The following is a 41,262-nucleotide window of genomic DNA, read 5'->3' as shown; positions in this document are numbered from 1 at the left end:
GCCCTATGCCCTATGCCCTATGCCCTATGCCCTATGCCCTATGCCCTATGCCCGTCAAGTACCTCATCTTTCTGAGACTCGGCTATACACAGAAGTGATATAATCAAATCGCCCAATATCTAAATACTCTTCTATAAATTTTAGGTAAGCATTCCAATGGCACAACTAGCCGAGTTTTCCTTAGAAGATGGCACTACATTTTTAGTAGAAATAGAAGAGCCAGAATCCCGAACTATCCAACGAGTCGCACTGCCTTCCGGACAGATGGTTGTCAAAGCTCAACAAAGTTTTGAACAAGCTCTCGATCGAATTAAACCTGTAGCATCTACTATTCTTTCTAAACTCAAGGACTTAAATACTCCTGCTGATGAAGTAGAGGTCAAGTTTGGCATTAAACTGACGGCCGATGCTGGAGCAGTATTTACATCAATTGGAGGGGAAGTCAATTACGAGATTACCCTGAAATGGAAGCAGAATAAATCAAGTTAATCTCATCATGAATAACAACTATTTTCAAGCTTTTAAAGGAGCGATCGCCCGCATATATCACGCTAATGGCGCAGTAGTTGGAGCGGGTTTTTTAGTATCCGATCGCTATCTGATTACCTGTGCTCATGTTGTCGCAGCAGCTTTGAGTATTGCTCAGAACACTCAAGAACAGCCAACTGGTACGATCGAATTAGATTTTCCGCTAATTGCAGCAGGGCAAAAAGTAAAGTCCAAGGTTGTATTCTGGCAGCCAGTTAATCCATCGCTCTCCGGAGAAGACATTGCCGGGTTAGAATTAGAGGGTAGTTTGCCTAACATACAACCAGTATACTTGGTTGGTGCTGAAGATTATTGGCAGCATCCGATCAGAATTTTTGGATTTCCACAGGGGCACGATCTGGGAATATGGGCAACTGCCACTCTGCGCGATCGCACTGCAAATAACTGGGTGCAAATAGATGCTGTAGCAGCTCAAAATCGGCCCGTTGAACAAGGGTTTAGCGGTGCGCCTGTATGGGATGAATCGCTGCAAGGAGTAGTCGGAATGGCGGTAGCGGCAGAAAAGCGACGAACAGATGTGACCGCTGCATTTATGATTCCTACTGCAATTTTACGAGGTGCATGGTTGGATTTAGAGCGATCGATCGCACACAATCCTTCGTCCATGAGGCAATCTCTTGATAGTTTGCCATCTTTTCGCCAAGTAAAGTTGAAGGCCTTAAAAAGTAACTACTCTATCTTGTGCGCTAAGTATGAAGCAGCTTACAATCAGCTTGGCTACACCTTAAATGACACTGATATTGTTAGCCTTAAACAGAAAATCAAAGGTCTCGAAACAGAAATCATGACATTAGAACGAGAAATTGATAGTTTATCTAACTGAATAGTTATCTATGAATAATAAAAACAACAATGAAAAGTTAATTGTTCGCAAAAAACAATATTTAGAGCTTCTATACAAACAATTTGATTCAGCTTATACACAATTGGAAACAACAGTAAATGAGTTTGATAAACCTTCTATTCAAGCGAAAATCAAAGTTTTAGAGAACCAGATAGAACAAGTACACAAAGAAATTGACAACTTAGAATTACGCTCATCTCAAACAGGCAATGATTCGCATCCGCAATCTGGGAACTTCATCGAAAAATTGGGTAATGGCGTCCAGCTAGAAATGCTACATATTCCTCAAGGCAGCTTCTTAATGGGTTCGCCAGAAAATGAACTTGAGAGAAGCAACGATGAAGGCCCTCCGCACCCAGTGACTGTCCCAGCTTTCTTTATGGGCAAATATCCTGTCACCCAAGCTCAATGGAAAATTGTAGCAAATCTGCCTCAAGTTAACCGCGAACTCAATCCAGATCCTTCATGTTTCAAAGGTGTGAATCGCCCTGTTGAAACGGTTTCTTGGTATGATGCCGTCGAATTTTGTGCTCGCCTCTCCCTAGAAACTGGCAAGACTTACCGCTTACCCAGTGAAGCAGAATGGGAATACGCCTGTCGCGCTGGGACAAACACGCCGTTTCACTTTGGGGAAACAATTACGACAGATTTAGCCAATTATAATGGTAATTATACTTATGCTGCTGGGTCTAAAGGAATTTACCGCGAACAAACAATGCCTGTGGGTAGTTTTGGGGTAGCCAATGCCTTTGGACTCTACGATATGCACGGAAACGTCTGGGAGTGGTGTGCAGACCCTTGGCATGATAGTTATGACGGTGCGCCTGGTGATGGTAGGGTTTGGGATGAGACTTGTAATGATAATCGTTATCAAAACAGCATTGATTTATTAGTCCATACTGAGGCAAAAGATAACCGAACTCGGCTGCTGCGCGGTGGTTCGTGGCTCGTCTATCCGAGGAACTGCCGTTCGGCGATTCGCCTCAACCATGCGCCGGACATCGTCAACTTCCTCAACGGTTTTCGGGTTGTGTGTGTCGCTGCGTGGACTTAATAGCTCTTTACACTTTTACCCTCTTGCTCTTTACACTTCTTAATTTTTCACTTGTTGGTCGCCCCTGGCGACTCGATTTTTTTTTGCCTTTGTCAACCATCTATGCCTAACAGAATTTTGGGATATTTTTTATATTTGCCAGGTCAAATATTGAGATAATTTCAGAATTTGTAGGGGCAGGTTCACCAACAATTCATGGCACAAACAAATAATATTGTCAACCCGCCCCACCCAACAGACAATCAAAATGTACCAGAAATTTATTGGTAAGATGTTAATCTGAATTTATCGTGTGGTGGGGGCGGGTTTTTGTAAATTATTTGTGGGTTTTAGAGATGGTTGGTGAACCCGCCCCTACAGGATTATCGGATATTTTTTTGTATTTGCCAGGTCAAATATTGAGATAATTTCAGAATTTGTAGGGGCGGGTTCACCAACAATTCATGGCAAAAATGAATGATGTTGTAAACCCGCCCCACCCAACAGACAATCAAAATGTACCAAAAATTTATTGGGTAAGATGTTGATGTGAATTTATCGTGTGGTGGGGGCGGGTTTGTGAAATTGTTGGTCTGTTTTGTAGATGGTTGGTGAACCCACCCCTACAGGCTGTATAATTATAATGTTGTATTTTTACAAAAATCATGAAATACAATCCTCATATCCATCATCGCCGTTCTATTCGTCTACCAGGATACGACTATAGCCAATCAGGTGCATATTTTGTAACAATTTGTATTTGGCAACGTGAATGTTTATTAAGTGAGATTCAAGAGGGGAATGTTTTATTAAGCCGCTACGGTGAAGTCGTTAACTTTAATTGGTTTAATCTCACAAGGGTGTATCCTCATATTGAATTAGATTCCTTTGTGATTATGCCAAATCATATTCATGGAATTATTCTCATAAAACAACGGAATAAACGTCAGGGTTTATCGGAAATTGTGAGAGGTTTAAAAACCTTTTCTTCCCGGCGGATCAATCAAATACGTTCTGTTTCACAAATACCTGTATGGCAAAGGGGTTATTATGAACATATTATTCGCAATGAGGCAACATTCTCGAAAATTCAGGAATATATTATAAATAATCCGTTTAAGTGGGAAATGGATGAAATGCACCCATCACAAAAGTTTTACTATTCTAATAAAATTGATATTAAATTAGATAGTGAAAATGTATTGCCGATGAATTTATCATTATAGTAACCCAAATCTGTAGGGGCGGGTTCACCAATAACTCATGGCAAAAATGAATGATATTGTAAACCCGCCCCACCCAACGAACAATTAAAATGTACGATAAATTTATTGGTGATATGTTGATGTGAATTTATCGTGGGGTGGGGGCGGGTTTGTGAGATTGTTGGTCTGTTTTGTAGATGGTTGGTGAACCCGCCCCTACAGTATTTGGGATGTTTTTTTGTTTAAAATATAGATGGAATTTTAAGGTGGGTGGGGGCGGGTTCACCCACCATCTATCGGGAAAATGAATGATATTGTAAACCCGCCCCCACCCAACGAACAATTAAAATGTACGATTGATTTATTGGTAAGATGTTGATGTGAATTTATCGTGGGGTGGGGGCGGGTTTGTGAGATTGTTTGTGGGTTTCAGAGATGTCGGCGAACCCGCCCCTACAGGATTTTGGGATGTTTGTTTGGAAATTCATTGGTTAAATATTTATGTAATTTAATTGTCTGTAGGGGCGGGTTCACCAACAATTTATGGCACAAACAAATAATATTGTAAACCCGCCCCCACCCAACAGACAATTAAAATGTACGATGAATTTATTGGTAAGATGTTGATGTAAATTTATCGTGTGGTGGGGGCGGGTTTGTGAGATTGTTTGTGGGTTTCAGAGATGTCGGCGAACCCGCCCCTACAGGATTTGGGGATGTTTTTTTTATTTTATTAGTTCAATAATATCAATAATCTGCGGTTAAAAATCGGGTTCCGCACCCAAAAGCTCGATCGCCAAATCCATCTGTTCCTTCCCCCGCGCCAGAAAACCTTCGCACTCCTGCAAACACTCTACAGCCACCGCAAACTGCTCAAAAACCTCTTCTAGTGGCAATTCTCCCGACTCCACCCGATCGATAATTGCTTCAATGCGATCGACCGTTTGCTCGTAATTCCAGTCAGACTGGCGCAATTTCGACTTAACCATAACATTTATTGTACATCCAACACTTCCACAATCTTAACCTTCAGCACGCCCCGACTCAACCTCACCGTCAACTCCTCTCCCAATTCCAAACCGTCAGTTTTGCGGACAATTGTACCGTCAGCTTGGATTACGGCTGCATAACCCCTTTGCAAAACCGCAGCCGGATTTAGGGCGGCTAACTTTTCTTGCAATACCTCCAGTTTACCAGTTGCCTGCCGCAAAGTTCGCGATGTCGTCGGCAATCTTTTTAAGCGACTTTTTAACAGTTCCAAATGCTCTGATTCTGTCTGAAATCTTGCCCGCACAACACTTGCTAAATTGAGCGTTCTCTGCTTGTGTTCCCAGTAAATATCTGCTAAAATTGGTACGGCTTGGGTAGCGGCAGCCGTCGGAGTGTGCGCTCGTTTATCGGCTACTAAATCGGCTAGAGATTCGTCTCTTTCGTGTCCGATTCCTGTGATAATTGGTATGGCACAATTGGCGATCGCCCTGACGACTCTTTCATCGTTAAAACAAGCCAAATCCTCCGCAGAACCGCCGCCACGCCCTAAAATTATCACATCAGCCCTACCGTCCAATTCTACACGGGCGATCGCCCTGACGATCGCAGCCGCAGCCAAATCTCCCTGCACCAAAGTCGGCGACAGCAACACCCGCAAACCCGGATATCTCTGCGCTAACGTGCGCTGAATATCCCCCCAAGCAGCGCCAGTATCCGATGTCACCACCGCCACAATCTGGGGGTGTGCGGGAATCGGGCGCTTTCTGGCAGGATCGAAGAAACCCTCGGCTTCCAAGCGCGATCGCAATTGCTGCAACCGCAAAGCCTCCAATCCTTCCCCAGCCGGTAGCGATTGCACCACAGTCAACTGGTACTCGCCGCGATTTTTGTACATCCGGATGCTTCCCAACACCAGCAATTGTTCGCCTTTTACGGGCATTTGCGTCAATTTCTGTCGCTGAGAATTCCACACCACGCAGCGAATTGCAGCGCTTTTGTCTGGATCGCAGAGAGTGAAAAAGCAGCCGCTGGGATGTTGCGAAACGTTGGACACCTCGCCGATCAGCCAAACCGATCGCAAATTGCGATCGCCCTCCAGCAACTCTTGCAGGTATGATGTTAGTCCGCCCACCGATAACGTTGTGTCAGGAAAAATTGAATTCATTAAACAATTGTAGATTTTAGATTTTAGATTTGAGATTTAGGCTACTATATCTAAGGTATTTATTTGTAGGTCTATCCTCTGCGAGGGCTTCTCTACCGGCGAAGGTAAATTAACAGCAAACAAACTAATGATATCAGATGTCATGACTTCGATGAATGTGCTGCGCCAAGAGGCTGCGGCGATCGGCATTACTGATGCCGAAGCCAGAAAGTATGGCGATCTCAGACATAAAAGAACTTGGTCTTTGGCGATCGAACATCACCTCTCGATGCAAGATTTTGCCGATGGCGCAGCATCCGATTCTGATAGCGCACTCCACCAGTCTCGGACTGAAGAGTCTCAAGACTGCGGCATTCAGCTAACGGCGAATCTGGGCGAATCTGGAGTCAAAAGAGAGAACAAAACAGCATCTGAGGCGGCGCCGCCACAGTCAGGAATTGCGAGCCTCTCCGAGGGCTTCGCTAACGGGCGATCGCACAATAATTCCGATTACCGCAGCCACCAAAACCGAGGTTTTAAACAAGTAGTTCAGAACCACATTAAAGCCTTAACAATTGCCTCAGCCTCCCGTACAATTCAGATAAATTCACAATTCAACAATTGGGTTTGCCCGGAGTGCTACCCAGAGGGCGAATCGGGTTGTCACCTGTGTGCCGGAGAAAGGTATGTAAGCGACATTGCAGCTATTGGGTGGACGCTAGCTTATATGGAAATGTTGGGCTGTTCGGCTCGCGAAATCGAACCGCTGAGGAAATTTTCGCCTGCCTCCGAAACTCTGGAATTGAATTTAAAAGTTTGTGTTGCTATCAAAGAAAGTACCGAAGTTTTAGCGCGGACTGAAAAATGGGTAATCGGTAATCGGTAATTGTAAGATCAAATTATCATACTCTTATTTTCTTTCGCTAACAAACAACACGGATTCCAGTCCTTTTAAAGCTACTTCCAAATCGTCGTTGACAACTTGGAAATCGAATTCGCCCGCAGCTTCAATTTCCTCTTTAGCCCGCAGCAACCGACGGGCGATCGCAATTTCCGAATCTTGACCCCGACTCCGCAGCCTGCGCTCCAATTCTTCCCAAGAAGGAGGTAAAATAAACAGTCGCAAAGCCTCCGGAAACTTATTTCTAATTTGTCTCGCCCCTTCGAGTTCAATTTCCAGGATTACCCATTTTCCCTCACCGATTCCCTGTTTGAGAGCAAAATATGGAGTACCGTAAAAATTACCTGCAAACTCAGCCCATTCTGCCAATTCGCCAGCCTCAACCATTTCCTCAAAACGGCTGCGGCTGACAAAATAATAGTGTTGTCCCTCAACTTCTCCCTCACGGGGCTTACGAGTTGTCACCGATACCGAAAGATATAATTCGGGATGGCGGTTGAGGAGCGATCGCACTAAGGTGCCTTTCCCCACACCGCTGGGCCCCGTCAGAACAATTAATTTACCGGATTTCATTTTTAGAAGAGAAACGTGTAACAATTTAAGTTTCCGCTTACTCTATACTGTAAGTGCTCAAATTGCAACCGACAAACCTCAATCATCCCGACCTTGACCGTCTTTGCCGATCGCAAAACGATTAGCCACCGTTTCCGGCTGAATCGCCGACAGGATGACGTGACTCGAATCTGTAATAATTACCGCTCTCGTGCGGCGGCCGTAAGTAGCATCAACCAGTTGTCCCCGCTCCCGCGCATCAGTAATTATACGCTTAATTGGCGCTGACTCGGGACTGACAATGGCAATCACTCGGTTAGCAGACACAATATTACCAAAGCCGATATTAATTAATTGAATATCCATGAATATCTCAATCTATAGGTGAACGAGTAACTATCAATCCTTACTTATCATCATATATAAAAATATTTATTCTGACAAGGTTAAAATTATTCATAACAAAAATTTTTAATTTTTTACCTTCATTTTTTTCTCTTTTTTGAGGCAGAGTCTGCCGCTCTTTATCAAAACTTTAAAAAACTACCGCTGTTGACCGCTGTATATTAAAGATTCGGTAAAATCCTCAATTTATCGTTACGAATAAAAGCTTTAGCTGTATGGAGAAAACAGCCAGTAAATGTTGCGAAATATAAAGGAAATTTCAAGTATAGGGAAAGTTAAGTACAATCACTGATTAATGATAGCAAATCTTCGCCAAAGGCAGTTTATACTGACAGTATTGACAAATGCTGCTACTTTGATGAGCCTTCAACCTCACCTAAAAGCTGGTGACAAGCGCACACAATTCTTAATTTTCCACATAAACATGAGGAAACACCTGTTAAAGTACAAATATTTATTGCTAGATATTCTCAAACAAAATGGGTTTGTAGTGAGGACTTTAGTCCGCATCAATGAAGGACTCGCATTTCTCACTACAAACCTGGGAACGATCTTCTAAAATAAAATCGGTTCGTAGTGAGGACTTTAGTCCGCATCAATCAAAGGATTTGCATTCCGAACGATCAAACCTGGGAACGATCTTCTAAAATAAAATAGGTTCGTAGTGAGGACTTTAGTCCGCATCAATCAAAGGACTAAAGTCCTCACTACAAACCTGGGAAGTCAGAAAAAAAATAGGGATTAATACAGATACATTTACCCGCATTAATCCCACTTATTCCACAGTTGATTAAGCCGCAACTAAACCGCTGTGTTTCAACAAAGCTTTAGTGCTCGGTTCGCGTCCCCGGAAAGTTTTAAACACTTCCATCGGGTGCAAACTGCCACCCAATCCTAACACTGTATCTCGGAAGCGTTTACCTGTAGAGCCGATCGCACTTTCATCTTCCAAACCAGCCTCCTCAAACGCCGCAAAAGCATCAGCACTCAGCACTTCCGCCCATTTATAGCTGTAATAGCCCGCCGCGTAACCGCCCGCAAAAATGTGTCCGAAAGCGCACAAAAATGCGTCTCCTTCCAGAGGAGGCAAAACAGTCGTAGTTTTAGCAATGCGCTTGCGGACATCCGCCACAGTTTCGCTGCCGCCCGATCGATAGCGGTGGTGCAATTCGATGTCAACACTGCTAAGATGTACTTGCCTGAGCATGGCACTGCCGCTCATGTAGTGGCGCGCTGCTAGCAGCTTTTGGTAATAGTGTTCCGGCAAATTTTCCCCGGTTTGGTAATGCTTTGCCATCCCGAACAAAGTCGCCCTATCGTAACACCAATTTTCCATAAATTGACTGGGCAATTCCACCGCATCCCACTCAACATTATTGATGCCAGAAGCCCCCGGATAGTCTACCGTTGTCAGCATATGCTGCAAACCGTGACCGAATTCGTGAAACAAAGTTTCTACTTCCAAGAAAGTCATTAAACTCGGTTTTCCGTCAACCGGAGGACTTTGGTTGCACACCAAATACGCCACCGGTAAACGCGTTGTTGTCTTGCCCGCTTCCACAAATTTAGCGCGCACCACGCACTCGTTCATCCAAGCACCGCCGCGCTTTTCCTCGGGGCGGCTGTAGGGGTCTAAATAGAAATTGGCGAGCGTATTTCCCGCTTCATCATCTATTCTGAAATAGCGCACATCTTTGTGCCACACAGGAGCTTGACCGTCCGCCGCAGTTACTGTCACGCCGAACAGCCTTTTTACTAATCCAAACAACCCCTCCAATACCTGCGGCAAAGCAAAATAAGGGCGCAATTCTTCGGCACTAAAAGCAAACTTTTTTTCCCGCTGCCGTTCCGACCAAAAACCAATATCCCAGTGCTTCAAATCCGCAGCTTCCGGCGCGCATGAGGTGGCAGCAAAAGCTTTCAATTCTTCTAAATCTTTGACAGCAGCGCTGTAACTAGCTAAGCGCAATTCTTCTAACAAAGCTTCCACTGCTGTAACGTTAGGAGCCATTTTGCTCGCCAAGCTCAATTCGGCATAACTGCTAAACCCGAGCAAAGCTCCTTTTTCCTGGCGCAGTGCTAAAATGCGATCGGTCAAAGGCCAGTTATTCAATTCTCCGCTACTGGCTCTGCTGATAAAAGCTTTGTACAACTTTTCGCGCAAATCGCGGCGAGTGCTGTGCTGCATGAAAGGGCCGTAACTCGGGAAGTCTAAAGTAATCCGCCAAGGGCCATTTTCCGCATCGGCATTTTCGGCGCCGGCACTGCGAGCCGCTTGAGCTGCTAAACTCAACAAACTTGGCGGTAAACCGTCAATTTCGTCTTTGTTTGTGAGGGTGATACTGAAAGCTTTGGTAGCGTCGAGGACGTGATTGGAAAATTGGGTAGTAATTTCGGCCATTTCTAATTGAATGGCATTGAAACGCTCTTTTTGCTCGCCTTCTAAACCGACGCCGGAAAGTTGAGCATCTCGGAGGGAAGCTTCGACAATTCGCTGTTGAGCTGACTCTAAACTGTCCCAATTTTCGATCGCCCGCAGCGCTTTAAAAGCTTCGTAAAGCGGTTTGCTTTGACTGAGCTTGCTCCAAAATTTTACTACTTCCGGCTGCACTGTTTCGTGAGCCGATCGCAATTCCGGGCTATTTTTCACCCCCATCAAATGTCCGACAATGCTCCAAGTCCAATTTAAACGCTCTCCGAGCCGCTGCAATGGTTCAACTAAGCCGCTCCAAGTCGGCTCGACAGAGGCTTCTAAGGCAGCTAGCTCGGCTTCTAGTTCGCTCAGAAGTTGGGTAACGGCGGGGACTACGTGTTCTGGTGCGATCGCATCAAACGGTGGCAATCCTTTGCCAATTAATAACGGGTTATCAGTAACAGTTACGGTTGCGGTCATTTAATTTTCTTGTAACAGGTTGAAAACAGGTGAACTAGACAGATTACCTTTTCAATTTGTAACACAGTTGTCCAAAAAGTCGGACTCCAGCCGGGAGAGGGAGAGAATGGGAGAAGGGAAGAGGGGGAGAAGGGGAGAAGGGGAGAGGGGGAGAGGGGGAGAGGGGGAGAGGGGGAGAGGGAGAGAAGGAGAAAATCTTCCTTCTGACTGATGACCAACTGCCAACTATCAACTGCCAACTGCCAACTGCCAACTATCAACTGCCAACTGCCAACTATCAACTGCCAACTGCCAACTGTCAACTGTCAACTGTCAACTATCTTGCGTGTGCTGCAACTCCTTGACAACTGAGATTAAGCGCTTGAGATGAGGTTTAACAACTTCTTGTTGCTCGTGTTCCAAACGGTGGATTTGAGCTTGGACTACAGACAAATCCGGAGTCGATTGCTGCGCGGGAGCTTGCAGTTGGCTTTGCAGATTGGCCATGACTTTCTGGATTTCAAAAAATCGAGTATTTACTACTTCCCAGTCGTCTCGGGTAATCGCAGTTTCTGCTAAGCCTTTCGTCGCGCTTTGCAGTTTTTCTATCGCCTGTTCCACAGCTTCGAGATTTGCCGGTTGGCCAACCGATAAATCTCGAAGCTGTGCGCTCACCTGCTGGCGAACATCGAGCACAGCAGACGCCACAATTTCTTGCAAAGAAGCTACCGACTCTCCCAAACTCAGCAATTGCCGCTCGATGTCGAGGGACTCCTCAAAACCTTCAGCCCTAGGAAGTGCAGCCATTTGCTGGCGCAGCGCTGCAATATCAGCAGACAACTGCTTGCGCAATTTAACAATTACCGTCACCGCCGTTTTTTCGACTTTATTTACAGACTTTTGCACTTGGGCTAGTTCCGAATTTTGATGAACCCGCACTTGCTGCTCGAACCGATATCGGTTAGCCACATTTAGCGACAAAGCCAAAGTTAGCGGAGCCACTCCGTAAAAAGCTTGACCCGACACAGCCACCGCCAGGGAACCCACACCAGAGGCCGCCAGAGAGGCGTACTCTGCCACTTCCAGCCAGTGTCTTTGAGGAAAACTTTGCCTCAAGTGGTTTCTAGCAGAGGGGTTTGGCTTCCGCACGGCTCTTTGGGTCATAATATTTTCTCGTTGTTGGTAAGGTGGCGCGACTGGGTGGAGCATCGATTTATATCCTTTTTTCAGTTATATGTTTTACATTATTTTTTGGCACTCTTCTATTTTTACCTAAGTAAGTTCAGGATGACTGGCATATTATTATGTATTTGGGAGCTGTCTTGCTGTCGCCCTCAATTGGGGCTGTTAAAAGCTGAACCCCAAGGCGCCCTCTATTTTACAGGACGCGGGCGCGATCGGGTTCGGGCGATCGACAATCGCTGCCCAGGCCGGTCGATTTGAGATTTGAGATTTGAGATTTGAGATTTAAAATGCCACCTAGTGAGGGCGATCGGAGTTTTGAGCCACTCGGTAGTTGCGTTTTGGTTCGTGCATTGGTATAATTTACTTTTTCTAAATTTCCCGGATTTAATTTACAGCAAGACTTAACAAATGAAATCAGAAAAACCCGAAAATGGCGCTCGGCTCAAGTCTATTTTCAGTATCACAATCTTTATTATTCTCGTCCTAGCAGTAGGCTTTTTAAGCGTGAATTTTATTTCAGCTCTGTATGCCAAATTTTCTTAAAATTAGTCCTGGACGCATGGAATTCATAAACTGGTTTTTTTACAAAAATACTTCGTCGCAGCCAGCAGAATCGGTAAAAAACCCGGTTTCTTTGGTATTTAGGCGTCCAGGACTAATTTGGTGATAACCCTTTGATATATTGCTTCAGTACAGGTGGCAAAGTGTAAAGGCTTTCCTGTTTTTCGATCGAGCAGCGTCGCGAGAGAGATTGCAATGCGTTTAGCAAATTTGATGATGATATTTGTCCGTTTTGTAGCAATTTGGCGACGTTGACTGGCTGGTTTTCTGTCGCCAACAATGACATGACTTGTTTTTCGAGTTCGGAAGTGCGATCGTACTGCTCATGTAAAACATCTTTTAAATCTTCGGGTAACAATATGGTATCATCTATTAATAACTCATTCGCGCCGATGCCCAACTCTTGAATCAGAGTCGCCACGCTTTTTAACCATAACGGGTTGCCTTGGTAGCGGTGAATGAGTGCTTCGCAGTTATCGATTTCTGCTAATCCTTTATCTCTGAGGATTTCCCGTGCGGCCGCAGTGTCTAAACCAGTGAGTTGTAAAGTCCGAATGGGAGTATTTTCGCTGGTGAGTTGAGGAACTTCTTTCGGCGGTTCCCAACCGATTAGCAGAAAGCAACTTTGATGGGATAATGTCTCTATTTGTTTGAATAAGGAGCGATATTCTTCGTATTCGGGTTTATACTTTCCTGCCAATTCGCCGCTACAGAAAAGGTTGTGAACGTCATCTAAGACTATTAAACAGCGATGGTTTTGTAAATATTTAATCAGCGGTAAGCGTTTCTGGTTGTTTGAGGATGAATCTTGTTTTTCTGACTGGGAAAAAAGCTGTATTAGGTTAGATTTAAATTTATCGATGGTGGGGAATTCGTCTAGGGTGCACCAAACTGCGTATTCAAACTCGTCTTTGATTTGTTTTACGAGTTGTACTGCTAGGGATGTTTTGCCGATGCCGAGTCGGCCGGTGAGGGTGATAAGGCGGCAGTTTTGTTGTAGAATCCAGGTTGTGAGGGTTTGGAGTTGAGGAGTGCGATCGAAGAAGTCGCCCAACTCCGGCATTTCGCTTAAATCTTGATGTAAAGTTTTAGTTTGTTTTGGGTTAGATGTTTCGTCATTATCTGGATGTGACGTTGATATATCTGGGGGGTGTCTTCCTTCTCCACAGGTATTAAAATTACCACTGATGTGTTGTTCTATGACGTTTTGTGTAAAGCTTGAAACATTAGAGACTTGAAACCTTTGAATTGCCGAGCGAAAATTCTTTTTATTGACATTTTCCCCCAACTCCTCTGAAAGTAATTGCCATAATTCCGAAGCCGCATTCCTAACACGACTTTCAGAACAGTCAAAGTCTTTGGCTACGTGCTTGTATGTCTCGTGTTGTACAGTTCCTTTCAGTACCGCCTCTTGTAAATCATCAAGGTGTTGACCCGTTTTCTCGAAGACTATGCGATCGGCGAAGTTTAACATTTCTTTGAGATTCATCGGATCAAGAGGATGGAAAATTTTGTGTATTATAGCACAGGTAGAGACATTTTAGTATATTTTTAGATATTTTAGTACATAACTAGATTTCAAGAGATTGAAGGTAGGAGAAGGTTGTCGGCAATATAGGACATTTTAGGGCTGGACAAACCTTTAATTTCTAAGGAATGATGGGAGAATCCTCAATCGATCTCTGGTTATTGACTAAACCTACTGATGTCTGACGACAAGTAAGATCCGCTCTCTAGTATAAATGGAGGTTAACTATGTCCAGTACCCATAACAACCAAGTGCCGATTTCTACTGTTGGTGATGGTTTTTGGTGGAACTACGATTTGTTTGATAAGCAGTCTCTATCTCCTTCGCTGAGTTCATCAAATCAGTGTTCATCAAAGCAGAGTTCATTCAGCTTATCTCCTTCACCTCGTCGCAGTGTGGGCGATACTTCTTCTAAGTAAGTTTCTAAATATGAATGAATAATTAGCTAAGCATCTTGGCAGTTCTTAGAGACACAAGATGCTTTCTATCGGTACGGAAACATGAATATAGACTTAAACTGGCTTCCTCATCAAGCTCCTACAATCGACTTTAAGGCAACTCTGCATCCATCAAAAGAAATTGCATCACGTTGGTTTAACTTTCCACCTTACCATGACGAGCCGAAACTTTGGCATCTCTCTGCTCAAGTCAAACCCAGTATAGACATTAAAGATGAAAACTTACAGGAGGTCGCTGGAGGTTCGTCACTGGACTTTGATAGAGCTCTCGCAAAACTGGCGGGGGAAACCGTTGAGCGTTATGCGATCTCTAAGAATGTCAATCTGAACTTGAATGATTTACAATCATGGCAGGAATTGGTACAGCAAAATTTGTGTGCGCTAGATCCGTTCCAACTTGTGATTGGTGATGAACATCGACATAAATCGCGTCGTAACGATAAAATTTCATGGATTCAAGGATTTGATTTAAACTTACAAGTTCCTGCACTTATTCCTGCACAGCTAGTCTTTGTTCCGCATATTTTTAGAGATAATGAAGCTGTTTGGAGATCCGCTGTATCAACAGGTGCGGCAGCACACTCTACACTTGAGGGAGCTTTATATGCTGGTCTTTGTGAAGTCGTAGAGAGAGACGCTTTTCAAATTGCTTGGCTTAGACAGTTAAGATTAACTAGGATAAATATAACTACAGGTGATACTTACTTCTACAATTCTATCAATAAACTAATTGATGCTGGTAAAAGATATCATCTTCACTGTGAGCTATATCAGCTTCCTTGTTCTATTCCCTTATCTGTTTGCATGGCAGTTATTTGGGATAATACAGGTATTGGACCTCGGTGTTCTCTGGGTGCAAAATGTTCTCAATCAAGCTTAACAGCCTGTGTCGGAGCACTTGAGGAAGCTTACCAAATGCGTTCTTGGTTGCGATATACACTCAACAAGTCGGGAGCATTTTCAAAGAATAAGCCACTTGATACATTGCTCGATAGAGCGAGACATTGGTTAACACATGAAGCTTCAGAAGTTCTTAAAAGTTGGACTCAACAATTCAACAGTTCTATTTCTTTATCTGAAAGACCCTCTGAACTTTCTCTTGGTGAATTAGTTGAGTCAGTTAAACAAGATGGAGGTACTGCATATTTCGTTGACTTAACAGCGAAATTACCTGAATGTCTGCATCAATTGGGTTGGCATATTACAAAGGTAATCATTCCAGAGTACCAACCGCTAAACTTAACGGAGTCAATGGAAGACTTCGCCTTGCTAAGAATTGATAATGCTTCTCAGCGTTTGAATGCTGAAGCTCTTATTCCAGCGGGAGAGAAATTTAGATATCCTCATCCTTTTTTGTGAGCAATCAATATGAATATTACAGATCGACAAAGCAAAGACAATGATCCATTGGGGCAGGGAATTCAACTAGCTCAGGCATTTGAAGAAGCTACTTGGATTCACGATGCTTCTTCTCTCCAAGCAAGTTATATTCCCCATTCCTGGACATCGATAAATAGGAAGGAATATCGCCGTTTACCAAGAGTTGATTTGAGCGGACTACGTTCTCCAAGTCAAAATAGCGAATTAAGCAAGGTATTTGAACATCGGTCATCCAAGCGACAATTTTTACCGGAACCTATTGCGTTAGAAACGCTGAGTACGATGCTAGCAACGGTTGCCAGCACTCGAAATGAAGAACCTCCAAGCCGAGTTTATCCTTCTGCTGGTCTAAGGTGGCCAATTGAGTGGTATCTTGCCGCAATCAATGTAGCTTCACTGGAAGCTGGAGTTTATCATTATGAATCATTTGATCATCAACTGGAAACACTAAAAATAGGCAATCCTTGGAACGAGCTTGCGGAAGCGCTTTCAATGCAAACCATTGATCGTCCATCAGCTTTACTAATCTTAACTTCTGTATTTCATAGAAGTTGGATTAAGTATGGCATTCGTGGAAGTCGATATGCTTATCTAGAAGCTGGTGCAGCAGCCATGTCCTTAAATATTGTTGCAGTAGAGGCTAACATTGGTGTAGTTTGGCTAGGTGGCTTTGTTGACTCCTCTATTTCAAAGATTCTTGATATTAATTGGAAAATGGAGTTAGAAACTCCGGTTCTATGTCTCGCGCTTGGACATCCTATTTAGAGGATGCCCAAAAAAATGCTAAATATATGGTCTCTTGGACTTTATGCTGAAAACGTAAATGAGTGGGGAAGTTTTCGACTCTATGATGAGTTTATTAGTTATATCCTTTCCCTGATTAGCGATTTAAATGTGTAGTACGATCGCCCCTCACACCAAATACCCAACACTGCGATGATTCTACCAAGAGCGATCGCCCTTTCTATCAACTCCTGAAAACTTGCACTTTTTCCTCTATGTCCAATCCCCCTTCGCCTAAAGCATCAGCCGAAGAATGACGAGCGATAAACTCATCTAACAGCTCAAAAAACAGATCGAGTGCTTTGCTTTCATCCTCAGAATAAAACAGAATGACGTTAGCCCAAGATTGGCTCGTCTGCACGTTGAATCTTTTTCATATCCACTCAGGAAACTGCCTAAAATCGCTATCTTGTTTCGTTGGCTGTTCTCCTAACTCATATTTAGCAACGCTGTAACCCGATAAAAAAGCCTGAAGACAAATAATTGAATGTCGTCCCAAGTACATTGAAGGAGCTTTCTTAATTTTGTCAATCAGCGTATATAAATCGTGCATTTTTCACCTCAATATTTTTCCAATAACTGTAAGTTTTGCTGCTCAAAATTCCTCTTCTATAATCTTAAAAGTTCCCATACCCAGTTCCAGAGTAGGTGATGTTAAATTTTGTAGCCATTCCTGCCGAGTCACGCCACTACAATCTATATTATTAAACACAATTTCCTGTTCGTCGATTGTAATTGATATCCCTTGATCGTAGCCATTAGTAGCAATTTGCTGCTGTCGTCGTAAATCATAAATCACTGACCAAGGTAGGTCTTGCCTTTCTAAATCCAGTTTAATCTGCTTACCATGTAGGTTTCTGATGGTCAAGAACTCTTTGATAGCCTGACTGCATTCAACACATTGAAAGACTCCATAGCGACTGGCAATTTTAGCGATATCTTCTCTAATTTCATCTAAACTACTGGGATCTAAACTCAAAGTGTAAAGTTTACCTCCTATATTTATGGACAAGTATATCTCAAAATTATTGCCATTGAGTGCTCGACCGATCGCATAGGGTGCGCGCTCTTGCAAGGCTTTTCCAAGGGAGCGCGAGATCCCCTCACAGCAAATACCAAACAGTACGATGATTGTAGCCAGAGCGATCGCCCTTCAGACTAAATACCAAATCGATGTCTGCAGTACAATCGAGGTAAAAGTCATGATGAATCTTTCAAAAATTAACACGCTCAACTGACTGCTGACTAACTAATGCAAAAACTTGCCAACTTGATATTCGCGACTTTCGGCGATCGGCATTTGCAAATCCCCCATTTTGGCATCCAACTCATCGATTGTGCTTTGCTGCACCGACTTCCACTGTTCTTTAGTTTCCCAGCGAATCAACATCACCACCTCATTTTCCACCGCATCCACCCAAACTTCTTTGCCCAAAAAACCGGGGAAACTTCTTAATCCGGCCGTCCAAACTTCTTCATCTCGCAGAATAAACTGTTCCCATTTTTCCGGAGGTACTTTAAATCTCAGCCACTCAATTACCATATTATTTTAGATTGTATATTTTAGATTTTGTAGGGTGCGTCAGGCACAAAATGATGGGTATGTCGTCTCAGCTTCATTCCTGACGCACCTACAAAACTTCGGGAATAAATCATTAGTGCGTAGCCGCCACATTCCTGACGCACCTACAAAACTTGGTGAATAAATCATTAGTCCGCAGTCGCCACATTCTGACAGTAAAAGCACCCTCAAATAACTCCAGCTTTCAGCTAGGTCAATTAATCGTTACCGATCGCAATTTTAACTATCAACTCAGTTCCCTGTCCCGGACGAGAAACACACTGCAACTCACCGCCATGCTTTTCTACTACCAAATGCTGGGATATTGCCAATCCCAAACCAGTGCTCGTTTCCTGACACTTCGTAGTAAATAAAGGGTCAAAGATGCAGCGGACAACTTCTTCAGTCATGCCAGGGCCGTTGTCGCTAATGGCGATCGCCACTTGGCTCTCCCCGATCGCGGATGTCCGAATCCGAATTTCAGGATATAATATTTCAGATGCCGAGCCTCCCGCAGACAACAAAGACTGATTTTGCATTGTACCATATTTTTCCGGATTTCTGCCCCCTTCTTCCAAAGCATCGATCGCATTTGTCAACAAGTGCATGAACACTTGATTTAACTGTCCCGGATAGCAGCGGACTCGCGGCAAATTCCCGTATTCCTTAACTAGAGAAATTCCCGGGCGTCCCCCTTTAGCTTGCAGGCGATTTTGCAAGATCAGCACAGTGCTGTCCAAACCTTCGTGGATATCCGCAAGCTTCATTTCAGGTTCGTCGGTACGCGAGAACAAGCGGAGCGATCGCACCACATCCCGAATTCTCTCCGAACCGACTTTCATTGAATTTAGCAGTTTTGGTAAGTCTTTTTTGATGAAGTCTAAGTCTAATTCTTCCATCAAATCTTGAATTTCCGGAGCTGGATCGGGATAATATTTTTGGTAAAGGTCGATCGAGCGCAGCAGTTCTTGAATGTAGCCTGTGGCGTGGCTGACATTGCCAGAAATAAAACTAACTGGATTATTAATTTCGTGCGCTATTCCTGCTACCAACTCGCCCAGAGATGACATTTTTTCTGTTTGAATCAGTTGAGTTTGAGTTTGCCGCAAAACTAACAGCGTCTGCTCTAGTTTCGCCGCTTCCTGGCGCAGACGTTCTTCCGATTCTTGCAAAGCCAACAGAGACTGTTTGCTTTCGGTAATGTCCAATCCCACAAATACCGCAGACGTATTTTTTTGATATTTTTGAGCGACAATTAAATAAGTTTTATTTTCTCCTCTGATGTTCGCTATTACTTCTTGAGATGTTTTGTTTTTCGAGCTGGCAAAAAAATCGTATACTAAATCGTTAAATTTGGGACTTGTATCTAAAAAACCTACTTTTTGACCCGTAAATAGTTCCGCAGGCATTTGGTAAGCGCTAGCTAAATGTCGGTTTACTCCCAAGTAGCGCAAATCGGAACTTACCCAAGAAACTAATCCGGGCACGGCATCCAAGACGGCTTGAAGTTGCTCTTTCGCCTCTAAAAGGGCTGATTCTGCTGCGAGGCGAGCCCAAATATCGCGGGCGATCGCACAGCAGTATTCGCGCCCGTCGTATTCTAAATAATTGACTTGAACTTCGACGGGAAAACTGGCGCCGTCTTTGGCTTTGTAACTGGTTTCAAAAGTCAAGTTGCTTTGCTGCTTGAGTTGAACCCAGTATTCCGGCCAATCCGCTGCTGACAACTCGGAATCGATGTCGCTCAGTCTCAGGTTTAGCAGTTCCGATTCCGAGTAGCCTCCCCGATCGCAAGCGGCTTTGTTCGCGTAGCAAATTTGACCGTCTGAGTTAGTAAAAAAAACTGTATCAGCAGCATTGTCGAGGGCAATTTGAGTTAGTTGTAGTTTTGTTTCTAACTGCTTGCTTTTGGCCTCGGGCGTCCATGTATTGTAGCAATTTGTTACAGCTATCTTTTCGGCCAACAAGATCAAACCGCCGATCGCACCACAGCTATTTTTCCACGGCCAAAATACCCATTTGACCGGCGCGCCGACCTCACTTTCGATTTGTCCGGCTACAGATGCGGTCGCTCGCCCTGCCACAAACTCGCTGTATTCCAAAACTCCCGCCAAACAAGCGCGGGCATTTTGCTGCCAATATTCGGGGAGATTCGGGAATAATTCCCAATGACTTCTGCCGAGCGCCTCACAGCCACCGAACCCGCAATCTGTTTCCCAGCGACGGGAAACCGACAGATAGCGCATTTCACAATCTACCATTGCCACGGCGTCAGCGGAGCGCTCCACCAACCGCCGAAATCCCTCTTTACTCTCAGACACGGCGGCCTCTGGGGGTTGGTGGGCGATCGGGATTGTCCCGTCGGCATACCTTCCCAGTCGAATGTTTTGATTAACTGGCTTAGTTTGCACGGTTTGGGATTTCCTCCATAACTGTCTAGTTTGAAAAATTCTATTTCAGACCAAAAATGCTCTTCCCCTGATTCGCTGTTTCGGGTGATACCCTTAGAGGGTCTCACCCATCATTCATATCATTTTTGAGAGGGATGTGTCCATAGGTACTGAATAAATTGTTCCCCAAACTTTGACATTCAGAAGATTTCCTCATAATTATTCAATATTTGACCACGTGCAGCCCGTGCAATTACCCAAATTGCGTGAGACTTTACGTGTTCGCTCAAACAAATTTGTGCGTAAATTCACTGGTAAAATCCACTCTCCCTTTCCGCAACATTGCAGGATCTAATCTTTCAATGGTGTTACAAGTTAGTAAAACTACGAGTTTCTGCTGAAATTGAATGCCTTGTTCGTCCATGACGCTTTGATACAAAGTTCCATCCAGCAAACTCAAAATATGTTCAGTTTTGTTACTACGTTGAGCCGCTGCGGTCGATCGATCTTGAGCCAAATTATCAGCCTCGTTAATAATGATGCAAATCCGCTCCAAATAACTCGGCGGCACAAAATTTTCCACAGCATCATGATCCAAGATAAAAATCACATAACCCAGCGGCACTAAAATCTCCTTTGCTACCGCTTGAGTCCAAGCAGTTTTACCAGTCCCCGGTTCACCGCTAACCAAAACAGCCAACTGATTTTGATCCAGAATTGCCTGCTGAACAGTATCAGTAAAACTTTGAACTTCCGCAGAAAAAGTCCGAATTGGGAACTGACTGTGAACCTGTCCGACGCGGCTTTTGTACCCGCTGAGAATCACCGCTAAATTGTAAGTAGCCTTGCTAACCAACGGCGCAATATCTTGGCAAATCAGAGTGTAGCAGCGTCTTCCCCTGTCGTAGCTGTCAATTTGCAGCCAACAGCCGCATCGCGCCCAATAAGCATAAACAGTACCCAAAACCTCCAAACGTTCCCAGCTAACAAATCGTTCCGGCGGATAAGAAAAATGCCGTTCCATAAAAAACTGGGTAATCGCATCCGGTTTTCCCAGCAAATCCAGAACTTTGAAAACAGTAATTTCTTGGAGTTTGTTGAGAACGTAATCAATGGGAATGCTAGCGCGGCTGACCAATTGCACCACGGGCGTTTCCGTGACTAAAACATCTTTGTAACGGTAATCCGGGTAAACAGGCTGCGGAGTAATGTAATCCCAAAACTCGTCTATTTCGTAGCGAGTATTTTCCGAGAATACATTTAAGATATTTGCCCACCAGGTATATTGATGTCGTCCCATGGCATCGGCAATGTCGCTGGCTGCATCTAAACTTTTTTGAGCTAGTTCTCTGGGGTCGCTAGACGCTAAGTGCAGCAGGTATTCCCAATCAAATTGACGGTATAGAGGTCGCCAGCCTGAGCCGAGCAGCCCTCGATTTTGAGGATTGTTTTGATTAAAATTGTTGTCGCGATCGCCCATGTTGTCCGCACTCATTTTCGGTAACTCCTAGTTACTCTTATTTTCAAAGATTGGCCGCAGATTTGCTACAACTAAACTGGATTTTTTCAACAGAGTTTGAGATTATTTGGCGGCACCATATCTACCAACCAAACTCTGTTATCCGAGCAGTAAAATGTATGGCCGTCCTGTTGCATTGCTGCGGCATCTACAGCCAAGACTGCCGGGATGCCGTGTCTGGCACCTACTTTACGCGCTGTCTGAATGTCCGCCGACAAATGAACGTGATGCCGCGACATTTTCCTAATTCCTTGACTCAGAATAGACTCGACGGCAGTCCTACCTGTTCCGTGATATAAAATATCTGGGGGAACAGCAGGTTCTAACTGCAAGTCAACCTCTACACTGTGTCCTTGGTTGGCACGAATGAGAGTGCCCGTTTCGTCGAAGGAAAAGCGCTGTTTGTCGTTTTGCGCGACTACTTGCTTGAGTTCTGCAAGCTGAAGGGGGAAGTTATTTTTTTGGCAGGCATCGAGGAGTTCGCTAACAGGAACCCAGCCTCCCGGCGCGAGTTGAATGCCGATGCGCGAGGGCGCGTGGCGCAGGTGTTTGCTGAGATATCTGCTGATTTTTCTTAATCGGGTATCATTCATGATTTTACTTAAATTATTGAGTTATTTCGTGGGTAGATCTGGTTTATTTAATCTGTTTGTCCTGCGAGGAGAAGGATTGAGTGGAATAATGCCTGTAAACTCAAGTCTGAAATTATTTGTATTTCTCGTTTATAGCAGAATCTCGATCCCCCTAAATCCCCCTTAAGAAGGGGGACTTTGAGAATGCTCCTGTCCCCCCTTTTTAAGGGGGGTTAGGGGGGATCTAGACTAAGCTAGAAGCGAGATTACTAATTAATTTTAGTCTTAAATTGACACGAATGTGAGCTAACTAATCGTAGGGTGCGTCAGGGGGAAAATTGTTGAGCAAGCAGTCACAATATTCATTCCTGACGCACCCTACAATAGCTTTTGATGATTATTATCAAAAACTCTGCTTTCTACTTTGGGATAACTCCGCCAAAAATAGCAAAATTGAGATGGCGCCAGTGACAAGCTGCGTCTGCAAAACCCGCTGCTGCCAGCCACTTGGTTTGCTCTTCCACAGAGGAAGGAATATCTTCTTTTAGATAGCTGTTAAAACACGCTGCATCGTCTTCTCCATTAGCTTTGATGTACTGCCGCCACAAATGTTCGTATTGCTCTGTCAGCTTTGGGGTAGCACCTGTGACAATATCTCGGATTAGCAAGATTCCCCCGGCATTCATTGAGTGAAAAAGTTTGTGAAATAGCTGTTGTTTCCCGGCGCTGTCTAGGTGGTGGATTGCCAACCCTGAAACTACCAAATCGTAACCGCTGCCGAAATCATATTCTGCGAAATTTCCCTGTTGCAATGTCAGCCGATGTCCGAAATTTGACAAGTTGGTTTGACAAACTTTTAGCATATTTTCCGCCATGTCAAAGGCTGTGATGTTTGCTTGAGGAAATGCTGGCAAAATCATTGCCGACAGTATGCCAGTTCCGGCGCCTAAATCTAGAACTTTGATGTTAGCATGGGTTTCAAAATCTATTAATTGCAATATTATTTCGTGTTGCTCGCGATAGTGCGGAATCAGGCGGGGAATTAAACTATCATAATCAAATGCTCTTTGTTCAAATTGCTGGCGTACATCGTCTAAATTCCTAGATAAATTCACAGAAACGTTTCCTCAATTTTTTAATTGTTGAGTGCGTTAATGCAGTGGGCTGCTCTTGGGTTAAATATCGTATTACATTATATAATACAAAATATTTACACCCCTGTCAAGATGTAGGAGAAAATAATTTAACTGAAGTTGCCGGCGATCGCAAAACGCGGACTAGGCTAGCCAAAACCAGTCAATTATTGGAGAAATGTCAGCCCTTGCACATATATCTGGGATGTGGAGATGCGACAGGTTCAGTTGACAGTTGACAGTTGACAGTTGACAGTTAACCGCTTGAGGGCACTTGGAGGGTCGAGAAGAGGATTGAAACAATCTCTCGATCGTTATTTAATTTTCCCCTCAACGGGGAGGCTTTTGATCCATCTTATTTGGTAATTTTGAGGAAAAAGTTGGGTGTTTGCACCCAGCGGCGGAGCGGGCAGATCTGAGAAAATATGTCTTCAGATTGACAAAGTTTAGTCTCAACTCCCAATAAAATTTCAGGTGACTCCCGTTTTCCCAAATAATGCAACTGTAGGCAGCTATCCCCAACCTCGATAGTCATTATTCATTCCTCATCTAAACTCTCGAATCTCAAATGGTATGACTCTTGAGTGGATGTGCTGTTTGCCGAGCATTCATGAAAATAAAAATATACAAAATATTACACCCGCCGGCGCGGAAAAAAACAGTGATAATTAATCAGGATGCGAGTAGATTAGGTGTCAGCCATCAGGGGAAAATAGAAGCCATGAAAATTCAACAGCGGAGCCAGGATAGGCCCGATCGCCCAGACAAAATTTCTACGACAAAAGAACTAGATTCGTCGTTGCAAGCATCTTTAGATTTTAAAGTAGCGATCGACCGCTCCGCACTGGCGGTGAGAACCGACGCCCGAGGAATTATCAACTACGTCAGCGATCGAGTTTGCTGTATCTCTAATTATTCGCGTACCGAACTGATCGGCTGCCATTTCGGCATCCTCCACTCGGAATATAAGTCTTCGGAATTAATCAAAAATCTGCGGTCAACTGTTGCGAAAAATGAAGTTTGGCAAGGAGAAATCAAGAATAAAGCCAAGAATGGTAGGGATTATTGGGTGTACGCAGCAGTAGTTCCGCTGTTGGACTTCGAGGGAAAATCCTGTCAGTATTTGGCGATCGGATTCGACATCACCGATCGCAAAGCCGTTGAAGCCGCCCAGATCGCAGCCAACCACGCAAAAGACGAATTTTTGGCGATCGCGTCCCACGAGCTGCGATCGCCCCTGAGCGCGATTTTGGGATGGGTACAGCTAGCTCGATCGCGCAAGTTAAACGAAGCGATTATGAACCGCGCTTTGGAAATCATCGAGCGCAACGCCAAATTGCAAAACCGGCAAATAGACAATCTCCTCGATTTGAGTCGGCTGCTGCGGGGGAAAGTCCAACTGAACGTCGGCCGAGTTCACCTCCCGTCTGCGATCGAATCTGCGATCGACACCCTCCGTCCCGCCGCCGAGGCTAAAAAGCTCCGCGTAGAAACACATTTCTACCCCGCTGTCAGCTACATTTTGGCAGATGCAGAACGCTTGCAGCAAATAGTCTGGAACCTCCTCGCCAACGCCATCAAATTCACCCCAGAATCGACACCAGAGCCAGTTGAAGTGCGGATCGAGCCTACAGAGTCGGGCACATTGATTCGGGTCAGCGACAGCGGTTGCGGGATCGACCCCAAATTTCTGCCGCACATCTTTGACTACTTCCGCCCCACAGATAGCTTCCAGGCCAAAGAACAAAACCGGCTCGGGTTGGGACTCTGCATTGTGCGCCAGTTGGTGGAACTGCACGGGGGAACTGTTTGGGCTTCCAGTCCCGGTCTGGGTCAGGGGGCGACTTTTGGCGTGCTGCTACCGATCGCTCACAGCAACAATTCGCGCGATCGCACTCCGGAGATCGCCCGCACCGAAAACCACGCGGAATCGGTTTCCAAACCCCTAGCCGGAAAGCAAGTGCTGGTGGTGGAAAGCAGCGCCGAGATCCGGGAATTTCTCAAAACAGCCCTCGAAGCATTTGGAGCCAAGGTAACAGCGGTGGGTAGCGCCGGCGAAGCCATGGCCGAGTTGGAACAGTCGCGGCCCGACGTGTTGGTGAGCGATATGGATGTGCCGGAAACAGACGGCTGCGATTTGATCCGCCGCGTCAGAGCCATGGAAATGTCCGAGCACAGGGAGCTGCTGCCGGCGGTAGCGCTCACGGGAGGCGTCCGTGAGGAGGATTCGGCATCGGCGCTCTCTGCGGGGTTTCAGAGGCATTTATCGAAGCCGGTGTCCGCGAATCAGTTGGTAAGTGCGATCGTCCAATTGGCTGGACTGACTGGATTTGGCTGCTCAGACGCGGGAAATGTTGGGGCGATCGCCCCGCTGCCGGACTCTAACAGTTGTGACGACAAAAATAATGGCGGACAATTGACGGCTGACAGCCAAGAATTACCGCTGTTGCTGGTAGTAGAAGACAACCATTTTCTGCTGGCTTACCTCCAAACATTATTGAGTCCGTACTATCGAGTCGCCATAGCGATGGACGGGGTTGAAGGTTTAGAAAAAGCCAAAATATTGCAGCCAAATTTGATTTTGAGCGACCAAATCATGCCCAGGCAAAACGGGCTGGATTTGCTCAAGGAGATTCGGAACACACCGGAATTGAGTTCGACTCCGGTAATCTTTTTGACAGCGCGATCGGGCATGGAAGCTCGGATCGAAAGTTTGGATGCCGGTGCTGACGATTATATTTCCAAGCCTTTTGACGAGAGGGAACTGTTGGCGAGGGTCAGAAATTTGCTGAGAACCCACGCAGCCGAACAGCAGTTGACGGCGCTCAACCGTCAATTGCAGCAGCAAAAACGGCAGTTAGAAACAGTGAATCGAGCTTTGCAGTATTTGGCAACTTACGACAGTTTGACTGAGGTAAGAAACCGCCGCTTTTTTAATGATTATCTCGATACGGAATGGCGGCGTTTGGCGAGGGAAGAAGCGCCGCTGTCTTTGATTATGTGCGATATCGATTATTTCAAACTTTATAACGATACTTACGGCCACCAAGCCGGGGATGAGTGTTTGCGACAAGTGGCGCAGGTTCTCCAGTGTTCGGTAAAGCGATCGGCTGATTTAGTTGCGCGTTACGGTGGAGAAGAATTTGCCGTAGTTTTGCCGAATACGGATATCGAAGGTGCGGCTTGCGTTGCTGAAACGATCGCGCAACAGGTACGGGGTTTGCAGATACTTCACGCGAAGTCTGCTGTCAGCGAATATGTCACACTGAGTTTGGGTGTGGCTTGCTGCATTCCGGCGCCGATGTCGCAGCCGGGGACGTTAATTGCGATCGCCGATGAGTCGCTGTATCGGGCGAAAGAGGCTGGGCGCGATCGGGTTTCGGTTGCCGCCTTTGAAGCATAATAGTCAACAGTCATTTGTCAATAGTCATTTGTCAATCGCAATTATATTGTAGTGCGAGGGTCTCGATCGCGATCGGCAATTACGATGAGGATTCGCTCGCACTAGACTCCGAAAAATATTATTCCCATACCAGCAGAAACGATACGCTTGCAGTTTGACAAAAACTTCTGATTTTCGGAACAAATTAAAAATAATATTGCTATGTCAGAACCACAGCCAAATCCCGCAGAATTCAGCAGCTTTGCCGATTGGTGCTTGCACAAAAAAAGTCTTTCGCCAGAGGCTATGCATACTGTTGAAATTTTGTTAAATGAAGCTTACACTTCTAAGTCTCAGGAGGCAAATGAAATACTTTTAGAGACTACGGATCTGGACTTATCTAACAATAAAATATCAGATCTAACTGCCATAAAATATTTGACTAATTTGATTTGGCTAAATTTATCTGGCAATCAAGTGTCAGATTTAACTCCCCTGCAATCTCTGACTAATTTGATTTATCTTAATTTATCTGACAATCAAATATCCGACCTAACTCCCCTGCAATCTTTGACTAAATTAGATACTCTGTATCTGGGCAATAATTTAATATCAGATATAACTCCTTTGCAATCCTTAACTAATTTAATCTATTTGGGGATAGCCGACAATCAAATATCAAATTTAATCCCTCTAAATTATCTGAATACTTTGGAAAATTTGGAGTTTAACTTAACATCAGAACAAACGGCTATTTTTAGAGAATATGCTCAAAAGTGGGCAGTTATCGTTAACTCCACCCATAGCCTCGATCGCTCTCCGGCCGCAGCCGCCGTCAAAGCTGCTTATATTACCGTAGGTTTAGAAGTTCCTGAAATAATTTTTTGCAGCAGCCCTCACTCCGCGATAACAAAATTAAAAAGCCTAAAAATTCCTTTGTTAAGTCAACATGAGTTAATGGAACGATTTTATGGAAAAATCCAAAATGTTGTTTGCCTCTTGAATTTTATAGAATTTACTAGAGAGACAGGTTTAGGAATAAACCCAACAGAAAATGATATCTTTCCAATTGCTAGATGGGAAAGTCATTTATTGCCTGAATTTTTCTGGGATGTAGATTATGATGAATACTCAACTGATATCGTTGTTAATAGGGCATCTGTTGCTGAAGATATGTGCGCGGCTGAATTCTTGATCGCTGAATTCAGCATGGTTTTTAGTGAGGAGATACAAAAAGCTTTGGAATCATTTAAACAGCTTTTAGCAGAATGTGGCTGGATTATTCCATTTCAGAAAGTTTGCTATGTGTGCGATCGCCCAACCAAACTCTCCCTCGACAGCGAGTACCGCCTGCACGCAGAAGCCGAAAGCGCGATCGAATTTAGCGACGGTTACAAACTCTATTCCTACCACGGCGTAACTTTGCCCGAAAAATACGGACAAGTTCACCCCAGTCAATGGGAAGCTACCTGGATTTTAGCAGAAGACAATGCTGAATTAAGGCGAGTCTTAATTCAGGGAATTGGCTACGCCCGAATTTGCCAAGAATTGCAAGCAACAGATTTAGATACTTGGCAAGAATACACGCTGCTAAGAATTGATGTTGATATTGATGGCTTCAATCCACAGGAAAAAGAGCCAATTTATCTGTTAAAAATGACTTGTCCGAGCACCGGATTCATTCACGCTTTGCGGGTTCCGCCTGATATGCAATCTGCAAGGGAAGCGATTCGCTGGGTAAATTGGGATGTCGATTATGAGGAGTTTTCGGTGCAAACTTGAAGTTTGGGGCGATAATAGTCACCAGTTTAAACCGCGATTCAAATTAACCGTAATTCCTGTAGGGGCCCGTGAGCCAACAACCTCCAACTCCCACCGACAATCTACATAAACCCGCCCCCACCCAGCCGACTTTCTCGAAACTGGCATCAATTATAGCATTTCTGTTTCCGTCGATCGCACTTTCACCCTCGAACCAAACCCCTGTCACTGTACCAAACAGTTATGGAATATGGTTTCTAGATCCCCTTGACGCTCCTGTATTACCAATGTAGTATAAAATGGTGGTAGAAAAGCCCGATCGACAATACCAATCTCGGACGCACCAACAGGCCTAGAAACCGGGTTTTTATCGAGATTAAAGGCTCGAATCGAGTATTTTCTCCAAAAACCCGGTTTCTGACTGCCCGTGCATCCCAGACAAACCAGCAAACAAAAATTAGAAAAAACCTATGCAACCGATCCGACAAGGCGACGTAATTCTCACCCCGGTACAGCAAATCGCAGGAGACAAAAAACCTCACCTCACCCTCGCCGAAGGTGAAGTCACGGGACATTCTCACCGCATCATTGAGGGACAAGCTGAACTTTACGAAAAAGACGGTACTCTGTACTTGCGAGTGCTTTCGCCCACAGCTTTATTGAGTCACGAAGAGCACCGCGCGATCGCCATTCCTGAAGGTAATTGGATGGTGCGAATTCAGCGGGAATACGAGCCACAAGGTTGGCGGTATGTCTCAGACTAAGGTTAAAAAACTTACGCCAGCACAAGAAACTCAGATTCCAGTTTATCGCGAAAAGTGGAGGGCGAGATCGCTTTCCACAGGCCCGATCGCTCGATCGCACGCTGCGGAAACCATTAAACTAGCTTACAGGGCGATCGGCTTCCCAGCACCAGAAATCATTTTTGTCGATCGTCCTTACCAAGCTGCGAATATCATCGCCAGCCACGCAGACAAACCGAGAAGTCACCTCCGCAGCCAATTAGAAAGCAAACTGCGCTGCGAACTCGAAAAACAACTGCTAAGTTGTCTGCGCGGACAACTAGAAAGCCAGCTAAAACGTCAGCTACAAAATCAACTCGAAAATGAACTTTACACCCAACTGCAAAGCCAACTGTGGAGTCCCCTGCGCGAGCATTTAGCGATGGAAATAGCGAGCAAATTACCGAACGATTTGAGCGGACAGCGGGCGCGATATTTGCAGTACGCCCATCTCAACAAACAACTAGATAATTGCATTCAACCAGAGTTATGGGCTGGTAGCGGCAGTTTGTTAGATTTTTGCATTTCCGTGTTGAATTGCACCCACTCCTACGGCAATATCTGGACAATCTTTCAATCCCTTGTTAAGACTTGCGGCTGGATTTTTCCCTATGACAAAGTTTGTGTTGTGTGCGAAAAGCCGATCGTACTTTCCGCAGACAGCAACCACCGCCTCCACGCAGAAGCAGCACCAGCCGTACAATTTGCCGACGGTTTTGCAATTTACGCCTATCACGGCGTGATTTTACCCGAATGGTACGGCCGCCTGCACCCCCACGAGTGGCAGTCTAAATGGATACTCAAGGAACACAACGCAGAGGTTCGGCGGGCGTTAATTCAGGGCATCGGGTGCGATCGTATTTGTCAAGAACTAGCAGCCACAGAATTAGACACTTGGCAGGAATATACCCTATTAAAAATGGATTTTGAGGACGATTTCGATACCGCTGGGAACCCATTACCAGTTGTTTTGTTAAAAATGACCTGTCCGAGCACAGGATTCATTCATGCGCTGCGAGTGCCTCCTGATGTGCGATCGGCTAAAGAAGCAATTCGCTGGGTAAATTGGGGAATAGAGCCTGACGAATTTTCTGTGCAAACTTAAAACTCCCCAACCCTGTTTAACAAGTACAGTCCTCGACTCACCAAGATCCAAGAAACCGGGTTTTTTCGTTAATCTGCCGGCTGCATCGAATAATCTTCGTAAAAAACCCGGTTTCTGGCCACCCGTGCGTAAGTCCTAGTCTGATATTCTCCTAATTTACAACAATTTTATGTCAGAACAACAACCAAAACCATCGATAACTTTCAACAGCTTTGCAGACTGGTGCTTGCACAAAGATAGCCTTTGTGAAGCAGCCAAACATACAGTTGAGGAACTGTTAAAGTGGGCGGGCACTTCTGACATTAATGAAGCGAACCAGATACTATCAAGTAAGAATAAACTAGACCTGCATGGCAATAAAATATCAGACCTCGCACCCCTGCAATCTTTGACTCATTTAGTTTATCTGGATCTGCATGGCAATAAAATATCAGACCTCACACCGCTGCAATCTCTGACTAATTTGACTTCGCTGTCTCTAAACCACAATCAAATATCAGACCTTACATCCCTGCAATCTCTCACGAATTTGACTTCTCTGACTCTGTACAACAATAAAATATCAGACCTCACACCGCTGCAATCTCTGACTAATTTGACTTCGCTGTCTCTAGACCACAATCAAATATCAGACCTCACATCCCTGCAATCTTTGACTAATTTGACTTCTCTGACTCTGGGCGAAAATAAAATATCAGACCTCACACCCCTGCAATCTTTGACTAATTTGATTTTGCTGTTTCTGAACCGCAATAAAATATCAAGCCTCACACCACTACAATCTCTCACGAGTTTGACTTCTCTGACTCTCGGCCACAATCAAATATCGGACATCACACCCCTACAATCTTTGACTAATTTGACTTTTCTGTCTTTGGGGCGCAATCAAATATCAGACATCACGCACTTGCAATCTCTGACTAATTTGACTCGTCTTAATCTGGGCCAAAATCAAATATCAGACATCACAGACTTGCAATCTCTGACTAATTTGACCGATCTGGTTCTCGATAGCGATCAAATATCAGACATCACGCACTTGCAATCTCTGACTACTTTGACTCGTCTTAATCTGGGCGAAAATCAAATATCAAACATCACATTCCTGCAATTTCTGACTAATTTGACCGATCTGGAACTGCGCGAAAATCAAATATCAGATATAACATCCCTGAAATATCTGACTAATTTGACTTATCTGAATTTGGCAAACAATCCAATATCAGATATCGCACAGCTACAATATCTCACTCGTTTGAAGGATTTGACTTTAAACCTTACATCCCAACACCAAGCTATCATCGAAATTTGCCGTCAAAAGTGGGGAATTCTCGCCAACTCTACCGAACCAATAAAGCACTCCAAAGCCTCAAATGCCCTTAAAACAGTCTGCGATTGTCTGGATTTAAAAACCCCAGAAATAACTTTTTGCAGTAGCCCGCATGAAGCGTACTTGCGATTAGAAAGGTCTAAACAAAAAGATAATGAGTTTAAAATACAACTCGATCGACGGCTCGATTCTGCTTGTTTTCCATTTACATTAATAACAGAATTATGGTTGGGACTTTCACGATCGCTCGAATGGGAAAGACAGCTAGAACAACAATTGAAATCGATATTCCCCGACTTGTGGCGCGACTATCGGAGATACTCAACAATGTCGATCGTTACTCCAAAATACTTGGCTGAAGATCTAGCTATGGCTGAATTCTGTGTTTCTGCTTTGGGCATGATTCTTAAACCAGAGTCAGAAAAATTTTTTGAATCTCTAAAGCAGCTTTTAGTAGAATGCGGCTGGATTTTTGCGTTTGAGAATGTCTGCTATGTGTGCTCGCGCCCCATCAAACTTTCCCTCGATCGCGAATACCGCCTCCATGCAGAAGGGGAAAGCGCGATCGAATTTGCCGACGGCTACAAAATCTATTCATATCACGGTGTAACATTACCTGAAAAATACGGACAAATTCACCCCAAAATTTGGGAAGCAAAATGGCTTTTAGAGGAAGAAAATGCTGAACTCAGGCGAGTATTAATTCAAGGTATTAGTTATGCTAGAATTTGCTCCGAATTGCAAGCAACCGAATTAGATTCGTGGCAAGAATACACTTTACTACAAATCGAAAATGCTGATGTTGAGCCGATTCATCTGTTAAAAATGACTTGTCCGAGCACGGGATTCATTCATGCGTTGCGAGTGCCGCCGGATCTGACATCCGCCCGCGAGGCAATTCGCTGGGTAAATTGGGACATTGACTCAGACGAATTTTCCGTGCAAACTTGAAAGCAAGCAGCAGCAATATAATTTCCGATTGTTAGTTCATGAGGATGATTTTAGGAGTTCTGATTTATGGTAGTTGCAGCCAAGTTAACGATTTCTATTGCAGAGTTTTTGCAGTTGCCAGAAACTAAACCGGCAAGCGAGTACATCGACGGTCAAATTTCTCAAAAACCCATGCCGCAAGGAAAACATAGCAAACTTCAAGATGAGTTATTGTCCGGGATTAATCGGGTGGGAAAACCTGGCAAACTAGCTCATGCTTTTCCCGAGTTGCGCTGTACGTTTGGGGGTCGATCGATCGTTCCCGATATTGCTGTTTTTGAATGGTCGAGAATTCCTCTTGATGAAGATGGAGAAATTGCCAACCGTATTGAAGTTGCACCGGATTGGATAATAGAAATTCTGTCACCAGACCAATCTCCGAATCAGGTAATTAAGAAAATTGTTTTTTCGATTAATCACGGCACTAAATTGGGTTGGTTTGCAGATCCGGGCGATAAATCAGTAATAGTTTTTCAGCCGAATCAACTGCCTGAATTTAAATCAGATACCGATATTTTACCTGTTCTCAGCGTATTGGGTGATTGGCAGTTATCCGCAGCCGAGTTGTTTAGTTGGTTGAAGATTAATTGATTTAATAAGCCTCGCGCCGGACACGGCAGTGCCGTTTCCCTACTCGATTATGTTGTTAAAAGCAGAACTCCACGCCGGACGCGGCAGTGCCGTTTCCCTACCCGATTATGTTGTTAAAAGCAGAACCCTACGCCGGACACGGCAGTGCCGTTTCCCTACCCGATTATGTTGTTAAAAGCAGAACCCCACGCCGGACGCGGCAGTGCCGTTTCCCTACCCGATTATGTTGTTAAAAGCAGAACCCTACGCCGGACACGGCACTGCCGTTTCCCTACCCGATTATGTTGTTAAAAGCAGAACCCCACGCCGGACATGGCAGTGCCGTTTCCCTACAGAAACTGCTATCTTGGCAAAAATCTTAATCCATAAAACTCTAATCAATATTCGCCCTGTGCCAGTTAAAATGGTGGAATGCCCAAACCATCAATTTAGCAAAAACTGTTAATAACATAAGAAAGAAGCCCACCTTCAGTCAAAGGTGAGCTAAATTCATGCCAGCTTACCGAAAGCTAGGCAATCGGGTCTCTAAGCCGATTGACGTAAAAGTTGAGAAAAAGATCCAAATCTTCCGGAAAAACTTATCCCCAACAATTAAGCTTCAGTTTACCCAAGCAGATCGGGAAAATTTCGCACACAGCGATGTTCCCCTGAAAGTGGGGAAATGCTGGGGCTTTATTTTGGCCAGCAATCCCCAATCTCAAAGGGTTTAAGCATCGTGATCGTGAGCGAAGCGGCGGAAGAGGAAGTCTAGGGCGTAGTTCCGCAAGTTGTAATATTCGGGATCTTCCATCATTTGTACCCGATCGCGCGGACGAGGAAAAGGAATCTCCAGAACCTCGCCAATCGTTGCTGACGGGCCGTTGGTCATCATCACGAGTCGATCGGCCAAAAACAGCGCTTCGTCAATATCGTGAGTAATCATCAACACCGTACAGCGGTGATCGTTCCAGATTTTCAGCAACTCTTCCTGCAATTCTTCCTTGGTAATTGCGTCCAAAGCACCGAAAGGTTCGTCTAAAATCAGCACCTTGGGGCGAATTGCTAAGGCGCGGGCGATGGACACCCGCTGCTTCATCCCCCCAGAAATTTGCGGAGGTCTTTTCTCAGAAGCTTCTGTCAGTCCCACCATCGCCAAATGCTCTTTGACGATCTCATTTTTCTCGGCCTGCGACTTCTCAGGAAATACAGCGTTAACGGCAATATAAACATTCTCAAACACCGTGCGCCAAGGCAGCAAAGCGTAACCCTGAAACACTACCATGCGATCGGGGCCCGGCTTCACAATCCGCTGCCCGTTAATCGACACTGTGCCGTCGCTGGGATGGCTAAAACCGGACACCATATTTAATAGTGTGGACTTCCCACAGCCCGAGTGTCCGATCAGAGTAATAAACTCTCCCTCAGCTACGGTCAAGTTAACGTTTTCTAATGCCCTGTAACCGTTTGGATAGACTTTATAAACATTGTCCATCACCAAAAAAGGCTGGCGGCGATCTTTCTTAGACTTGATTTGGGTTTTGGTGCTTGTCTGGTTGACAGAAGTATTAATCATGGGTTTAGGAAATTGTTAGTGGGTGATTAGCGATAGCAAATAATCGAGTTTTGAATGGTTAGTTTGTCGCCAGTGCTAAAGAGTAGACTTGAATTGCATAAATCTTTGATTGATAGATTAACCGCATATCTAGCAACCGATGAAAGTAGATTAGGACAAATTGTAGCGATCGTACATTTTTATTTGTGGTGGGGTTCGCGTCACAAATAAATATCCCAAAATCCTGTAGGGGCGGGTTCACCAACTATCTATGAAACCCACAAACAATCTCATAAACCCGCCCCATCCACGCCATTATTTACATCAACATTTTACCAATAAATTCACCGTACATTTTTATTGTTGGTGGGTGGGGGCGGGTTTATGAGCTCATTTATTTTTACCATAAATTGTTGGCGAACCCGCCCCTACCAATTGGGTCTATCGTAATATCATAACTACCTTTCCGGTTGCTATGTAAGGCAGATGCAACACAAATTAACGCAGATGCATTTCAAGAAGAGCGATCGAATGAATGCAATTGCTCGTCTAGTTTTTTGTAGGTGGGATTTAGGGACTCAACCCAACCTACAAATTACTTTTTTCTACCTCAAAACTGGCCACTCAAAATAACACACTTCCTAAGCAGCTCTGCGACGCGCATCCAGTACCACTTCAGCCATCGTGAAATCGCGTTTAATCGCCAGATTGTTGAGATAGCCGATCGGATCTTCAGCATTAAACACCGAGCCGTCAAACAAACGCAGAGAACCCCGATTGTAAGTAATGTCAGACATCCCCAACTCTCGCGCCGCCGTGCTGAAAGCGCCAACTCGTACCACCCGCTCCAGAATTTCCACCCAGTTGCGGGGGAACACAGTATCGCCCCAACGCGCCATCTGCACCATGTGCCATAGTTGTTCGGTGCGACTTGGGCGGTTCACCCCGTCTCCGGAAAACAAGTGGTGGGCGTATTCCCGCATTGGAGAATCCAGGTTGCAAACAGTAGTGCTGGGATCGCCGAGTTGGATGAAACTCTTATCAGTAGCGACGTATTCCCGTCCCGCGACAATCTCCGCAACCTCTTGGGAGTGGCTCGGATCGGCGCAATAGTGGGAAGCTTCCAGCAAAGCTTTGACTAGAGCAATGTGAGTGTTGGGATAAGCATTCGCCCACTCTTCCCGAACTCCGAGAATTTTTGCAGGGTGTCCGGGCCACAGTTCCAAATCCGTCGCCACGGTAAAGCCGACTCCTTCCATCGAGGCCCGCAAGTTCCAAGGTTCCCCAACGCAGAACCCGTCAATCGTGCCGCCTTGCAAGTCCACGATCATCTGGGCCGGAGGGAGGTTTTTGAGCAACACATCGCGATCGGGGTCAATGCCGCCGGAAGCTAGCCAGTAGCGCAGCAGCAGGTTGTGCATCGATGAAGGGTGAACGATGCCCATGCGGTGGGTTTGCGCGGGGGTTCTGCGCAGCATTTCTTTGAAATCTGCCAGAGTGTAAATCCCTTGGTCGTAAAAGCGCCGAGCTAGGGTAATTCCGTTGCCGTTGCGGCTCATGGTGAGGGCTGTAACGGTCGGTATCGGTTGCTCTTGGTGGCCTCCCAAGCTCAACCACATCGCCATCCCAGAGGGCATTTGCGCTGCGTCTAAGTAACCTGCGGCGATGCCGTCTACGATGCCGCGCCAGCTTGTTTCCCGCACGAGGTGGACTTCATCGAGTCCGTGTTTGGCAAATAAGCCTTTTTCTTTGGCGATCGCTAGGGGAGCGCAGGCTGCTAGGGGGATAAAGCCGAGTTCCAGGTTGACTTTTTCTAGGCCGTGGCGGGCGATCGCCGGTACTTTCCGCGCCCGCAGTTTTTTGACTCGTTTCTGCTGGTTGAGGAAGTAAATCATTTCGCTGCGCAGGGCGTAGTAGCTGGGGTGCGATACTACATCCATGCGTATGCGCGGGCGGGGGATGTCTACTTCGAGGATGCCGCCAATCTTCGATTCTGGGCCGTTGGTGAGCATGACGATGCGATCGCTCAGCAGCACCGCTTCATCCACATCGTGCGTTACCATCAGGGCGCTGATTTGGTACTCTTGGCAGATTTCCATCAACTTTTCTTGCAAGTTGCCGCGAGTCAAAGCGTCTAGGGCGCCGAAGGGTTCGTCTAAGAGTAACAGTTTGGGGCGCAGGGCCAAAGCACGGGCGATCGCCACGCGCTGTTTTTGTCCGCCGGAGAGGAGTGCCGGTTGCTTCTCGGCGTGGGGCGTCAAGCCCACCATGTCGATGTGTTTTTGGATGATGTCGAGGCGTTCGGCTTTACCTAAGCCGCTCATTACTGAGTCTACGGCGAGGGTAATATTTTCTCTGACAGTCCGCCAAGGTAGCAGCGAATAGTTTTGGAATACTACCATGCGATCGGGCCCGGGCTGGGTGATTCTTTGTCCGTCGATCGTCACCAATCCTTCTGTGGGCAAATCCAAACCTGCCACCATATTTAGGAGCGTAGATTTGCCGCACCCCGAGTGTCCGACTAAGGAGATGAATTCTCCTTTTTCAATTTCTAAGTCGATGCCTTTGAGGGCTATGTATGTGCCGCCGTCTGATAAATTAAATGTTTTTCCGACTTGATCTACCGCAATCAAAACTGACATGGTTTTCTTGCCTTTTTTGTAGGTTTGTCCTTGATTTTTTGATTAATGATTCTTGACTGTTGACTCTTAGCTGTTATCTTAGTGCCGATCGCTCAACTGCCATAATAATATTGGTTCTATCGTTCGGACTTCAGTCTTCTTTAAAGACTGAGGAACCGTTTTTCGATAGCGAGGAATTCAGTTCTCTTACAAAGGTTAAGGACTGAAGTCATGACTGCGAACCAAATTGCAGTTATTTTACCGGACTTGATCTTAGCTTTTAGCTAACAACTGACAACTGCCAACTGACAACTGACAACTGACAACTAACAACTGACAACTGCCAACTGCCAACTGACAACTGACAACTGTCAACTGACAACTGTCAACTGACAACTGTTAGTTATTTGCCTTGAGAGGGAGCAATCTTTTGCTGCAACCACGCCATCAGGCGATCGAGCATCAAACCAACCGCCCCAATGTAGAACACCGCTAATAGAATTTCACTGATGTAGTTTTGCTGGTAAGCATTCCAAATAAAGAAGCCAATACCTGTAATCCCCGACATCACGATTTCTGCTGCAATAATCGCCAGCCAAGCCAAACCGATCGCAATTCTCAATCCGGTGAAGATATAAGGAAGCGCCGACGGAAACAAGATATTGATGTAATATTCCTTCTGAGTCAGTTGCAGCACTTTCGCTACGTTATTGTAATCGTCGGGAATTTGACGGACACCTTCAGCCGTGTTGATCAAAATCGGCCAAACTGAGGTAATAAAAATCACGAACAAAGCAGCAGGTTCGTTTTGTTGCAATGCAGCTAGGGCGATGGGAACCCAAGCCAGAGGCGCCACCATCCGCAAGAACTGGAAAATCGGGTCTAAAGCCTTGTTTAAAAAGGGATTCGTACCTACCAGAACCCCGACGCTAATGCCCACAGCGGCCGCGAGAGTGTAGCCTTTTGCCACCCGCTCCAAACTAGCCAAAGTCTGCCAAAATAAGCCGACTCCGTAGGTTTTGGAGTTCATGAAAGGATACATCAACAAAATCCGCGTCCGTTCATCCGTCCAAACGCTAGTCGGAGGTGGCAACTTGATGATTCCAGTACCCGAGAGGAATTGCCAAACGAACAGAAATCCCAAAAGTCCTAAAATTGGCGGCAATATATTGGCGGAATTCTTCTTCCAAAACTCGCCAAGGACTCCTTGGACATCGACTCCGCCTCTCCGATTTGTGCTGACAGCCATGTTGCTAATCTCCTGTGTTTATGCTGTTTTTTTTCGACACTAATACCATTTTTACAAAGTTTTGGCATAGGTGCGTCGCTGTGAGATTGTCGATCTTTAATTAGGGATTTTTTATGGATCCGCACCCTACGACTAATCTCCGATGTTTCTGCTGTTTCTTTTGAGACTAAGTTATGGGAAGCTTCTACCCATCACACTTTTTTAATTGCCATACTCTTAAGGTAATCTTCTGGCTTGTCCGGGTGAAATTCTTTGCCATCAAAGAACTTCTCTACGCCGCGAGACGTATTTTTGGGAATGTCAGCATCAGCAACTCCGGCTAATTTAGCCGCTGCTTTCCACAAGTCTTCGCGGTTGACTTTGCCGATAATTGCCTTAGAATCTGCCAAGGTTTTTGTGGGCAAGAAACCCCAGCGCACACTTTCGGTTAAGAACCACAAATCGTGGCTCTTGTAAGGATAGGAAACGTTACCGACTCCATCATTCCAGTAGAGCGTACTCATTTTGAAGTCGTTAATTTCTGGTTTGCCGTCGCCCATGACATACTTGCCTTCGTAAGGAGGAAGCAAAACTTCCTGCTTTACGTCAAAGAAGTTTTTGCCAGATACAATGGACACCAATTCGGCGCGATTTTCTGGTTTGTCGCACCACTGCTGTGCTTCAATTATTCCTGCTAACAGGGCTTCGGTAGCTTTCGGGTGTTTGTCTACCCAGTCGCCGCGAATTGCGAGGTATTCTTCTGGATGTCCTTTCCAGATTTCGGCAGTTAGGGCGGACAAGAAGCCAATTTTTTCTTTGACAATCCGTAGGGGCCACGGGTCACCTGTACTGAAACCGTCCATGCTGCCGGTTTTCATGTTGGCCACGGTTTGGGCGGCTGGTACTGTTAGCAACTCGACATCTACGTCGGGATTGATGCCGTTAGCTGCTAGCCAGTAGCGAATCCACAAATCTTGATTGGCTTTGGGAAATGTGTAGGCTGCTTTAAAGGGCGTGCCTGCTTTCTTGAGTCCGAGGATGTAGTCTTGGGCGGATTTTTCTAGTTTGAGTCCGAGGCCTTTACCTTCATGTTTGGCTGCGATCGCAATTCCATTTCCCTGAGTGTTTAGCTGTAACAGCACGTACATCGGGATTTGGGTGCTGTTTTTGGTGATCAGGCCTTGGCTAATCAAGTAGGGCATCGGCATTTGCCACTGGCCGCCGTCAATGCCGCCACCAGCGGAGCCGATTTCTACGTTGTCTCTTGCCGAACCCCAGTTGGCTTGTTTGGCAATTGTCACCTCGGTCATGCCATATTTGGCAAAGAAGCCTTTTTCTTGGGCAATAATTAAAGGTGCTGATTCGACGATCGGGATATATCCCAATGTAATCTTCGTGCTTTCGATGCCTTCTACTCTTTTCTCGTTGGCCACAGCAACTGCTGATGTGGCAGCAGGGACTGCGCCGCCGGCACCTGAACCACCGCCAGCACTAGCACTCGGTTCGGGGGGATTTCCCAAACAGCCTTTGAGCAGTATGGAACTGACGGCAGATGCACCTGCTGTCACGATAAATTTGCGCCGCGAAAAATTTTCTGAAAATTTTGTCATAGCCTAGCCTCGCTCCAATACATAATCTTCTGTAACGACATCACTGAAGTTTATCAAAGCACTTTTTTGTTGTTCGCTAATTGGCCTTTAGCAAACTATTTTTAGCGCAGGGAAAGCAGGAGGGATCAAAAGATTTATTGCTAGCATAAGTCTTTCAACTATCCCTGCTGATTTTACACTTTTGATTAACTTGATATTGCGATCGGCCAAGTTGCGTTAACTCGCCAACAGCGAGCTCCACGTTTTCCAGGCTTGATTATTCAGTTTACCGTACTGTAGCTGTAATTATAAAACAAATATTAAATTTAAATGATAAGTATATGTTGTAGGATGTTGCGTTTTATTAAGTAGTCCTTGGTATTGGTGGTTTGTTTGACCCGAGCGGGAATATTTCACAAAAAGCTTACACTGCAAGCTTTTGGGCAGTTTCCCCCTGCCGGCATTCTCATTGTTGTCAATGAGTTTGCAAATCTCATACTTTTGGTATATTGACCATATTTCAAAAATATTATATAAGCGGTTGAGGTGCTGCCGATCGAGCGATCGCCCGTGAATGCGGGGCTTATATGAGAAAAAAATCAAGTTTTGAATGTTTTGCTGAGAGACAGGCTCCCAGCAAAACACTCAAAACTCATAATGGTCAAGTATTCCATTGTCGGTAAGTAGAAGTCCGATGGAAGTCGTCAAGCGTTAAGTCGTCAAGCGTGAAGTCGAAAGAACAACCATAATCAGATTGGTTCGAGCGTTCCGAATGCGAGTCCTTGAT

General features: G+C 45.2%; 36 protein-coding genes. 17 read left to right on the top strand and 19 right to left on the bottom strand.

Annotated elements, in window-relative coordinates; translation table 11 throughout:
• Positions 1-156: 156 nt before the first annotated feature.
• The 5 genes from QUB64_RS15835 to QUB64_RS15815 all read left to right on the top strand — a co-directional run bounded on the left by QUB64_RS15835 (position 157) and on the right by QUB64_RS15815 (position 4,143).
• A complete protein-coding gene (locus QUB64_RS15835) occupies positions 157-489 on the top strand; it encodes a CU044_2847 family protein (RefSeq protein WP_333271556.1) in 333 nt (110 codons plus the stop codon).
• 7 nt (positions 490-496) lie between these two features.
• A complete protein-coding gene (locus QUB64_RS15830) occupies positions 497-1,372 on the top strand; it encodes a trypsin-like peptidase domain-containing protein (protein WP_333271553.1) in 876 nt (291 codons plus the stop codon).
• A 10-nt stretch (positions 1,373-1,382) separates the two neighbouring features.
• The gene (locus QUB64_RS15825) at positions 1,383-2,447 is read left to right on the top strand and encodes a formylglycine-generating enzyme family protein (RefSeq protein ID WP_442921664.1); all 1,065 of its coding nucleotides are present in this window, start codon (positions 1,383-1,385) and stop codon (positions 2,445-2,447) included.
• A 644-nt stretch (positions 2,448-3,091) separates the two neighbouring features.
• Complete coding sequence (locus QUB64_RS15820) at positions 3,092-3,652, top strand: REP-associated tyrosine transposase (RefSeq protein WP_333271550.1); 561 nt, start codon at positions 3,092-3,094, stop codon at positions 3,650-3,652.
• 359 nt (positions 3,653-4,011) lie between these two features.
• Positions 4,012-4,143, top strand: a complete 132-nt coding sequence (locus QUB64_RS15815) for a hypothetical protein (protein ID WP_333271547.1) — start codon at positions 4,012-4,014, stop codon at positions 4,141-4,143.
• A 249-nt stretch (positions 4,144-4,392) separates the two neighbouring features.
• On the opposite strand, the gene xseB is transcribed toward QUB64_RS15815, so the two are convergent.
• A complete protein-coding gene (gene xseB, locus QUB64_RS15810; protein WP_333271544.1) occupies positions 4,393-4,620 on the bottom strand; it encodes an exodeoxyribonuclease VII small subunit in 228 nt (75 codons plus the stop codon).
• A gap of 5 nt (positions 4,621-4,625) precedes the next feature.
• Positions 4,626-5,786: an exodeoxyribonuclease VII large subunit gene (gene xseA / locus QUB64_RS15805; RefSeq protein ID WP_333271541.1), complete on the bottom strand. Its 1,161-nt coding sequence runs from the start codon at positions 5,784-5,786 to the stop codon at positions 4,626-4,628.
• A gap of 142 nt (positions 5,787-5,928) precedes the next feature.
• On the opposite strand from xseA, the gene QUB64_RS15800 reads away from it, so the two are divergent.
• Positions 5,929-6,651, top strand: coding sequence for a hypothetical protein (locus QUB64_RS15800; protein ID WP_333271538.1), 723 nt, complete (start codon positions 5,929-5,931; stop codon positions 6,649-6,651).
• Between the two features lie 24 nt (positions 6,652-6,675).
• Here the strand turns inward: QUB64_RS15800 and gmk are convergent, their stop codons facing one another.
• Positions 6,676-7,239: a guanylate kinase gene (gmk, locus tag QUB64_RS15795; RefSeq protein ID WP_333271535.1), complete on the bottom strand. Its 564-nt coding sequence runs from the start codon at positions 7,237-7,239 to the stop codon at positions 6,676-6,678.
• Between the two features lie 78 nt (positions 7,240-7,317).
• Entirely contained in the window at positions 7,318-7,584 is a 267-nt protein-coding gene (gene remA, locus QUB64_RS15790; protein ID WP_172193250.1) for an extracellular matrix/biofilm regulator RemA, read from the bottom strand.
• A 334-nt stretch (positions 7,585-7,918) separates the two neighbouring features.
• On the opposite strand from remA, the gene QUB64_RS15785 reads away from it, so the two are divergent.
• Positions 7,919-8,182 carry a hypothetical protein gene (locus QUB64_RS15785; protein ID WP_333271532.1) on the top strand — a complete coding sequence of 88 codons (264 nt, stop codon included), beginning with the start codon at positions 7,919-7,921 and terminating at the stop codon, positions 8,180-8,182.
• A 231-nt stretch (positions 8,183-8,413) separates the two neighbouring features.
• Here the strand turns inward: QUB64_RS15785 and QUB64_RS15780 are convergent, their stop codons facing one another.
• From QUB64_RS15780 to QUB64_RS15770, 3 genes are all read right to left on the bottom strand, one after another.
• Positions 8,414-10,516 (bottom strand): M3 family metallopeptidase, encoded by a 2,103-nt coding sequence (locus QUB64_RS15780; RefSeq protein ID WP_333271530.1) that lies wholly within the window; start codon positions 10,514-10,516, stop codon positions 8,414-8,416.
• Positions 10,517-10,828: 312 nt separating this feature from the next.
• On the bottom strand, positions 10,829-11,704 hold the full coding sequence (locus tag QUB64_RS15775; RefSeq protein ID WP_333343252.1) for a hypothetical protein: 876 nt from the start codon (positions 11,702-11,704) through the stop codon (positions 10,829-10,831).
• Between the two features lie 631 nt (positions 11,705-12,335).
• Positions 12,336-13,730 carry an NB-ARC domain-containing protein gene (locus QUB64_RS15770; RefSeq protein WP_333271525.1) on the bottom strand — a complete coding sequence of 465 codons (1,395 nt, stop codon included), beginning with the start codon at positions 13,728-13,730 and terminating at the stop codon, positions 12,336-12,338.
• 266 nt (positions 13,731-13,996) lie between these two features.
• On the opposite strand from QUB64_RS15770, the gene QUB64_RS15765 reads away from it, so the two are divergent.
• The 3 genes from QUB64_RS15765 to QUB64_RS15755 all read left to right on the top strand — a co-directional run bounded on the left by QUB64_RS15765 (position 13,997) and on the right by QUB64_RS15755 (position 16,372).
• A complete protein-coding gene (locus QUB64_RS15765) occupies positions 13,997-14,188 on the top strand; it encodes a hypothetical protein (RefSeq protein ID WP_333271523.1) in 192 nt (63 codons plus the stop codon).
• Between the two features lie 81 nt (positions 14,189-14,269).
• Complete coding sequence (locus QUB64_RS15760; RefSeq protein WP_333271519.1) at positions 14,270-15,586, top strand: YcaO-like family protein; 1,317 nt, start codon at positions 14,270-14,272, stop codon at positions 15,584-15,586.
• A 9-nt stretch (positions 15,587-15,595) separates the two neighbouring features.
• Positions 15,596-16,372: a SagB/ThcOx family dehydrogenase gene (locus QUB64_RS15755; RefSeq protein ID WP_333271516.1), complete on the top strand. Its 777-nt coding sequence runs from the start codon at positions 15,596-15,598 to the stop codon at positions 16,370-16,372.
• 202 nt (positions 16,373-16,574) lie between these two features.
• Here the strand turns inward: QUB64_RS15755 and QUB64_RS15750 are convergent, their stop codons facing one another.
• The 8 genes from QUB64_RS15750 to QUB64_RS15715 form a co-directional block, all read right to left on the bottom strand.
• Entirely contained in the window at positions 16,575-16,751 is a 177-nt protein-coding gene (locus QUB64_RS15750; protein ID WP_333271513.1) for a hypothetical protein, read from the bottom strand.
• A 12-nt stretch (positions 16,752-16,763) separates the two neighbouring features.
• Positions 16,764-16,943, bottom strand: a complete 180-nt coding sequence (locus tag QUB64_RS15745) for a hypothetical protein (RefSeq protein ID WP_333271511.1) — start codon at positions 16,941-16,943, stop codon at positions 16,764-16,766.
• 42 nt (positions 16,944-16,985) lie between these two features.
• Positions 16,986-17,465, bottom strand: coding sequence for a papain fold toxin domain-containing protein (locus QUB64_RS15740; protein WP_333271508.1), 480 nt, complete (start codon positions 17,463-17,465; stop codon positions 16,986-16,988).
• Positions 17,466-17,639: 174 nt separating this feature from the next.
• Positions 17,640-17,933 (bottom strand): TIGR03792 family protein, encoded by a 294-nt coding sequence (locus QUB64_RS15735; protein ID WP_333271504.1) that lies wholly within the window; start codon positions 17,931-17,933, stop codon positions 17,640-17,642.
• Positions 17,934-18,169: 236 nt separating this feature from the next.
• Complete coding sequence (locus QUB64_RS15730) at positions 18,170-20,362, bottom strand: PAS domain S-box protein (RefSeq protein WP_333271502.1); 2,193 nt, start codon at positions 20,360-20,362, stop codon at positions 18,170-18,172.
• Positions 20,363-20,627: 265 nt separating this feature from the next.
• Positions 20,628-21,836 (bottom strand): AAA family ATPase, encoded by a 1,209-nt coding sequence (locus tag QUB64_RS15725; RefSeq protein ID WP_333271499.1) that lies wholly within the window; start codon positions 21,834-21,836, stop codon positions 20,628-20,630.
• 71 nt (positions 21,837-21,907) lie between these two features.
• Positions 21,908-22,453 (bottom strand): RNA 2'-phosphotransferase, encoded by a 546-nt coding sequence (locus QUB64_RS15720; RefSeq protein WP_333271497.1) that lies wholly within the window; start codon positions 22,451-22,453, stop codon positions 21,908-21,910.
• Between the two features lie 398 nt (positions 22,454-22,851).
• On the bottom strand, positions 22,852-23,547 hold the full coding sequence (locus QUB64_RS15715; RefSeq protein ID WP_333271495.1) for a class I SAM-dependent methyltransferase: 696 nt from the start codon (positions 23,545-23,547) through the stop codon (positions 22,852-22,854).
• 679 nt (positions 23,548-24,226) lie between these two features.
• Between QUB64_RS15715 and QUB64_RS15710 the strand changes: the two genes are divergently transcribed.
• From QUB64_RS15710 to QUB64_RS15680, 7 genes are all read left to right on the top strand, one after another.
• Positions 24,227-26,968: a diguanylate cyclase gene (locus QUB64_RS15710; protein WP_333271492.1), complete on the top strand. Its 2,742-nt coding sequence runs from the start codon at positions 24,227-24,229 to the stop codon at positions 26,966-26,968.
• Positions 26,969-27,169: 201 nt separating this feature from the next.
• On the top strand, positions 27,170-28,729 hold the full coding sequence (locus QUB64_RS15705; RefSeq protein ID WP_333271489.1) for a DUF6745 domain-containing protein: 1,560 nt from the start codon (positions 27,170-27,172) through the stop codon (positions 28,727-28,729).
• A 449-nt stretch (positions 28,730-29,178) separates the two neighbouring features.
• Complete coding sequence (locus QUB64_RS15700) at positions 29,179-29,472, top strand: hypothetical protein (protein WP_333271486.1); 294 nt, start codon at positions 29,179-29,181, stop codon at positions 29,470-29,472.
• Positions 29,459-30,595: a DUF6745 domain-containing protein gene (locus QUB64_RS15695; protein ID WP_333271482.1), complete on the top strand. Its 1,137-nt coding sequence runs from the start codon at positions 29,459-29,461 to the stop codon at positions 30,593-30,595. The genes QUB64_RS15700 and QUB64_RS15695 overlap by 14 nt, the downstream gene beginning before the upstream one ends.
• 169 nt (positions 30,596-30,764) lie before the next feature.
• On the top strand, positions 30,765-32,876 hold the full coding sequence (locus tag QUB64_RS15690) for a leucine-rich repeat domain-containing protein (protein WP_333271480.1): 2,112 nt from the start codon (positions 30,765-30,767) through the stop codon (positions 32,874-32,876).
• 66 nt (positions 32,877-32,942) lie between these two features.
• Entirely contained in the window at positions 32,943-33,506 is a 564-nt protein-coding gene (locus QUB64_RS15685) for a Uma2 family endonuclease (protein ID WP_333271476.1), read from the top strand.
• 202 nt (positions 33,507-33,708) lie between these two features.
• Complete coding sequence (locus QUB64_RS15680) at positions 33,709-33,951, top strand: hypothetical protein (protein ID WP_333271473.1); 243 nt, start codon at positions 33,709-33,711, stop codon at positions 33,949-33,951.
• A 261-nt stretch (positions 33,952-34,212) separates the two neighbouring features.
• Here QUB64_RS15680 and QUB64_RS15675 read toward each other — a convergent pair whose 3' ends face one another.
• From QUB64_RS15675 to QUB64_RS15660, 4 genes are all read right to left on the bottom strand, one after another.
• On the bottom strand, positions 34,213-35,058 hold the full coding sequence (locus QUB64_RS15675) for a nitrate ABC transporter ATP-binding protein (RefSeq protein WP_333271470.1): 846 nt from the start codon (positions 35,056-35,058) through the stop codon (positions 34,213-34,215).
• A 620-nt stretch (positions 35,059-35,678) separates the two neighbouring features.
• The gene (locus tag QUB64_RS15670) at positions 35,679-37,679 is read right to left on the bottom strand and encodes an ABC transporter ATP-binding/substrate-binding protein (RefSeq protein ID WP_333271468.1); all 2,001 of its coding nucleotides are present in this window, start codon (positions 37,677-37,679) and stop codon (positions 35,679-35,681) included.
• Between the two features lie 382 nt (positions 37,680-38,061).
• Positions 38,062-38,907: a nitrate ABC transporter permease gene (ntrB, locus tag QUB64_RS15665; RefSeq protein ID WP_333271466.1), complete on the bottom strand. Its 846-nt coding sequence runs from the start codon at positions 38,905-38,907 to the stop codon at positions 38,062-38,064.
• Between the two features lie 191 nt (positions 38,908-39,098).
• Positions 39,099-40,496: a CmpA/NrtA family ABC transporter substrate-binding protein gene (locus QUB64_RS15660; protein ID WP_333271463.1), complete on the bottom strand. Its 1,398-nt coding sequence runs from the start codon at positions 40,494-40,496 to the stop codon at positions 39,099-39,101.
• Between the last annotated feature and the right edge of the window lie 766 nt (positions 40,497-41,262).

It is taken from the genome of Microcoleus sp. Aus8_D2, assembly GCF_036702665.1.
GTDB lineage: Bacteria > Cyanobacteriota > Cyanobacteriia > Cyanobacteriales > Microcoleaceae > Microcoleus.
The sequence above is the reverse complement of the archived record's forward strand: the minus strand, read 5'-3'. Positions and strand labels throughout refer to the sequence as shown.

Excerpts from the sequence above, each read along its gene's own strand:
- QUB64_RS15835 (WP_333271556.1), top strand. The coding sequence starts at position 157 with ATGGCACAACTAGCCGAGTTTTCCTTAGAAGATGGCACTACATTTTTA.
- QUB64_RS15830 (WP_333271553.1), top strand. The coding sequence starts at position 497 with ATGAATAACAACTATTTTCAAGCTTTTAAAGGAGCGATCGCCCGCATA.
- QUB64_RS15825 (WP_442921664.1), top strand. The coding sequence starts at position 1,383 with ATGAATAATAAAAACAACAATGAAAAGTTAATTGTTCGCAAAAAACAA.
- QUB64_RS15820 (WP_333271550.1), top strand. The coding sequence starts at position 3,092 with ATGAAATACAATCCTCATATCCATCATCGCCGTTCTATTCGTCTACCA.
- xseB (WP_333271544.1), bottom strand. The coding sequence starts at position 4,620 with ATGGTTAAGTCGAAATTGCGCCAGTCTGACTGGAATTACGAGCAAACG.
- xseA (WP_333271541.1), bottom strand. The coding sequence starts at position 5,786 with ATGAATTCAATTTTTCCTGACACAACGTTATCGGTGGGCGGACTAACA.
- QUB64_RS15800 (WP_333271538.1), top strand. The coding sequence starts at position 5,929 with ATGACTTCGATGAATGTGCTGCGCCAAGAGGCTGCGGCGATCGGCATT.
- gmk (WP_333271535.1), bottom strand. The coding sequence starts at position 7,239 with ATGAAATCCGGTAAATTAATTGTTCTGACGGGGCCCAGCGGTGTGGGG.
- remA (WP_172193250.1), bottom strand. The coding sequence starts at position 7,584 with ATGGATATTCAATTAATTAATATCGGCTTTGGTAATATTGTGTCTGCT.
- QUB64_RS15785 (WP_333271532.1), top strand. The coding sequence starts at position 7,919 with ATGATAGCAAATCTTCGCCAAAGGCAGTTTATACTGACAGTATTGACA.
- QUB64_RS15780 (WP_333271530.1), bottom strand. The coding sequence starts at position 10,516 with ATGACCGCAACCGTAACTGTTACTGATAACCCGTTATTAATTGGCAAA.
- QUB64_RS15775 (WP_333343252.1), bottom strand. The coding sequence starts at position 11,704 with ATGCTCCACCCAGTCGCGCCACCTTACCAACAACGAGAAAATATTATG.
- QUB64_RS15770 (WP_333271525.1), bottom strand. The coding sequence starts at position 13,730 with ATGAATCTCAAAGAAATGTTAAACTTCGCCGATCGCATAGTCTTCGAG.
- QUB64_RS15765 (WP_333271523.1), top strand. The coding sequence starts at position 13,997 with ATGTCCAGTACCCATAACAACCAAGTGCCGATTTCTACTGTTGGTGAT.
- QUB64_RS15760 (WP_333271519.1), top strand. The coding sequence starts at position 14,270 with ATGAATATAGACTTAAACTGGCTTCCTCATCAAGCTCCTACAATCGAC.
- QUB64_RS15755 (WP_333271516.1), top strand. The coding sequence starts at position 15,596 with ATGAATATTACAGATCGACAAAGCAAAGACAATGATCCATTGGGGCAG.
- QUB64_RS15745 (WP_333271511.1), bottom strand. The coding sequence starts at position 16,943 with ATGCACGATTTATATACGCTGATTGACAAAATTAAGAAAGCTCCTTCA.
- QUB64_RS15735 (WP_333271504.1), bottom strand. The coding sequence starts at position 17,933 with ATGGTAATTGAGTGGCTGAGATTTAAAGTACCTCCGGAAAAATGGGAA.
- QUB64_RS15725 (WP_333271499.1), bottom strand. The coding sequence starts at position 21,836 with ATGAGTGCGGACAACATGGGCGATCGCGACAACAATTTTAATCAAAAC.
- QUB64_RS15720 (WP_333271497.1), bottom strand. The coding sequence starts at position 22,453 with ATGAATGATACCCGATTAAGAAAAATCAGCAGATATCTCAGCAAACAC.
- QUB64_RS15705 (WP_333271489.1), top strand. The coding sequence starts at position 27,170 with ATGTCAGAACCACAGCCAAATCCCGCAGAATTCAGCAGCTTTGCCGAT.
- QUB64_RS15700 (WP_333271486.1), top strand. The coding sequence starts at position 29,179 with ATGCAACCGATCCGACAAGGCGACGTAATTCTCACCCCGGTACAGCAA.
- QUB64_RS15695 (WP_333271482.1), top strand. The coding sequence starts at position 29,459 with ATGTCTCAGACTAAGGTTAAAAAACTTACGCCAGCACAAGAAACTCAG.
- QUB64_RS15690 (WP_333271480.1), top strand. The coding sequence starts at position 30,765 with ATGTCAGAACAACAACCAAAACCATCGATAACTTTCAACAGCTTTGCA.
- QUB64_RS15685 (WP_333271476.1), top strand. The coding sequence starts at position 32,943 with ATGGTAGTTGCAGCCAAGTTAACGATTTCTATTGCAGAGTTTTTGCAG.
- QUB64_RS15675 (WP_333271470.1), bottom strand. The coding sequence starts at position 35,058 with ATGATTAATACTTCTGTCAACCAGACAAGCACCAAAACCCAAATCAAG.
- QUB64_RS15670 (WP_333271468.1), bottom strand. The coding sequence starts at position 37,679 with ATGTCAGTTTTGATTGCGGTAGATCAAGTCGGAAAAACATTTAATTTA.
- ntrB (WP_333271466.1), bottom strand. The coding sequence starts at position 38,907 with ATGGCTGTCAGCACAAATCGGAGAGGCGGAGTCGATGTCCAAGGAGTC.
- QUB64_RS15660 (WP_333271463.1), bottom strand. The coding sequence starts at position 40,496 with ATGACAAAATTTTCAGAAAATTTTTCGCGGCGCAAATTTATCGTGACA.